This is a genomic window from Phreatobacter sp. GW821-FHT04C01, assembly GCF_059420385.1.
In genome coordinates, this window is sequence record NZ_JBWKTP010000001.1 from 900,967 (window position 1) to 952,500 (window position 51,534).

Here is a 51,534-nt window from a genome sequence, read left to right on the forward strand (position 1 = left end):
GGCGCGGGTGGTGCGCCTGGCCGATGCCAAGCCAGTCCATCTCGGGCATGTGGTCAAGGCCGACGGTCGCTGGCGCCTCATCGCTTTTGCCGGGGCCGGCGATCCGGCGGCCGCGAATTCCGGCATGCGCGCGTTCTGCTCGTTTCTCTCGGGCTCCGAGACCTCGCCGGTCCGGCAATACACGCCGGCCGGCGAAGATATCGACGCGCTGATCGATGTGCGGGCGGTCCTGCAACAGCGCCATGGCGATGTGGCCCTCGAAAGCATGCCGGCCTTGCTGCTCCCGGTGAAGGGGCGCCACGGGCTTCGCGACTACGAGAAAATCTTCTGCCCCGATCTTCGGAGCGGCCAGGACGTGTTCGGCATGCGCGGCATCGATCGTGAGCACGGCTGCGTGGTGGTGGTGCGGCCGGATCAATATGTCGCGCATGTTCTTCCGCTCGACGCCCATGCCGCGCTGGCACGGTTCTTCGCGGGTTTCATGTGTCGACAGGCGTGAAGGCGGGCCGTTGGCCGCTATGGCCCAGGCATCGCCGGCGCGCGTCCTGGGCTCGGCGTCCCGTCAGGCTGGAAAATGTGGTCCGGTTGCCGGACGACGATACGGGCTGGTGGAGCTGAGCGGAATCGAACCGCTGGCCTCTGCAGTGCGATTGCAGCGCTCTCCCATCTGAGCTACAGCCCCCGCCCGGAGCGCGCTTTTTAAGGTGAGCCGCGGTCCCGGTCAAGGACCGTTCTCACCCCTTTGCGCGGGAAGTTTGGGCGGCCTTTTTGGGGCCGCCCGGCCGGTCACATGTTCTGCCCGTGGCAATGCTTGAACTTCTTGCCCGAGCCGCAGGGGCAGACCTCGTTGCGGCCGACCTTGCCCCAGGTCGAGGGGTCGTTCGGGTTGCGGTCGATCGCCGCCACGCTGTCGCCGGCGGCCAGCGCCTGGAAGCCGCCCGACGGCGCCCCCATGGCGGCGAACTCGTCGAGACCGGTCATCGGGTCGATGTGATGAGCGCTCATCGGCGGCAGGTCCGGCATCGGCGGCGGCTCCTGCAGCTCGACCAGGGCGAGCTGCTGGGTGGTCATTTCGCGCAGCCGCTCCATCAGGCCTTCGAACAGCTGGAAGGCTTCCGACTTGAACTCGTTCAGCGGATCGCGCTGGGCGTAACCGCGCAGGCCAACCACCTGGCGCAGGTGGTCGAGCTGCACGATATGCTCGCGCCACAGGTGGTCGAGCACCTGCATGACCACCGCCTTTTCGATCTGGCGCAGGATGTCCGGCCCGAAGCGGGCGGCCTTGGAGGCCATCATCTCATCCGCCGCGGTCTTGACGCGCTCGATGACTTCCTCGTCGGCGATGCCTTCTTCCTTGGCCCAATCCTGGATCGGCAGATCCAGGTTGAGCACCCGGTAGACCTCGTCCTTCAGCTTGGCGGTGTCCCACTGCTCGGCATAGGCATCGGGCGGAATGTGCTGGTGGACCATGTCCTCGATCACGCCGTGACGCATGTCGCCGACCATTTCCGACAGGTCTTCCTGGCTCATCAGGTCGATGCGCTGCTCGAAAATGACCTTGCGCTGGTCATTGGCGACGTCGTCATATTTCAGCACGTTCTTGCGCAGGTCGAAGTTGCGCGCCTCGACCTTCTGCTGGGCCTTTTCCAGCGCGCGATTGATCCAGGGATGGACGATCGCCTCGCCTTCCTTCAGGCCGAGCTTGGTCAGCATGCCCTCCATGCGGTCCGACCCGAAGATGCGCATCAGGTCGTCCTGCAGGGACAGGTAGAATTTCGACCGGCCGGGATCGCCCTGGCGGCCGGAACGGCCGCGCAGCTGGTTGTCGATGCGCCGGCTTTCGTGGCGCTCGGTGCCCATGATGTAGAGGCCGCCGGCTTCGAGCGCGCGCTGCTTCAGCTGGCCGACCTGAACGCGGATCGCCTCGGCCCTGGCATCCTTGTCGGGACCGTCCTCGAGGGCGGCGAGCTCGACCGAGATGCGCATGTCGGAATTGCCGCCGAGCTGGATGTCGGTACCGCGGCCGGCCATGTTGGTGGCGATCGTGATGGCACCGGGAACGCCGGCCTGGGAAACGATGAACGCCTCCTGCTCGTGATAACGGGCGTTCAGCACCGCGAAGACCTTCTCGCCGGGCGTGCCGGGCACCGCGTCATAAAGCGGCGCGAAGGCTGCGGGATCGTCGAGATTGACCTGCCGGAAGCCGTGGCTCTTCAGCATCTCGGCGAGCGTCTCGGATTTCTCGATCGAGGTGGTGCCGACCAGCACCGGCTGGCCCTTGGTGCGCGCCAGCTCGACCTCGCCGATGATCGCCTCGAATTTCTCCTGGACCGACTTGTAGACCTCGTCGTCCTCGTCGATACGGGCCACGCCCCGGTTGGTCGGGATCTCGACCACTTCCAGCTTGTAGATGTCCATGAACTCGTCGGCCTCGGTGGCGGCCGTGCCGGTCATGCCGGCGAGCTTCTTGTACATGCGGAAATAGTTCTGGAAGGTGATCGAGGCGAGCGTCTGGTTCTCGGGCTGAACCTGGACCCGCTCCTTGGCCTCGAGCGCCTGGTGCAGGCCTTCCGAATAGCGCCGGCCCGGCATCATGCGGCCGGTGAATTCGTCGATGATCACCACTTCGCCGTTGCGGACGATATAGTCCTTGTCGCGCTGGAACAGCCGGTGCGCCTTCAGCGCCTGGTTGACGTGGTGCACGGTCGAGACGTTCTCGACGTCGTAGAGCTCGCCCTTCAGGATGCCGGCCTCGGCCAGCAGCTTCTCGATCTTTTCGTTGCCGCTCTCGGTCAGCGCGCAGGTGCGCTGCTTCTCGTCGATCTCGAAGTCTTCCTTGGCGAGCAGCGGAATGAACTTGTCGATGGTCGCGTAGAAGTCGGAGCGGTCGTCGAGCGGGCCGGAAATGATCAGCGGGGTGCGCGCCTCGTCGATCAAGATCGAGTCCACCTCGTCGACGATCGCGTAGGCGTGGCCGCGCTGGACCATCTCGGCGACTGAATATTTCATGTTGTCGCGGAGATAGTCGAAGCCGTACTCGTTATTGGTGCCGTAGGTGATGTCGCAGGCATAGGCGTCGTGGCGCTGGGCGTCGTCGAGGCCGTGCACGATGACACCGGTGGTCAGGCCGAGAAAGCCGTAGACCCGGCCCATCCATTCGGCGTCGCGCTTGGCCAGATAGTCGTTGACGGTGACGACATGGACGCCCTTGCCGGCGAGCGCGTTCAGGTAGACGGCGAGCGTGGCGACCAGGGTCTTGCCTTCGCCGGTCTTCATTTCGGCGATGGCGCCTTCGTGAAGCACCATGCCGCCGATCAACTGAACGTCATAATGGCGCTGCTTCAGCACCCGCTTGGCCGCTTCGCGCACGGTGGCGAAGGCTGGCACCAGGAGGTCGTCGACGGTCTTGCCGGCGGCCAGCTGTGCCCTGAATTCATCGGTGCGCGCCCGCAGAGCCTCGTCGGAGAGCTTTTGCAGCTCCGGCTCCAGCTTGTTGATCGCGTCGATGCGCGGCCTGTAGCCCTTGACCCGACGGTCACTGCTGTTGCCGAAAATCTTGCGGGCGAGCGCACCGAACATGAGTAATCCTTCGCTTGAAGCCGATGCTGACAGTTTCCGGCCGAACAGATGGGTCGCAGCGCCCCGCCTTCCGGTTCATCGCATCGGCCCCACAAGGCGGGTTGAGGGACGCCCCGTGCGGCCCAGCAGTCGATCCCCGCGGGATATATCGCCTGGAGCGCGCAAAGCCACGCTCTCACAGGACGAGCGACAGATATGGACGGGGGGAAGGGTTGTCAATTCGGCGGGAACCGGGCATTCCTGCCGCAACCTGTCGGCCGATCTCTCGTCCTGTTCCCCCGGGTCCCTGCCCTAAATGCGCCACGAGAGCCCGCAAAGACGCGTCGTTCCCAAGACAAAGGCTGCTTTCCGATGACCGCTCGTCTGCCCATTGTCCTCGTCGCCCTGTCGATGGCGCTCGCCGGACCCGTCGCCGCGCAGGCTCCCGCGCCGGCGCCTGCCGCTCCCGCGACGCCGGCCGCACCGGCCGCGGCCGCGCCGTCGCCCGACCGGGTGCTGGCCCGCGTCCAGGGCATCGAGATCCGCCAGGCCGATCTCGACGCGGCCGAGGAGGATATCGGCGGCCAGGCGACCGCTCAGATGAACCCCGACCAGAAGCGCGACTATCTGCTCGGCTTCGTCATCGACCTGACGATCGCGGCCAAGGCGGCGGAAGCGCGCGGCATCCAGAACGGCCCCGATTTCGCCCGCAAGATGGTCTATTATCGCAACAAGCTGCTGGTCGAGTCGCTGCTGGCCGCGGAAACCCAGGCGCGGGTGACCGAAGCCGAGATGCGCAAGATCTATGACGAGCAGCGCGCCCGCATCACCCCCGAGGAGGAGGTGCGCGCCCGCCATATCCTGGTCGAGACCGAGGAAGAGGCCCGCGCCATCATCGCGCAGCTGCGCGGCGGCGCCGATTTCGCCGCCCTCGCCAAGGAGAAGTCGAAGGATCCGGGCGGCGCCGAAGGCGGCGACCTCGGCTTCTTCACCAAGGCCCAGATGGTGCCGGAATTCGCCAATGCGGCTTTCGCCATGAAGCCGGGCGATATCTCGACCGACCCGGTCAAGAGCCAGTTCGGCTGGCACATCATCAAGCTGGAAGAGCGCCGGCCGCGCGCCATCCCGACCTTCGAGCAGGTGAAGGGCCAGATCGAGGACTTCCTCACCCGCCGCGCCCAGGCCGAGCTGGTGCAGAAGCTGCGTGCCGAAGCCCAGGTCGAGCGGCTGGTGCCGCCGGCGGCGCCGGCCACCCCCGCGACCCCGGCCGTGCCGGGCGCTCCGGCAACGCCCGCGCCCCCGGCCACGCCGCGGCCCTGACCTCAGGCGCTGAGAGACCATGTTTGAAGCCGGCCGCCACGTGCGGCCGGCCTTTTTTTATTGAACAAACCGATATCGTGGTTCGAACCGTTTCTTAACAGCGCGTCGGCTATCCCTGGCCCGAAGCGCGAGCCGGATCGCCCGGCGCTCGCGCTTGAGGATCGGCCCGTGTCGGTAATGGGATCTGACGAAGCGCAAATGGGGCGCGACGCGAAGACGTTGCTGTCGCCGAAGGGCATCGTCGAGCGCTTTCGCGCCGTGCTGACCGATCCGAGCCATCAATCGATCGCCCAGCGCGTCGCCGGCACGGCTTTCGTCATTCGCGTGATGAGCGCGGCGATCGCCTATGTCAGCCAGGTGCTGATGGCCCGCTGGATGGGCAGCAGCGAATTCGGCACCTATATCTCGGTCTGGGTCTGGGTCCTGCTGCTCGGCCATTTTTCCAATGCCGGGCTTGCATCCGCCGCCCAGCGCTTCATCCCGGAATATAGCGAGCGCGGTGACCAGGACGGCCTGCGCGGTTTCATCGCGGGATCGCGGATCATCGGCCTGGCGGTCGCGACGCTGGTCGCCGGCCTCGGTCTCCTGGTGCTCTGGCGTTTCGGCCAATACGTCGCCCAGCCGATGCTGATGCCGCTGGTGCTCGCGGCGATCTGCCTGCCGCTTTATGTGCTCACCGACATCCAGGACGGCATTGCACGCTCCTATAACTGGACCGACCTGGCGCTCGGGCCGCCTTATCTGATCCGGCCGGTGCTGCTGCTCGCCGGCATGGCGATCGGCCACGCGCTGGGCCTGGTCGCCGACGCCGTCACCGCCATGGCCTGCGCCGTCATTGCCACCTGGACCACCGCGATCATCCAGTTCTGGCTGATCCAGCGCCGCCTGCCGGGCCACGTCCCGGCCGGTGCCAGGCGGATCGAGGCCGGCTTCTGGCTGAAGACGTCCGCCGCGATCTTCCTGGTCGAGGCCTTCTACATGGCGCTGACCTATACCGACGTGATCCTGCTGAAGCAGTTCCGCCCGCCGGAAGAGGTGGCGGTCTACTGGGCCGCGGTGAAGACGCTGGCGCTGGTCGCCTTCATCTATTTCTCGGTGGCTGCGGCCGCCGCCCACCGGTTCAGCGAATATCATGTCGCCGGTGACAGCGAAAAGCTCGCGGCTTTCCTGCAGGCCTCGATCCGCTGGACCTTCTTCCCGTCGCTGGCCGCCACCATCCTGATCCTGGCGCTCGGCAAGCCGTTCCTGATGCTGTTCGGGCCGGATTTCGTCCAGGGCTATCCCGCCATGTTCGTGGTCTCCGCCGGCCTCCTGGCGCGCGCCGCGGTCGGGCCGGTCGAGCGGCTGCTGTCGATGTCGGGGCACCAGGGTGTCTGCGCGATGATCTACGGCGCCGCTTTCGCCACCGCGGTGATCCTTTGCCTCATCCTGATCCCGCGCTTCGGCATGATGGGCGCGGCTACCGCCACCGCGGTCGCGCTGACGCTCGAATCCATCCTGCTGTTCTGGATCACCCGGCGCCGGCTCGGCCTGTCGGTGTCGTTCTGGGCACGGCGCCGGTCCGCCTCGGCCGTCTGACGCGGAGGAGGGACCATGGTCGTCGACGCTCCGATCCGCAGCATTCGCCAGGATGCAACGCCTGTGATCGGCAGCCCGCCGTTGCAGCCGGGCATGGCCATTGCCGGACTGACCACGCGCTGGGTGCCGGCGGACCAATGGCCGGCGCTGGGCGAGGCCTGGTCGGCGCTCGCCGGGATTGCCCATCCGAACGTCTTTCTCAGCCCCGCCTTCGCGCTCGCCGCGCGCGGCGTCGACGCCGCACCGGGGCTTGGTGCGGTGGCGGTCGAAGAGGACGGCCGGCTTGTCGGCCTGGCGGCCGGGCGATTCAGGCTCGCCGGCAGCGTTTTTACGCTCTGGATCCATCCCTACGCACCCTATGCCGGGGCTCTGGTGGCGCGCGGCGCCGAGAAGCCGGTGCTGGCCGCTATCCTCGGACACCTTCATGGGCAAGGCGTCGTGGGCCTCGATTGGCCGATGCTGGACGACGGCTCACCGCTGGCGACGGCGCTGACGGCGCTTGCCGCGCAGTCGGGCCGCCGCATCGACATGCTGGAGACCCATCGGCGCGCGGCGCTCCTCACCGCGGATCCGCCGGCAGCCTCCAAGGAGATGCGCCGGCTCGGCCGGAGGCTCGCGGAACAGGGGGCGGTTGCCGAGGTGTCCACGGCCGACGGTCTTGGGCTGGACGCCGCCACCGAGACCTTTCTCGCACTCGAGGCCGACGGCTGGAAGGGGCGCAAGGGCACGGCGTTACGGGCCACGGCCGACAGCCGGCGGTTCTTCACCGAGGCGATCCACGGGCTTGCCATGACCGGTCAGGCGCGCATCGACCTGATCCTGCTCGACGGCGAGGCCATCGCCGGCGCCGTCGTGCTGAGTGCCGGCGAGCGCGCCTGGTACTGGAAGACCGCCTATGCCGAAACCTTCGCCCGCTTTTCGCCCGGCGTCATGGTGACCCAGGCGATTGCCGGCCGCCTGAGCGCCGATCCGGCCATCCGGCTGGTCGATTCCTGCGCCATAGCAGGCCACCCGATGATCGATCGGGTCTGGCGCGACCGGCTCGACATCAAGAGCCGGCTGATCGCGGTCGCGCCCGGCCAGGCCGGCTTTCGCTATCGCCTGGCGCTCGCCGCCGTCAGCGGACGGCGCGCCGTCCGGGCCGGCGCCAAGGCGCTGATCGCACGGCTCAGGCGCGTTCGCGCAAAAGCCGGCGGATGACCTTGCCGGTGGTGGTCATCGGCAATTCGTCGATGAAGGCGATCTCGCGCGGATAGGAATGCGCCGACATGCGCGTCCTGACGAAATCCCTGATGTCGGCGGCCAGCGTGTCCGAGGGCTGGATGTCGCGCTTGAGCACGACGAAGGCCTTGACGATCTCGGTGCGCAGCGCGTCGGGCTTGCCGACCACAGCGGCCAGCGACACCGCCGGGTGTTTCAGCAGGCAGTCCTCGATCTCGCCGGGGCCGATGCGATAGCCGGCCGAGGTGATGACGTCGTCGTCGCGGCCGAAGAACTGGATATAGCCCTCGTCGTCGCGAATGCCCTGGTCGCCGGTGGTCATCCAGTCGCCGATGAATTTTTCGCGGGTCGCTTCCGGCCGGTTCCAATATTCCAGGAACATGACCGGGTCCGGCCGCTTCACCGCGATCTGGCCCTGCTCGCCGGCTTCGCACAGCGTGCCGTCGGGCCGGATGATGCCGATCTCGTGGCCGGGCACCGGCTTGCCGATGGCACCGGGCCTGGACACGCCGATCGCCGCGCAGGAAGCGATGACCAGGTTGCATTCGGTCTGGCCGTAGAACTCGTTGATGGTGAGGCCGAGCGCCGCCTTGCCCCAATCATAGGTCTCGGCGCCGAGCGCTTCGCCGCCAGAGCCGAGCGTGCGCAGGTTGAAAGCGTGCCTGGCGCGCGGGTTTTCGACCGAGCGCAGCATGCGCAGCGCGGTCGGCGGCACGAAGCTGTTGCGTACCTCCATCTCCGCCATCAGGGCGAAGGCCTCGTCGGCATCGAATTTCTCGAACTTGCGGGCGACCACCGGCACGCCGAAATGGAGCGAAGGCAAGAGCACGTTGAGCAGGCCGCCGGCCCAGGCCCAGTCGGCCGGCGTCCACATGCGATCGCCCGGCTGAGGCAGGAACTCGTGGGGCATCTCGACGCCGGGCAAATGGCCGAGCAGGACCCGATGGGCATGCAGCGCGCCTTTCGGCTGGCCGGTGGTGCCCGAGGTATAGATCATCATGGCCGGGTCATCGGCCGAGGTGTCGATTGCGGTGAAGCGGGGTGACCCCTCGGCCAGGGTCTCGTAGAAGCCGCCGACGCCCTCGCCCGCCGGTCCGTCGGTGGACAGCACCAGCGCGAGTTCGCCGAGCTGGTCGCGGATCTGGCTGATCTTGGCCAGCCCCTCGCCATTGGTGATGACGGCGCGAGCGCCGGAATCCTTCAGGCGGAAGGCCAGGGCATCGATGCCGAACAGGGCCGCCAGCGGCACCGCGATGGCGCCCATCTTGTAGATGGCGATATGGGCGATGGCCGCGGCCGCGCCTTGCGCCAGCACCAGCGCGACACGGTCGCCGCGCCGGATGCCCTTGGCGGCGAGCGCATTGGCGAGCCGGTTGGAGGCGTCCTCCAGGCGGCCATAGGTCACCGGCTCGACGCTGCCGTCGGGCTTTTTCCAGAGGATCGCCACCCGGTCCGGTTCGACGAGCGCCCAGCGCGTGCAGACATCGGCGCCGATATTGTAGCGGGCCGGGACCCGCCAGCGGAACGCCTGGCGGAGGGCATCATAATCGCGAATGTCGGGCAGCATGGCAGGCGTCTCTGAAGGGGGCCGCGAAGCTTGCACACTCCGCGGCGGTCGTCACCTCCGCGTCGGCGGAGGTCGGGGGCAGGGCTCTCGGGCGGCGGTTCTCAGGCGGCGGTTCTCAGGCTGCTTGGCGCGCGCCTTCGCCGACGATGCGCACGACATCGGCCATGATGGTGTTGAGCTGGAAGTCCTTGGGCGTATAGACCGCCGCGACGCCGGCCTGTTTCAAGGTCGCCTCGTCCTCCGGCGGGATGATGCCGCCGACCACGACGGGCACGTCGCCGAGGCCCTCGGCGCGCATGCGCTCCATCACCTCGGTGACCAGCGGGATGTGGCTGCCCGACAGGATCGACAGGCCGACCACATGCACACCTTCCTCGAGCGCGGCATTGACGATCTCGGCGGGCGTCAGGCGAATGCCCTCATAGACCACCTCCATGCCGCAATCGCGGGCGCGCACGGCGATCTGCTCGGCGCCGTTGGAATGACCGTCGAGGCCCGGCTTGCCGACCAGGAACTTGATGCGGCGCCCGAGGGCGCGGGAGACCGCCTCGACCTCGAGCCGGATCGGCGCGAGGTCACCGTCATCGGCGCGCGCGGCCCGGCCGACGCCGGTCGGTGCCCGGTACTCGCCGAACACCTCGCGCAAAACCTGGCCCCATTCGCCGGTCGTGACGCCGGCCTTGGCCGCGGCGATCGACACCGGCATGATGTTGCGGCCGTCCTGGGCGGCGGCGCGCAATTCGGCCAGCGCGCTGGCCGCCGCTTTGGCGTCGCGGCCGGCGCGCCAGGCCTGGAGATTGGCGATCTGCTCGGCTTCGACCGTCGGATCGACCACCATGATCGAACCTTCGCCGGTGGTCAGCGGCGAGGGCTCCGTCTCGGTGAAGCGGTTGACGCCGACCACCACCTGGTCGCCGGCCTCGATCGCCTCGAGCCGCTTGGAATTGCTCTCGACCAGCTTGGATTTCATATAGGGCACGGCGGCGATGGCGCCGCCCATCTCGGCGATCAGCTTCAGCTCGGCCTGGGCCTCGGCCTTCAGGCTTTCGACCTTGGCAGACACAGCGGGATTGCCGTCGAACAGGTCGCCGAATTCCAGCAGGTCGGTTTCGTAGGCGAGAATCTGCTGCAGTCGGAGCGACCATTGCTGGTCCCAGGCGCGCGGCAGGCCGAGCGCCTCGTTCCAGGCCGGCAGCTGCAGGGCGCGGCAGCGTGCCTTTTTCGAAATGGTCACCGCCAGCGCCTCGATGAGGATGCGGTAGACATTGTTTTCCGGCTGCTGCTCGGTCAGGCCGAGCGAGTTCACCTGGACGCCGTAGCGGAACAGCTTGTGCTTGGGATCGGTGACGCCGTAGCGGGTCTCGACGATCTCCTCCCAGAGGTCGACGAAGGCGCGCATCTTGCACATTTCGGTGACGAAACGCATGCCGGCATTGACGAAGAACGAGATGTGGCCGACCACCTCGCCGAAGCCGCCTTCCGGCACCTCGCCCGAGGCCTTGACCGTGTCGAGGATGGCGATGGCATTGGCGAGCGCGAAAGCGAGCTCCTGCACCGGCGTCGCGCCGGCCTCCTGCAGGTGGTAGGAGCAGACATTCATCGGGTTCCACTTGGGCATTTCCGCCGTGGTGAACAGGATGGTGTCCTTGGTCAGCTTGAGCGAGGGCTCGGGCGGGAACACATAGGTTCCGCGCGACAGATATTCCTTCAGGATGTCGTTCTGGGTGGTGCCGGCCAGCGCATGGCGCGGCACGTCCTGCTCGTCGGCCACCGCGACATAAAGCGCCAGCAGCCAGGCGGCGCAGGCGTTGATGGTCATCGAGGTGTTCATCTCGGCGAGCGGAATGCCGTCGAACAGGCTGCGCATGTCGCCGAGATGGGCGACCGGCACGCCGACCTTGCCGACCTCGCCGCGGGCCAACACATGGTCCGGGTCATAGCCGGTCTGGGTCGGCAGGTCGAAGGCGACCGACAGGCCGGTCTGGCCCTTGGCGAGATTGGCCCGATAGAGCGCGTTCGACTTGGCCGCCGTCGAATGGCCGGCATAGGTGCGGATGAGCCAGGGACGTTCCCGAGTTTCTTTGGTGCGCAAGAGCGGCTCCTGAGCTGGTTATTTGACCCTCATTGTCGTCCGGGCCGGCTCATATTGCAATGCAGCGTAGACAGCCCGCGCCACCCCCATCCGGCGGATGGGCGGCGGCGCAGGCGTCGAGAGGCCGCCTAAGCCCGCTTCACCAGGCTGATGATGAACAGGAGGATCACCGCGCCGATGACGGCGTTGATGATGTCGGCGACGATGCCGCCGCCAATATAGATGCCGAGCCGGGGCAGCAGCCAGCCGGCGATGGCGGCGCCGACGATGCCGACGATGATATTGCCGATGAGGCCGAAGCCCGCCCCCTTCATCAGGATGCCCGCGAGCCAGCCCCCGACCGCGCCGATGATGATCCAGATGATCAATGCTTGGATTGCCATGCTGAAGTCCTCCTCATGAAACCCTGATCAGGGCCGCCGTGTTTCCGGCGCAAGCGAGGATAGGCTCATATGTTCCCGGGGCAACAGAGCCGGGGCTGACAGCGATGTGGAGAAGTCGCCGGCTTTCGCGACGGCGGAACAGCAAAGCAGTGCCATAATTTGTCGGATGGCGGCGCGCAATATGCCGAAAGCCCGATGGGGTGTTTTCGACTGATTATGTCATAGGCAGCGAAGATCGTGCTTGCACATTCATGTTGCAGTGCACATAGTTTCCGCCCCGGCCAGCCCCCCGAGGGGAATGGTTTTCGTGATCAGAGGTGACCCATGGCTGCGCCAGCTCAAGCCCCCTCCACCGCCGCGCTCAAGGATCTCTACGAGTTTGGCGAGGTGCCGCCGCTGGGCCATGTGCCGGCTACCATGTACGCCTGGGCGATCCGAAAGGAACGCCATGGCCCGCCGGAACAGTCGTTCAAGGTCGAGGTGGTGCCGACCTGGACGCTCGGCGAGGAAGAGGTGCTGCTTTACGTGATGGCCGGCGGCGTCAACTATAATGGCGTCTGGGCCGGTCTCGGCCAGCCGATCTCGCCGCTCGACGGCCACAAGCACCCGTTCCACATTGCCGGCTCGGATGCGGCCGGCGTGGTCTGGGCGGTCGGCTCGAAGGTCAAGCGCTGGAAGGTCGGCGACGAGGTCATCGTCCATTGCAACCAGGACGACGGCGACGACGAGGAATGCAATGGCGGCGACCCGATGTTTTCGCCGTCGCAGCGGATCTGGGGCTATGAGACGCCGGACGGCGCCTTCGCCCAGTTCTGCCGGGTGCAGTCGCGCCAGCTGATGCACAAGCCGAAGCACCTCTCCTGGGAGGAGGCGGCCTGCTACACGCTGACGCTGGCGACCGCCTATCGCATGCTGTTCGGCCACCCCCCGCACACCCTGAAGCCCGGCGACAACGTGCTGGTCTGGGGCGCCTCGGGCGGTCTCGGCGTGTTCGCGGTGCAGCTGGTGGCCGCCGCCGGCGCCAATCCGATCGGCATCATCTCGGACGAGTCGAAACGCGACTACGTGATGCAGCTCGGCGCCAAGGGCGTGATCAACCGCAAGGATTTCGACTGCTGGGGCCAGATGCCCAAGGTCAATTCCGACGAGTACAACACCTGGACCAAGGAAGCCCGCAAGTTCGGCAAGGCGATCTGGGACATTACCGGCAAGAAGGACGTCGACATCGTCTTCGAGCATCCGGGCGAGGCGACCTTCCCGGTGTCCTGCCTGGTGGTAAAGCGCGGCGGCATGGTGGTGTTCTGCGCCGGCACGTCCGGCTTCAACATCACCTTCGACGCGCGTTATGTGTGGATGCGGCAGAAGCGCATCCAGGGCAGCCATTTCGCTCATCTGAAACAGGCCGCCGCCGCCAATCAGTTCGTGCTCGACCGCCGGGTCGATCCCTGCATGAGCGAATTGTTCCCCTGGGACAAGATCCCGGCGGCGCATGCGCTGATGCAGGCCAACAAGCATGCGCCCGGCAATATGGCCGTGCTGGTCAATGCGCCGCGTCCGGGGTTGCGCACGCTCGACGACGTGATCGAGGCGACCGGCCGCTGATCTCGGGCCTGTCGGAACCCGGCCGGTGATCCCGGCCGGGCGCCGTCGAGCTCATTATTCGCCGGGCTGGGCACCCTCATAACCCTCGATGACGATCGCATCCATGATCGCGCCGCCCTTCTGCTCGGCCTTGGCCGCCTGATATTCGGGCGAATGCCAGCAGGCCAGGGCCTGGTCGTAGCTCGGAAATTCGATGACGACGTTGCGCGCCCGGCTGACGCCGGCCAGTGTCTCGAACTTGCCGCCGCGCACGACGAAACGGCCGCCGAACTTGGCGAAGGCGATGCCGTTCCTGGCGACGTAATTCTTGTAGGATTCGGCGTCGTTGACGTCGACGCGCGCGATCCAGTAGCCCTTGGCCATTGATGTCTCCTCCTGCAAAGGTCGGGAATTGCTAGCGCGGTTTGCAGCGCCAGGCTACGGCCCGCGACGCCGGGCTGCGATTTGCGCCGCGCGGACCATCTTCGGCGCGGGTCACCCTCCGCGCGGGTCGTGGCGGCGGCCAGACCCGGCGCTTCCCGCGCCCGGCTCACTCCAGCCTGATGCCGAGGTCACGGATGATCGGCCACCAGATGTCGCGGTCGGCTTTCAGGAGCGCGGCGAATTCCGCCGGGCCGCCGGTCAGCGGGTCGAGCCCGATGTCCACCATGCGCGTGCGTATCTGTTCCTGTTTCAGCGCCTTCGCCACCACGTCGCTCAGCCGGGCAACGATCGGATCGGGTGTCTTGGCGGGCACCACCACGCCCTGCCAGGCATAGGCCTGGAAATCCCGAAGGCCGAGCGCTTCGGTGATCGTCGGGACGTCGGGCAGGGCGGCGAGGCGACTGGCCGAGGCCACCGCGAGCGGGCGCAGGGTGCCGTCGACCAGCACGCTGCGGCCCGCTGCGAAATCGACAAAGGCCACCTCCATGACGCCCGCCAGCATGTCGTTGATGACAGGCGCCATGCCGCGATAGGGCACATGGGTCAGCTTGGCGCCCGCCTCCTTCAAGAGGCGTTCCATGGCCAGGTGGTGCGGCGAGCCGAGACCGGGCGAGCCGTAATTGGTCGCGTCCGGGGCGGCCTTGGCGCGAGCGACCAGCTCGGCCGCGCTGGTGATGGGCGAGTCCTTCCTGACCGTCAGCAGCAGGTGGAAGCGGGCGGTCAGCGCCACCGGCCGGAGATCCCTGTCGGGATCGAAGGGCAAGGTCTTATAGAGCGCCGGATTATAGACCAGGGTCTCGATACCGGCGGTGAACACGGTGTGGCCGTCGGGCTCGGCGCGGGCGGCTTCACCCGCCGCGAGGTTGGTCGCGGCGCCCGGCCGGTTCTCGATCACCATCTGCTGGCCGAGCTCCGGCGACATGGCGGCACCCAGGAGGCGGGCCAGCACGTCGGTGCCGCCGCCCGCGGGATAGCCGACGAGCCATCGCACCGGCCGGCTCGGATAGGTTTGCGCGCGCGACGCCGGTGCCGGCAGCAGCCCTGCCGCGGCGAGGCCGGCTATCGCGCCACGGCGCGTGATGATCGCATCGGTCATTTCGGCTCCCCCTGTTGCGCCGGTCGTGCGGCGCATGTTTCATCCCGGGATCCAGGATGCCGGGGCGCCGGACCCTTGGCCATAAGGACAAGCCCTTGTCCCACGGCCGATTGTCCTGTATAGGCCCGCGCTTCGGATCGCCCGGCTGATTAAGGGCTGCCGTGGCGATCCCGAACGCTCATCGGAGCATTCTTGAGGTTTTCCAGCCGCACGAAAGCGCGGCCGGAGCAATCTCGCAACAGTCTAAGAGAGCCAAATGCCCAAGATGAAGACCAAATCGGGCGCCAAGAAGCGCTTTTCGCTGACCTCGACCGGCAAGGTGAAATACACCCAGTCCGGCAAGCGGCACGGCATGATCAAGCGGACCACCAAGCAGATCCGCGAACACCGCGGCACTGCGATCTTGTTCAAAACCGACGGCGACAACGTCAAGAAGTACTTCCTGCCGAACGGCTGATCAGCGGTTTTCAGGAACACTCAACGGATTTGAAGGAGATCAGTCATGGCTCGCGTTAAAAGAGGCGTAACGTCACACGCCAAGCACAAGAAGACCCTGAAGGCCGCTACCGGCTTCCGCGGTCGCCGCAAGAATACCATTCGCGCCGCAAAGGCTGCCGTCGACAAGTCGATGCAGTACGCCACGCGCGACCGTCGCGTGAAGAAGCGCAATTTCCGGGCTCTGTGGATCCAGCGCATCAATGCCGCTGTCCGCGAGCACGGCCTGACCTATTCGCGTTTCATCGCCGGCCTGATCGGCGCCGGCATCGCGGTCGACCGCAAGGTTCTCTCGGACCTCGCCATCACCGCGCCGGAAGGCTTTACGGCCCTGGTCGAAAAGGCCAAGGGTTCGCTGCCGGCAGCTTCCTGACCTCGACTTAAGAGGTCACAAAATTCAGCCCGCGCGACCCTTCAGGGGTTGCGCGGGCTTTTTTGTTCTCGGACGGCCGAGAGGCGGACGGCGGCGGTTCATTGGAAATCTCGCGTGATCGACCGGGCGGCAGGTTTGGCCGGTCCGGCTCATGCTTCGGTGCGGAGACAGCATGCAGGGACTGACAGCCGAACTGATCAAGGGTCTCTGGTACGTCGCGGCCCCGGGCCGCGACCTGAAGCCCGGCAAGATGCTGAACAAGGTGCTGGTCGGCGAGCCCGTGCTGATGGGCCGCTCGGCGAGCGGCGAGGTCTTCGCCATTCGCGACGTCTGCCCGCATCGCGGCATTCCCCTGCATTACGGCCAGTTCGACGGCCAAAGCATCCAGTGCTGCTATCACGGCTGGCGTTTCGACACGTCGGGCGCCTGTGTCGAGATCCCGTCGCTGCGCGAGGGCCAGCAGATGGATCTCGGCAAGATCAAATGCGGCTCCTACCCCTGCGTCGAGCGGCAGGGCCTGATCTGGATCTTCTTCGCCAGGAACGGCGAGACGCCGGCCGAGGCCGGCCAGCCCGAGCCGCCGGCCATGCCCGACTTCGCCGATGCGGTCGGGCCGAAATTCCATATCATGCTGCCGTTCCACTGTTCGGTCGACCATGCCGCCTTCGGCCTGATGGACCCGACGCACGCGGCCTATGTGCACACCTCCTGGTGGTTCAAGAAGGGCGCCAAGAAGCTCCGGCCGAAGGAAAAGAAATTCGCGCCCTCCGAGCTCGGCTGGTCGATGGTCAGGCATGAACTGCCGCCGCAGAACATCGCCTACAAGATCCTCGGCACGCCGGTCACCACCGAGATCAGCTACATGCTGCCGGGCCTGCGCATCGAGAATATCCGCGGCGCCAAATACCAGGCGACCGGGCTGACCGCGCTGACGCCGCTCAACGAGGGCGAGACCGAGGTGCATCAGTTCTTCTGGGTCTCGGCCGGCTGGATGTCGGCCTTCAAGCCGGTCTTCGAGCACCTGATGCGGGTGTTCCTCGACCAGGACCGGCGCGTGGTGATCCAGCAGCGCGAGGGCCTGGTGCACCAGCCGAACCTGATGCTGATCAACGATGCCGACACCCAGGCGCGCTGGTGGATGCGGGTGAAGGACGCTTTCCTGAAGGCCCAGGCCGATGGCAAGCCGTTCGAAAACCCGCTCCGGCCCATGACGCTGCGCTGGCGCAGCTAGTAATGCTTGACCCCGCCATCGCCCCAAGCGAAACGAAGCCTCCTCATTCGCGGCCTTTCCCATGACCGATCTCGTCTCTCTCGAAAATGACCTCCTGACCGCCGTTTCGGCCGCGGCCGACGAGGCGGCGCTCGAAACCGTGCGGGTCTCTGCGCTCGGCAAGAAGGGCTCCGTCTCGGCCCTGCTGGCCACCCTCGGCCAGATGGCGCCCGACGAACGCAAGGCGGCCGGCGCCGCCATCAATGCCGTGAAGGACAAGGTGAGCGAGGCGCTCGCCGCGCGGCGCGACATCCTGAAGGCGGCGGCGCTCGACGCCCGGCTCGCCGCCGAGACCGTCGACGTCACGCTACCGGTGCGCGAAAGCCCGTCGGAGACCGGCCGCATCCATCCGCTGTCGCAGGTCTTCGACGAATTGACCGCGATCTTCGCCGATATGGGATTTTCGGTCGCCGAAGGGCCCGATATCGAGACCGACGACCTCAATTTCACCAAGCTGAATTTCCCTCTGGGCCACCCGGCCCGGGAAATGCACGACACCTTTTTCTTCAATCCGAAGGCCGACGGCGAGCGGATGCTGCTGCGCACCCATACGAGCCCGGTGCAGGTGCGCACCATGCTGACCCAGCCGCCGCCGATCCGGGTCATTTGCCCCGGGCGCACCTATCGCATCGATTCGGATGCGACCCACACGCCGCAGTTCCACCAGGTCGAAGGCCTGGTGATCGACAAGGGCAGCCATATCGGCCACCTGCGCTGGATCCTCGAGGAGTTCTGCAAGGCCTTCTTCGAGGTCGACCAGGTGAAGATGCGGTTCCGGCCGTCATTCTTCCCGTTCACCGAGCCGTCGATGGAAGTCGACATCCAGTGCAACCGCCAGGGCGGCGAGATCCGCTTCGGCGAGGGCGAGGACTGGCTGGAAATCCTCGGCTGCGGCATGGTGCATCCGAACGTCATCCGCAATTGCGGCCTCGATCCCGACGTCTACCAGGGCTTTGCCTGGGGCATGGGCATCGATCGTATCGCCATGCTGAAATATGGCATCAGCGATCTCCGGCAGTTCTTCGAGGCCGACGTGCGCTGGCTGGCCCATTACGGTTTCCGGCCGCTCGACCTGCCGACGCTCGCCGGCGGGCTCAGCACATGACGGCGGAGCTGATCCCCGAGGTCTACCGCGCCGCGCCGCGCTGGTCGTTCGGCGACAGTCCGGCGCTCGCCGACGAACTGCTCGCCCTGGTGCTGGCAGGCACCAAGCGGGCGACCTGCGAGTCGCTGGCGTCCTGCCAGGCCAATATCATGCCGCGGGCCGGCGAGGTCAGCGTGATCCTCGACGGCGCGGGCAAGCCTGTCTGCGCCATCGAAACGACCGACGTCGCCATCATGCGATTTACCGAGGTCGACCAGGCCTTCGCCTTCGAGGAAGGCGAGGACGACCGGACGCTCGAGTCCTGGCGCGCAGCCCATCGCGGTTATTTCGGCCGCCAGGGCACCTTCAGCGAAGACATGCAAGTCGTCTGTGAGCGCTTCAAGCTGCTCGACGTGTTCGAAAGACCGGAATCCCGCTCATGAAGTTCACCCTCTCCTGGCTCAAGGACCACCTCGACACCGATGCGTCGCTCCCGGACATCACGGAGACGCTGACCCGCATCGGCCTGGAGGTCGAAAATCTCGAGGATCCCGGCGCGAAGTTGCAAGACTTCACCATCGCCTATGTCATTTCGGCCGAGCAGCACCCCAATGCCGATCGCCTGCGGGTCTGCATGGTCGATACCGGCTCCGGCGAACCGGTCCAGGTGGTCTGCGGCGCACCCAATGCGCGCACCGGCATGAAGTCGGTGTTCTCACCGCCCGGCACCTATATTCCAGGCAAGAAGATCACGCTCGGTATCGGCACGATCCGCGGCGTCGAGAGCCGCGGCATGCTCTGCTCGGCGGCCGAACTGGAAATTTCCGAGGACCATGACGGCATCATCGACCTGCCGGCCGATGCGCCGCTCGGCCAGCGTTATGCCGATTATGCCGGGCTGTCCGATCCGGTCATCGAGATCAACCTGACGCCGAACCGGCCGGACTGCACCTCGATCCACGGCATTGCCCGCGATCTCGCGGCGGCCGGCCTCGGCAAGCTGAAGAGCGAGCGCACCGAGCCGGTCAAGGGCGGTTTCCCGTGCCCGCAGAAGGTCGAATTGCAGTTCGCGCCCGGCGAGGAGAAATATTGCCCGGCTTTCGCGCTGCGGCTGGTCCGCGGCGTGAAGAACGTCGCCTCGCCCGAATGGATGCAGCGCCGGCTCACCGCCATTGGCCTCAGGCCGATCAACGCGCTGGTCGACATCACCAATTACATCACCTTCGACCGGGGCCGGCCGCTGCATGTGTTCGATGCCCGCAAGGTCGCCGGCACGTTGGTGGTGCGCCGCTCGAAGGCCGGCGAAACCGTGCTGGCGCTGGACGGCCGCATCTATGGCCTGACCGGCAACGAGACCGTCATCGCCGATGACAACGGGGTCGAATCGATCGCCGGCGTGATGGGCGGCGAGCATTCCGGCTGCGACGAGAATACCACCGACGTGCTGATCGAATCGGCGCTGTGGGATCCGATCGACATTGCCCGCACCGGCCGCAATCTCGGCATCATCACCGATGCCCGCTATCGTTTCGAGCGCGGCGTCGATCCCAACTACACCGTTCCGGGTGCCGATCTCGCCACCCGGCTGGTGATCGAGTTCTGCGGCGGGGAAGCCTCCGAGCTGACGCTCGCCGGCCAGATCCCGGACACCGACCTGATCATCAATTTCCCCTTCACCGAAACCAACCGGCTCACCGGCCTGGAGATCTCCGACCGGGAATCGAAGCGCATCCTGGAAAGCCTCGGCTTCATGGTTTCCGGCAACGGGCCGGTGGTGAAGGTCGTGCCGCCGTCCTGGCGGCCGGACGTCTATGGCAAGGCCGACCTGACCGAAGAAATCATGCGCATCGCCGGCGTCGACCGGGTGCCCTCGGTGCCGCTCGATCGCGGCGGCACGGTGCCGAAGCCGGTGCTGACCCAGATCCAGAAGCGCACGCGCGCCGCCAAGCGGACGCTGGCGAGCCGTGGCCTGATCGAGGCGGTGACCTGGAGCTTCATCTCGAAGGCCCAGGCCGAGCTGTTCGGCGGCGGTGAGCCGTCGCTGGCGCTGGCCAATCCGATCGCCGCCGATCTCTCCGACATGCGCCCGACCTTGCTGTCCGGCCTGGTCGCGTCGGCACAGCGCAATGCCGATCGCGGTTATGGCGACGTCGCCCTGTTCGAGGTCGGCCAGGTGTTCCGCGGCGACCGGCCCGAGGACCAGTTGATCGCCGCCGCCGGCGTCCGGCGCGGCCTCGCCAAGCCCGAGGGCATCGGCCGGCACTGGCAGGGTTCCGGCGCCGTCGACCTGTTCGATGCCAAGGCCGACGCGCTCGCGGTGCTCTCGGCCGCCGGCCTGTCGGTCGGCGCCGTCCAGGTGGTTCCGGGCGGGCCGTCCTGGTTCCATCCGGGCCGTTCCGGCACGCTGCAAATGGGCCCGCAGAACGTCTTCGGCTGGTTCGGCGAGCTGCATCCGAAAGTCCTGGAGGCGCTCGACGCCAAGGGACCGGTGGTCGCCTTCGAACTGATCCTCGACAAGATCCCGGCGCCCAAGGCGCGGCCGACCCGGGCCAAGCCGCAGCTCGCTCTCTCGGCCTTCCAGCCGGTCGAGCGCGACTTCGCCTTCGTGGTCGATCGCAAGGTCAAGGCCGGCGATATCGTCAAGGCGGCGCAGGGGGCCGACAAGCAGCTGGTCACCCATGTCGCGGTGTTCGACGTCTATGAAGGCAAGGGCATCGATCCGGACAAGAAGTCGGTGGCGCTGGCGGTGACGCTGCAGCCGCGCGAGAAGACGCTGACGGAAGCCGAGATCGAGGCGGTCAGCGCCCGGATCGTCGCCGACGTCGCCAAGAAGACCGGCGGCAGCCTCAGGGGCTGACCGTCCGTGACGCGAAGCGGCTCACGCTTCGCGTCACCGTTCCCGGCCCGAACGAAGCGGCTCAGGCGAAGGCAGCCACCGGGAACACGCCGGCGAAGCGGTCGGCCAGCGCCGCCAGCTCGGCCTCGTGCAGCGCCTTGGCGCTGACCACGCCGCCGCCGCTGCCGGGCAGGTCGCGGGTGGCGCAGGCATCGCCCGCCACCGATGTGGAATAGCCGAGGTCGAGGGCCGCCCGGACCGTCGACGATACGCACATATGCGTCATGAAGCCGATGACGACGAGCGGGCCCGCCGGCGCGCCGATGCTGGCGGCAAGCTCGGTGCCCGAAAACGAATTCGGCCGCGGCTTCTCGATCACCGTCTCGCCGTCGTGGGGAGCCAGCGCATCGATGATGGCGCCGCGCCTGTCCTCGCGGTCGAACAATCCGCCTTTGCCACCCTTATGGGCGATGTGGATGATCCGGCTGCCGGCGGCGCGCGCCCTGGCGAGCAGCGCGGCGGCACGCTCGACCGCGGCTTTCGCCTCGGGCAGGGCGATCGGGCCCTCCAGATATTCGTTCTGATAATCGACCAGGACCAGGGTTGCGCCGGCGAGCTTCGGCGGCTGCGGCACGAAACCGGCCAGGCCGAAAAGGGTGGTGGGATTGGACATGTCGGGATCTCCTTCGCCGGATCATTCAAGGGCCTGCGAAGGTGCAGGTAAATCTGTATTCTTGGGCGCAGAACCTGCATAAACGCAGGATGACCTGGGACGACCTCGAACTGCTGCGGCGCATCGTCGATGCCGGGACCTTGACCCAGGCGGGCCGGGCGCTGGGCGTCGACCAGACGACGGCCGCGCGCCGCCTGGCGCGCATCGAGCGCCAGCTCGGCATGACCCTGTTCGATCGCATCGGTGGACGCCTGGTGGCGACGCCAGTGCTGGCCGGGGCGATGGAGCATCTCAAGGCCATGGCGGAAGCGGCGCACCGGTCGCAGGCCGCGCTGCGGCACACCAAGGCCGCGCTCGACGGGCGCGTGCGCATATCGAGCCTCAGCTTCGTGCTGACCCATGTGCTGGCGCCGATGGTCGGCAGGCTGCACGATGCCCATCCGCTGATCACGCTGGATTTCGTCTCTGAAGCCCGCAACGTGAATTTCGAGCGGCGCGAGGCCGATATCTCGATCAGGCTGGCCCGCCCGACCGACGAACAGGCGATCGCCCGGCGGCTCGGCGCCGTCAGGTTCCGGCTCTACCGGGCGACCGGTGCGGCGCGCGCCGGTGCGCCGGTCGTGCGCTATGACGACGCGTTCGCCCATCTCCCGGAAATGCAGCTGCTCGACCGGCTCCGGCCCAAGGCCCGCGTCGTGCTCAAGTCGGGGCAGCTGGAGGTGCTGATCGCGGCGGCGGCGGCTCTCGGTGGCGAACTGATGTTGCCGGAGCCGGTCGGCGACGACGCGCCGGGGCTGACGCGCGCCGAGGACGCGGAGGCCGTCGCCGACCGGGAACTGTTCCTGCTGATCCATCCCGACCGGCGCCGCGCGGAAAATGTCGCGGCGGTGGTGCGTTGGATCGAGGCGGCGTTTCGCGAGCGCCCAGGCCTGGTGACTGGCAGCCGTCCGGCGCGACGGGGGTGACTTGCCGCGCCCACTGGTTCTAGCTTCCTCCTATCTCCCGTCCTTCAAGGCTTGCCATGCACCCGCTTCTGAAACCCGCCGGCACCGCCGGCGCCACGCCGATCAGCTTCGTCACTCCGGCATCGCAGCAGGCGGCCATTGACGGGCTGACCGCGGCCCAGAAGGCCTATCTCGCCGTCATCGGCTTCGAGCCGAAACCGGGCAAGGCAGCGCTGCTGCCCGCGGCCGACGGCACGCTCGCGGCTGTCCTGTTCGGAGTCGAGGCGGAGGACGCGCGGCATCGCGACCTGATGCTCGCCGGCAAGCTGCCCGGCCAATTGCCGTCGGGGCTTTATCGCTTCGCCGATGGTCCCGCCGATCCGGAGCGTGCCGCCTTTGCCTTCGTCACCGCGCAATATCGCTTCGGCCGCTACAAGGATGCGGCGGCGAAAGAGGTCGTCCTGGTCACGCCCGACGGGATCGATGCGGAAGCGCTGAGCCAGGCGATCGACGCGACGTGGCTGGCGCGCGACCTCGTCAATACGCCGGCCAACGATCTCGGCCCGGCCGAGCTCGAAGCCGCGATCCGCGAGCTCGCCGCCCGCCACGGCGCCGATGTCTATTCGATCATCGGGCCGGATCTCCTGGAGGCCGACCTGCCGATGATCCATGCGGTCGGCATGGGGTCGTCGCGCAGCCCGCGGCTGGTCGATCTCACCTGGGGCGATCCGGATCATCCGAAGGTGACCCTGGTCGGCAAGGGTGTCTGTTTCGACACCGGCGGGCTCGACATCAAGTCCGATGCCGGCATGCTCCTGATGAAAAAGGACATGGGGGGCGCCGCCGCCGCCATTGGCCTCGCCCATATGGTCATGGCCGCGAAGCTGCCCGTACGCCTGCGGCTGCTGGTGCCGGCGGTGGAAAATTCCATCTCCGGCCAGGCGTTCCGGCCGGGCGACGTGTTCCCGACCCGCAAGGGCCTGTCGGTCGAGATCGGCAATACCGACGCGGAGGGACGGCTGGTGCTGTGCGATGCGCTGGCGCTGGCCGACGAGGAGGAGCCGGTGCTCCTGGCCGATTTCGCCACGCTGACGGGAGCCGCCCGGGTGGCGCTCGGTCCCGACCTGCCGCCGATCTACAGCCATGACGACGCGCTTGCCGCCGAGATGATGGCGGCCGGAGCCAGGGTCGCCGACCCGGTCTGGCGGCTGCCGCTGTGGAGCCCCTATGCGGCCGGCCTGGAAAGCCGCGTCGCCGATCTCAACAATGTCGCCACCGGCGGCTTCGCCGGCTCGATCACCGCGGCGCTCTATCTCGACCGCTTCGTCGAGAAGACCAGGAGCTGGGTCCACGCCGACATCTATGCCTGGGTGCCGGCGGAAAGGCCCGGCCGGCCGGTCGGCGGCGAATTCCAGGCGGGTCGCGCCCTGTTCGAGGTGATCAAGGCACGGTTTTCAAGACAGGTGCCGTGACGCGAGGCCCATCCGCCGCTCGACCCGTTGCCGCAGCGCTGGCAGACCCTTAAGGTCGCCGTCCCCGCTCAGGAACGCTCAAAGAAAAACCATGACGACCGACAGCACATCCGGCCGACGCAACCGCCCGACCATCACCGATCAGGAGGCGCTCGCCTTCCACCAGGTCGGCAAGCCCGGCAAGCTGGAGGTGGTACCGACAAAGCCGATGGCGACCCAGCGCGACCTGTCGCTGGCCTATTCGCCAGGTGTCGCCGTGCCGGTGCTGGCGATCGCCGAGGATGCCAACCGCGCCTTCGATTATACGACGCGTGGCAACATGGTGGCGGTGATCACCAACGGCACCGCGATCCTCGGGCTGGGCAATCTCGGCGCGCTCGCCTCCAAGCCGGTGATGGAGGGCAAGGCGGTGCTGTTCAAGCGCTTCGCCGATGTCGATTCCATCGACCTGGAGATCGATACCGAGGATGCCGACAAGTTCATCGACGCGGTGCGCTATCTCGGTCCCTCGTTCGGCGGCATCAACCTGGAGGACATCAAGGCACCCGAGTGCTTCATCATCGAGCAGCGCCTGCAGGAGCTCATGGACATCCCGGTGTTCCATGACGACCAGCACGGCACGGCGATCATCGCCGCGGCGGGCCTGCTCAACGCGCTCGACATCACCGAGCGCACGGTGAAGACCACCCGGCTGGTGGTGAACGGCGCGGGTGCCGCCGGCATCGCCTGTGTCGAGCTCCTGAAGGCGATGGGCTTCGCGCCCGACAATGTCATCCTGTGCGACACCAAGGGCACCATCTATCGTGGTCGCACCGAAGGCATGAACCAGTGGAAGTCGGGCCACGCGGCGGTGACCGACGCGCGCACGCTGGCCGACGCGGTGAAGGGCGCCGACGTGTTTTTCGGCCTGTCGGTGAAGGGTGCGCTGACGCCTGAAATGGTCGCCTCGATGGCGCCCAGGCCGATCATTTTCGCCATGGCCAATCCGGATCCGGAAATCACGCCGGAGGAGGTCCATGCCATCCGGGACGACGCCATCGTCGCGACCGGCCGGTCGGACTATCCGAACCAGGTCAACAACGTCCTCGGCTTCCCGTTCCTGTTCCGTGGCGCGCTCGACGTGCGCGCCACCCAGATCAACATGGAAATGAAGATCGCCGCGGCCCAGGCGCTGGCCGATCTCGCCCGCCTGGACGTGCCCGACGACGTGGCCGCGGCCTATGGCGGCGGCCGGCCGAAATACGGCCGGGAGTATATCATCCCGGTGCCGTTCGATCCGCGCCTGATGTATGCCGTGCCGATCGCGGTGGCGCAGGCGGCGATGGATACCGGCGTCGCCCGCCGGCCGATCGTCGACATGGCCGGCTACAAGGCCGAGCTGATCGCCAGGCTCAATCCGGTCGCCGGCGTGCTGGCGCGGATCTTCGAACGCGCCCGGCGTTCGCCGCGCCGCGTCGTCTTCGCCGAGGGCGAGGAGGAGCAGGTGATCCGCGCTGCCCAGAGCTTCGTCAACCAGGGGCTCGGCACCGCCATCCTGGTCGGCCGGGAAGACCGCGTGAGGGCGACCGCCACCGCCGCCGGCATCGACCTGAAGGACGGCATCGAGATCGCCAATGCCCGGCTGTCGACGCGCAATGCCGACTATGCCAACCAGCTCTACGAGCGGCTGCAGCGGCAAGGCTACCTGTTCCGCGACTGCCAGCGCCTGGTCAACCAGGACCGCAACGTGTTCGGCGCGGCCATGGTGGCGGCGGGTGATGCCGACGGCATGGTGACCGGCGTGACGCGCAACTATTCGTCGGCGCTCGAAGACGTGCTCAAGGTGATCGACACCAAGCCGGGGCATCGGCTGATCGGTGCTTCGATCGTGCTGTCGCGCGGCCGCACCGTGCTGGTCGCCGATACCGCGATCACCGAGATGCCGACGGCCCAGGAACTGGCCGAGATCGCCATCGAGGCGGCCCATGTCGCGCGCCGCCTGGGCACCGAGCCGCGCGTCGCGTTGCTCGCCTATTCGACCTTCGGGCATCCGCGCGGCGAGCGTTCCGAGAAAGTCATCGAAGCGGTGCGCATTCTCGACAGCCGGCGGGTCGATTTCGAGTATGATGGCGAGATGGCGGCCGATGTCGCGCTCAACCGCGACCTGATGCAGGCCTATCCGTTCTGCCGCCTGTCCGGACCAGCCAATGTCCTGGTCATGCCGGCGTTCCATTCGGCCTCTATCTCCACCAAGATGATGCAGGAACTGGCGGGCGCCACCGTGATCGGGCCACTGCTGGTCGGGCTCGACAAGCCGGTCCAGATCGTGCCGCTCGGGGCCCGGGATTCCGACATCGTCAACATGGCGGCGCTGGCCGCCTATAATGTCGGCGGCTGATCGGGACGGGCAGGGCACGCTATCGCCCCCGGAGGCTTGGCTTCCGGGGGTCAGACGCCGATCGGAGCGGCGTCGAAATGGGCGTTCTCGTCGTCGGGGATGAGGCTCGGCGCCTGGACCGATGCCTCGATGGTCTCGGCGATCCAGGGCGCCGCGTCGGGCGGTACGGGCCGCGCGAAGACGAACCCCTGGACGCAGTCGCAACCGAGCTCGGTCAGCACCTGAACCTCGGATTCCCGTTCGGCGCCCTCGGCGACGACCGACATGCCGAGGCCGCGCGACAAGGCGATGATGCCGCCGAGCAGCTTGCGTTTTTCCGGCCGGGTGGCGATGCCGTCGACGAAGGAGCGATCGACCTTCAGCCGGTCGAACGGCAGCCGGGTCAGATAGCCGAGCGACGAATAGCCGGTGCCGAAATCGTCGAGCGCCAGGCGAACGCCGAGTGCCGAGAGCGCGGTCAGCGTGCGGCTGATGCGCTGTTCGGTATGGTCGACGAACAGGCTCTCGGTCAGCTCCAGGCAGAGCAGGTGCGGCGGCAGGCCGGTCTCCGCGAGCACCGCGGAGACCGCCGTCTCGAAATCCATATTCCAGAACTGCGCCGGCGAAACATTCACCGCCACGCTGCGTGGCGGCAGGCCGGCCTCGATCCATTTGCACGCCTGTTGGCAGGCCTCGCGCAGAACCCAGAGGCCCAGGTCGACGATCAGCCCGGAGCTCTCGGCGATCGGAATGAACTCGGCGGGCGAGATCGGGCCGCGCTCGGGATGGCTCCAGCGCAGCAGCGCCTCGAAGCCGATGACCTTGCGGCCGGGCAGCTCGACCTGCGCCTGGTAATGCGCATGCAGCGTGCCCTCGTCGATGGCGTGACGCAAATGGCGGCCGAGGTCGAGACGGTGTTCCACCGCCTGGGCATAGGCCGGCGCGAAGACCATGCTGCGGCCGCGGCCGGCCTCCTTGGCCATGTAGAGCGCCAGGTCGGCGTTGCGCATGGCCTCGTCGACGGTGGCGCCGTCCTCCGGCAAGTTCGCGATGCCGACGGTCGCGCCGATGAAGGCCTCACCATCAGACAGGTCGATCGGTCCGGTGAGCCGGCTCACGATGCGATCGGCCATCTCGCTGATGTCGGTCTCCTGGCCCTGGCGCTCCGGCAGCACGGCGAATTCATCGCCGCCGAGACGGGCGATGAAGGCCTTGGGGCCGAGTTCCTGGCGCAGCAGCACCGCGACACGGGTCAGCAATTCGTCGCCGGCGGCGTGGCCGAGCGAGTCGTTGACCTCCTTGAAGCGATCGAGATCGATCAGCAGCAACGCGCCGCTGCTGCCTTTTCGAAAGCATGCGTCGATGAGGGAGGCCAGCTCGCGCTTGAACAGGGCGCGGTTGGCGAGCCCGGTCAGCGGATCGCGATAGGCCAGCACCTCCAGCCGGCGTTCGGCCTCCTTGCGCTCGGAAATGTCCTGCATGGTGCCGATCACGCCGAGCACCTTGCCCTCGGCATCGATCTCGGCCTTGCAGGTCAGCGCGAAGTCGCCGACGGTTCCGTCGAAGCGGCGCGCCTGGACGTCGATGGTGCCGGTTCTCTGGGTCCGGATGACGTCCCTTTGCAAGGCGACGATGCGTTCGGCGGCCTCGTCGAGGAAATGCGCGAGCACCCTGGCATGGGTCGGATCGAAGGTCGCCGGATCGAGGCCGAGCAGCGCGAAACATTCGGTCGCCCAGGTGACGCGCTCGGCGCCCAGCCGGTAGTTCCAGGTGCCGATCTTGCCCAGCCGATGCGCCTCGCGCAGCGCCTCGGTGCGTTGCGTCAGCAGGTTTTCGGCCCGCCGCAATTTCGAGATGTCGCTGGCCGTGCCGCGATAGCCGAGAAAGGTGCCGCGCTCGTCGAAGATCGGCTTGCCGCTCGAGCGAATCGTGACGGCGGCCTGGCCCGGCCTCTGAATGGTATAGACGAGATCGCGGAATGGCCGGCGCGCGGCGAGGTCCTCGAAATGCTGCTGCATGAGCGGCACGTCTTCCGGCACGAGTGCCAGGTCGCGGCGGGTGAGACCGTCGACCTTCGGCATGGTGACGCTGCTCTGCCAGGTCGCGTCGTCGGCGATGTCGACGAAGCGATGCTCGATATCGGTCTGCCAGCACCAGTCGGACGCCGTGTTGATGAAATCGGTCAGGCGCTGCTCGCTCTCGGCGAGCTTCCGCAGCGCCAGGGTCTCCTCGGTGATGTCGCGGACGATGCCGGAGACCTTGACGATACGGCCCTGGCCGTCGCGTTTGGCCTCGCCGTGGACCATGAATTCGAGCACGGTGCCGTCATAGCGCCGAAAGCCGCCCTGGACGGCATAAGCGACGCCGGTCTTCCAGCAGTTCAGGTAATTGGCGCTCAGCCGCTCGGGAGCATCGCCCAGATAGCCTTTGCGGACATCGGCGATCGGTACGAGGCCGGCACTGGTCTCGAACTGGTACATGTCGGCGAGTTCCGACGAAATCCAGAACGTGGTGGTCTTCGGGTCGTCGGCCTTCCAGTATCCCATCCGCGCGATGCGCAGCGCACGCGACAGCAGCGCCTCGTCGCCGGCCAACGACGCCGACGCGGTGCTCGAGGCGTTCGGACCATGCGGCCTATCTTGGTCTGCCATATGCGGGAACCAGAGAATTTGTCGCGCGATCTTCGCCAGATTGACTTATCAGTCCGTTAAGCGCGTGAAATTCAAGGCAAAAAGTGGTCATAATCGCCTAACGGAAGGTAGCTTTGTATGGTGTCTCGGTCAGTCGTTCCGGTCTTCGACATCGGACAGGTCCTGGTGCGCTGGGAGCCGCGGCGAGGCCTCGCGCCTTTCTTCCCGGACGCAACCAGCCTCGACCGCTTCATCGCGGAGACGGATTTCTCCCGCTGGCATGCCCATCAGGACGCCGGCCGCAGCGTTGCCGAGGCCATCGAGGATGCACATCGGCGCTTCCCGCACTATGCCCATGTGATCGCCGGCTTCTACGACAATTACGGTGACAGCCTGCCCGGCGAAGTGCCGGGCACGCGGGCGATCTTCGAAGGGCTCGCCGCGCGTGGCCCGGTCTACGGCATCTCGAATTTTTCGCGCGAGCTGTTCGACCGTTCGGTGCCGGACTATCCGTTCCTCGGCGGCTTCACCGGGCTGGTGCTGTCGGGCGATGAGAAGCTGAACAAGCCGGACCCGCGCATCTATCGCATTCTCTGCGAGCGCTACGATCTCGATCCGGCGCGGCTGGTGTTCATCGACGACAGCCCCGCCAATGTCGCGGCGGCGCGGGCCGTGGGCATGGCCGGGGTCGTGTTCACCGGCGCGCCTTCGCTTTGCGACGCGCTTCGGGACCTCGGCCTTTCGTGGTGACCGGGCTGTAGAGCGCCAGCGTCTCGGCCAGCCGGTCGCGGTCGAGCGGCTTGGTGACGAAAGCGTCCATGCCGGCGGCAATGGCGGCGGCGCGATCTTCGACAAAGGCGTTGGCGGTCAGCGCGATGATCGGCAGATGCCGGCCGCCGGCCTCGCGGGCGCGGATCATCTTGGCGGCCGACAGGCCGTCGCATTCCGGCATCTGCATGTCCATCAGGATGAGGTCGAAGGATTGCGCCGGGTCGAGCGCGGCGTCCACCGCGGCGCGGCCATCGCGCACCCAGACCGGTTCATGGCCGAGCTTTTCCAGGAGCCGGCGCACCAGCAGGGCATTGATCTCGTTGTCCTCGGCGACCAGAACCCGGAGCGCACGCTCGGCCTTGACCGGCTGCTGCGGCTCGGGTTCGTCGAGCGGATCGGCGGCGGTCGGGCTGCCGGTCTGGGGCGGATGCATCTGGGCGACCAGCGAGGCTTCGCGGACCGGCGAGATGAGCCAGCCGGCCAGGCCCTTTTCGCGCCAGCCGGCGACCTCGCCGCGTGCCGCCGGCGTGACCACCAGGACCGTGCGGGCGACCCGCCCGGCGAGCGTCGAGAGCGCGGCGCCGACATCGGCATCGCCCAGGCGCCGGTCGATGAGCGCGGTGTCGAAATGGCGGTCCGGCGGGATCGACGCGACGGCTTCGATGCGCAGAACCTCGGCGCCGCGGGCCTTCAGCCGGGCCGCCAGGACCGTTGGTTCGACGGTCGAGGGCGAGACCAGCAGCACCGCCAGCCCGTCCAGGCGGTCGAGCGGCGCGGGCTGTTCGTCAGCCAGCACCAAGGGCAGGCGCAGCGTGAAGACCGATCCGCGGCCGAGCACGGTATCGACGCCGAGGGTGCCGCCCATATGCACGACGAGGCGGCGGGAGATGGCGAGGCCGAGGCCGGTGCCGGCATGGCGCCGGGCGAAGGTCGCCTCGCCCTGTTCGAACTCATCGAAAATGCGCTCGAGGTCATCCGGTGCGATGCCGGGGCCGGTATCGCTGATGGCGATGACGAAATGGCTGCCATCGCGGCTGACCGTCATGGCGACGCCGCCGGCCTCGGTGAATTTCACCGCATTGCCGGCAAGATTGAGCAGAACCTGGCGCAGCCGCGTGCCGTCGCCCATCAGGCGCTGCGGCATGTCGGGGGCGATCGCGGTCGCCAGGTCGAGCTGCTTGCCGTGGGCGCGCGGCCCGAGCAATTCGGCGACGCCCTCGACCAGGGCGGCCAGTTCGAACGGAGCGACGTCGAGATCGAGCCGGCCGGCCTCGATCTTGGAGAAGTCGAGGATCTCGTCGATCAGCGACAGCAGCGCCTCGCCCGACGTCTTGACCGCCTCGGCATAGGTCTTTTGCTCGGGCGTCAGCCGGGTGTCGATGAGCAGGGCCGCCATGCCCATGATGCCGTTCAGCGGCGTCCGGATCTCGTGGCTGACGGTGGCGAGGAAGCGCGACTTGGCGCTGCTGGCGCTTTCGGCGCGGGCGCGCGATTCGGCGAGCTCGGCCTCGGTCGCCTTGCGTTCGGTGATATCGCGGCCGGCCGACTGGATCTCGTCCAGGCGGCCGTCGCTGCCACGCACCGGATGATGGCGCCAGGCGATCCAGCGTTCGCCGGCGCTGGTTGCGATGCGCTCGTCGGCGCTGTGCGAGCCGTCCGGTTCGTGGCGTTCGGCCGCCACTTCGAGCACGTGATGGCTGGTGGTGCGGCCGACCAGGCCGTCGGCGACCTCGCCGATGAGCGCGGCATAGGCCGGGTTGGCGAAGGTGATGATGCCCTGGCGGTCGCGCCGCACGATCAGGTCGCCCTGGGCATCGACCAGATCGCGATGACGCTCCTCGCTTTCGGCCAGTTCGAAGACGCGGTCGGTCAACCCTTCCACGGTCTCCTCGAGCGCGGCGGTCTTGCGCAGCAACGCGGCGCGGACATGGACGAGCCGGGCAAGGCCCGCCATGGCTGCGACGGCGAAAGCCGCTGCGATGCCGGCGACGAGGGCGATCGGATCCACTGGCTGTCTCTCCACGCGGGATCGAAAAGAGCGAGGAAGGGTAAAGAGGCGTGGTTGACGACCGGTTACCAGGATCCGGTGCTGCTGCCTAGGGTCGGTCCCCGGGAGCGCCTGGGCTCAGGCGGCGCTGCGCAGCCGGTCGGGGGCGCCGCGATAGGTCAGGGCTTCGGCCAGGTGGATGCGGCCGAGCCGCGGCTCACCGTCGAGATCGGCCAGGGTGCGGGCGACCTTGAGCACGCGATGATAGCCGCGCGCGGTCAGGCGCATCGCGTCGGCGGCGTCGCGCAGCAGCACCTGGCCGGCGGCGTCGGGCGCCGCCACCGTGTCGAGCACCGCGGGCGGACAATGGGCGTTCAGGCGGATCGCCAGACCGAGCGCGGCATAACGCTCGGCCTGGATCAGCCGGGCCGCCGCGACGCGCGCGCCGATCTCCAGGCTGCCCTGTGCCGGTGCCGGCAGGATCAGGTCGGCGGCCGAGACCGCGGGCACCTCGATGACCAGGTCCATCCGGTCGATCAGGGGGCCCGAGATCTTGGCCTGGTAATCGGCCATGCAACGGTCATTGGCCATGCGCCGGCAGGTGTGGCCGGGCTCGGTCGCCAGGCCGCAGCGGCAGGGGTTCATCGCGGCGACGAGCTGGAACCGGGCCGGAAAGCAGACCCGTTGATTGGCCCGGGCGATCATGGCCTCGCCGGTCTCGATCGGCTGGCGCAGGCCGTCGAGCACATGAGGCTGGAATTCCGGCAACTCGTCGAGAAACAGCACGCCGTGATGGGCAAGCGAGACCTCGCCCGGCTTGATGCGCTGGCCGCCGCCGATCAGGGCCGGCATGGTGGCGGAATGATGTGGCGCGCGGAACGGCCGCCGCGTGGTCAGCGCGCCGCCCTCGAGTTCGCCGGCCACCGAATGGATCATCGAGACCTCGAGCAATTCGGCCGGCGACAGCGGCGGCAGGATCGAGGGCATGCGGCTCGCCAGCATGGACTTGCCCGAACCGGGCGGGCCGCTCATCAGCAGTGCATGGCCGCCGGCCGCGGCGATCTCGACGGCGCGCTTGGCGCTTTCCTGGCCTTTGATGTCGCGAAAATCGGCGAGCGGGGCGTCGACGGCGCGTATGCCGGGCTTCGGCCGGGACAGGACCTGGGTGCCCTTGAAATGATTGGCGAGCTGCACGAGGTTGTCGGGCGCCAGCACCGCCACGTCCTCGCCGGCCCAGGCGGCTTCCGGGCCACAGGCCTTCGGGCAGATGATGCCGAAGCCCTGGGCGTTGGCGGCCATCGCCGCCGGCAGGACACCGGCGACCGCGGTCAGCCGGCCGTCCAGCGCCAGTTCGCCGAGCACGACGAAACCGTCGAGCGCGTCATGGGGAATGGCGCCAATGGCGGCCATCAGGCCGAGCGCGATGGGCAGGTCGAAATGACTGCCTTCCTTGGGCAGGTCGGCGGGCGCCAGATTGACCGTGATGCGGCGGCCGGGCAGCGCCAGGCCGGAGGCAACCAGCGCCGAACGCACCCGCTCCTTGGCCTCGTTCACGGCCTTGTCCGGCAGGCCGACAATGTTGAACACGACATTGCCGGCCAGGACATGCACTTGCACATCCACGGGTTTGGCCTCGATCCCCTGGAAGGCAACGGTCGCGACGCGCTGGACCATGGTTCAACCCCCGCGTGTCAGTCTGCACACATGGGCGACAGGAACAATAAGGGAACATCCCGATGCCGCTGCCGTCGATTGGCCGGCTAAATCGCGACGCGCCATGCCGCGACGGTCGCCACGCCCGCCAGCGCGGCGACGAGGTCGTTGCCGGTCAGCCGCATGACGATGCCGATCACGCCGAGCGCGACAAGTTCGGAGGGTCGCCCACGCATCGCGGTCGGCACGACGATGCCGGCCATGACCGCGACCGGTGTCGCTTTCAGGGCCGCCTCGAGGCGTGGGGTGACCGGGATGAAGCGCATGAGCCAGAAGCCCGCGGCCCGGCAGGCGAAGGATGCGAGCGCCATCACGAGAAGGAGGGGCAGGAAGGCGGGCTCGACCGACATTCAGGCCATGTCTTTCGACGCGAGGCCCTGCCGCGGACTGAAGCGAAGGGCGGCAACGACGGCGCCTGCAAGGCCGGCGGCGACAATGGCCCAGCCGGTCGAGGCCACGAGGTTGACCGCGACGGCCGCCGCCGCCGCGGCGACCAGGACGGCGATATCGCCTCTGCCGCCGAACATGCCGACGCCCATGGCGGCGGCAAAGGCCACCAGCAGGAAATCGAGGCCGAGCCGGGAGGGATCCGGCACGATGAGGCCGGCGGCCTGGCCGAGGATCGTGCCGGCAAGCCAGGCAGCGAACATCGCGACGCCCGATCCCAGGACATAAGCGGCGTCCCTTTCGCCGGCAGCGTGCTGTTTCATCGACAGGAGCCAGTTGCCGTCGCCGAGGAAGAACAAGGTCGCATAGGCCTGGAGCGCGGGCAGCTTGCCGAGCCAGGGCCGCAGCGCGGCACCGTAGAGGATATAGCGCGCGTTCATCACCAGGATCATGGCGGCGATCGCCGAAAGGGAGACGCTGGCACCCATGCCGCGCCCGCCGAGCGTGCTGGCGGCGGCAAGCTGCGCCGAACCGGAATAGACGGCGGCACTCATCAGCGCGGCCTCGACCAGCGAGAGTCCGACCTGCTGCGCGACCAGCCCGAAGGCGACGCCATAAACGAAGGTGCCGGCGCAAAGCGCCTGGGCCGCCCGGGCGCCGCGCAGGAAGCCTGCGGCGCTGAACGCGGCTCGCGCGCCGCCTGCGCCTATGTCAGCCATTATTGTCCGCCGCGCCTAACCTATTTATAGGTTAGATTACGTTGCCTGCCAGAGCTGTCAATCGTGGTGATGGCTGGGCTGGCGCTGCACCAATGGATGCGCCCGATGACCCGCCGCGTCGATTTCATCACTCTCCTGGGCGATCGGTTGTGCCTGGACCTGGTCAACAGCGCCAACTGGATCGATGGGCAAGTGGCCGACGAGGCCTTCGTCACGGCCGACGACGTCGTCACCTGGACGGGCCGGGCGCTGCCGATCGGCGCGGATGGCCTGGATCGCTGGAAAGAGGCGCTACGCATCGACGGCCAGGCGGCCGAGCGCCTGCCGGCGCGGCTGCGTGCCTGCCGCGCTGCGGTCCGGCGGCTCTGCCTTGCCGGCATCGATCCGCGCGCATCGCGTGCCGGCCTGCAGCCGGATCTCGAGACGCTGTTCGACCTGAGCAGGGATGCGTCGGTGCGGATGGTGATCGGGGAGGATGGCTATCGCTGCGAGCCTGCCGGCGTGCCGCCGGACCGCTGGCTCCTCGCCACGATGGCCATGTCGGCGACCGAGCTTCTGCTTGGCCAGGACAGGCCGGCGCTGCGGCTCTGTCCGGGGCATCGCTGCGGCTGGCTGTTTCTCGATCGCTCGCGCGGCGGCCGGCGCCGCTGGTGCCAGATGGAGACTTGCGGCAACCGGGCCAAGGCCCGCGCTCACCATCGCCGGGCGAAGGCGCCTTAATGCGCCAGAGCGTCCACGGGCGGCCGCTCCGGCGCGAGCGTCGATCAGCCGCGCCTGGCCTCGATCGCGTCCCAGACCTGGACCGCGAGATCCGGTCCGCCGAGCCGCTTGATCGCGCGGATGCCGGTGGGGGCGGTGACATTGATCTCGGTCAGGTTGCCGCCGATCACGTCGATGCCGGCGATGACCAGGCCGCGCGCCTTGAGCTCCGGCCCGATGGTCTCGCAGATCTCGCGCTCGCGCGGGCTCAGTTGCGTGGTCTCGGCCGCCCCGCCACGCACCATGTTCGACCGGAGATCGTCGGCCGCCGGCACGCGGTTGACCGCGCCGGCAAAGACGCCGTCGACCAGGATGATGCGCTTGTCGCCGTCGCGCACCGCCGGCAGGTAGCGCTGGATCACCCAGGGTTCGCGGCCGAGGCTCGCGAAAGTGTCGAGGAACGAGCCGAAATTTTCGTCGCCGTCGCGGATGCGGAACACGCCGGCGCCACCATGGCCATAGAGCGGCTTCATGACGATATCACCCATTTCCTTGCGGAAGGCGCGGATCTCGTCGGCATCGCGGGTGATCAGCGTCGTCGGCATCAGCTGCGGGAACAGGGTGACGAAGATCTTTTCCGGCGCATTGCGGACATGGAACGGGTCGTTGACGACCAGGGTCTTCGGATGGACGCGTTCGAGGAAATGGGTCGCGGTGATGTAGTGCAGGTCGAAGGGCGGATCCTGGCGCATCAGGATGACGTCGAATTCGTCGAGGCGGGTGCGCTGGGCTGCGCCGGCGGTGAAATGATCGCCCTCGATGTCGCGCACGGTGAGCGGTGCGACCCAGGCCGACGGCACGCCGTCGCGCAAGGCCAGGCGGTCGGGATGATAATAGCCGACCTCGTGGCCCCGGGCCTGCGCCTCCAGGATCAGCGCGAAGCCGGAATCACCTTTGATCTTGATGGTCTCGATGGCGTCCATCTGGACAGCGACCTTGAGCCGCATGGGGCGTTCCTTTCAGAAATTCGCGTCGAAGGCGCCTGGAATATGGCGTGGCATCGCGCCTTTCGATACCAGGATCATGTCGTAGCGCCTATCACAGCCGGCATGGCGGGGATGCGTCAGGCAGAACCGCTCGGCGGCCTGGGTGATCCGGCGGCGCTGGGCGTTGCCGAGCGCGATTTCGGCTTCGGCGAGGTCTGCCCGCGCCTTGACCTCGACGAAGACGAGACAATTGCCGCGTCGGGCGATCATGTCGATCTCGGCGCCCGGTGCGCGCCAGCGGCGCGCCAGGATGCGATAGCCCTTGACCATCAAAAGCAGCGCGGCGGCGGTTTCGGCGAGCCGGCCGCGGCCCCAGGCACCGGAGCGCTTCGGGTCGGCCTCGCGCCGGCGCGCCGGACCCTTCCTCACCTGGCAGCCCCGGGCCCGGATCTGTCGCCACCTGCCGCGGCCTGAGCGAGTTCGAGGGCACGCTGATAGAGGTCGCGGCGCGGCAGGCCGGTTGCCGCGGCGATCGCGGCGGCGGCATCCTTGACCGAGCCGGTGGCGAGGGCTGCGGCCAGCATGGCATCGATATCGTCGGCCGGCGGCGGTGGCGCTTCGCCGGGCGGTCCGACGACCAGCACGATCTCGCCCTTCGGATCGGCGGCCGCGGCATAATGGGCGGCGAGTTCGCCGAGCGAACCGCGCCGCACCTCTTCGTGGCTCTTGGTCAGTTCGCGGCAGACCGCCGCCTGGCGGTCGCCGAGCTCGGCGAAGAGGTCGGCGAGCGAAGCGGCGAGGCGCGGTCCGGTCTCGAAGAAGACGAGCGAACCGGGCACGCCGGCAAGCGCCTTGGCGCGGCCGCGCCGGCCAACCGTCTTGGGCGGCAGGAAGCCGTCGAAAAAGAAGGCATCGGTCGGCAAGCCGGCGGCCACCAGGGCGGCCAGGACGGCGGATGCGCCGGGCACCGGGATGACCGGCAGATCGGCGCTGCGCACGGCCTCGACCAGCTTGAAGCCCGGGTCGGAGACGAGCGGCGTGCCGGCGTCGGAGCACAGCGCGATCGCCTGGCCGGCGGCGAGCCGGGCCAGCAGTTTCGGGCGCATCTCGGCGGCGTTGTGCTCGTGATAGGGCACGAGCGGCACGGTCAGGCCGAAATGGTCGACCAGGCGCCGGGTGATGCGGGTGTCCTCGCAAGCGACCACGTCGGCCGCGGCCATGGTTTCGATGGCGCGGATGGTCATGTCGCGCAGGTTGCCGATCGGGGTCGCGACCACATGCAGGCCGGGCTCCAGCGGGCGGGCCGTGAAGGCGGTGCCGCCGATCAGGTAGCGGCGTGCGGGAACAGGCGAATCGGCAAGGCGGGTCATGCAGCGTGGATCTCCGAAGAGCACTCTAGGCCGGCTTCCGGCAGCCGTCATGTGACGCGCGCCGAGGCGCGGGCGGCCGGTATGGCAGAGAACGCCAAAAATTGAAGTAGGGTGAACAGTGCACTGCGCGGGGGCGGGACGCGGGCCGAGGATCGGCGCTCCGGCACCAGTAAAACCAAGGTGGACGGGCGTTCCGCGGCTCCTGTTCCGGATCAGCCCCGGCCCTTTCCATTTGGCTCGGCGCGGCGTGACTGTTGCCCATCGGCCACGCCATTTGCCAAGCATGCGTTTGACCTTGGCGACCCACCACGGTTAATGCGAGATTGTGGGCGGGGCGCTCGGGGCATGTGGAGGCCTTTCGTGGTGACGAGAACGGCTAATCGGCGGGACTTTGGTCCGGCGCGTATCGATGCGTCCGGATTCTGGCGTCTCGATCTTCCGCGTCGCGGGTTCTTGTCTGCCGCCATGGTACTCGGGCTTGCCGGCTGTTCGGGCATGAACCTCGGCGGTTCCGCGCCCGGCGGGCCGGCTTCGACGGCACCGACCGCGCAGGCCGCTCCCGGTGCCGGGACCACGATCGGAACCGGCTCGGTGAAGGTGGCGCTGCTGTTGCCGCTCTCCGCCGGCGGCGCTGCCGGCAATACCGCGACCGTGTTGCGCAATGCTGCCGAAATGGCCATGGCGGAATTCCAGGGCCCGGATCTGACGATCCTGGTGAAGGACGACGGCGGCACGGCCGAGGGGGCCGCCGCCGCGACCCAGGCCGCTCTCCAGGAGGGCGCCGAACTCATTCTCGGGCCGCTGTTCGCCGATGCGGTGCGCGGCGCCGCCTCGGTCGCCCGGCCCGCCGGCAAGCCGATCATGGCCTATTCGACCGATACCAGTGTCGCGACCCGCGGCGTCTACCTCATGAGTTTCACGCCGCAGACCACGGTCGAGCGCATCGTCCAGCACGCCGCCCAGCAGGGCAAGCGCTCCTATGCCGCCTTCGTGCCGAACTCGGCCTTTGGCCAGGTGGTGCAGGGCGCCTTCCAGGAGGCGGTGAGCCGCTCCGGCGGGCGTGTCGTCGCGATCGAAACCTTCCCGCTCGAGCCGGCCGGGGTCACCGCGGCGGCGGCCAAGCTCGCCGGCATCGCCAACCAGATCGACGCGATCTTCGTGCCGGATCCCTATGACGGCGCGGCGATCCGGGCCTTGTCGGCCGCCGGCATCGACACCCGGCGTGTCCAGGTGCTCGGCGTCGGTCCCTGGGTCGGCAACCGCGCGGCCGCACAGGCTGCGCCCACCGCGCTTTATGCGGCGCCTGACGAAGCCGGCTTCCAGAGCTTTGCCGGTCGTTATCGCGCCCGTTTCGGCCAGGACCCGGCGCGCATCGCTTCGCTGACCTATGATTCCGTGTCGCTGATCGCCGCGCTCGTCCGCACCCAGGGCACCCAGCGCTTTTCCGAGAGCGTGCTGACCAACAGTTCGGGTTTCAACGGCGTCGACGGCCTGTTCCGCTTCCGTGCCGACGGTACGCCGCAACGCGGCCTGGCGGTGATCCAGGCCGGCGGCCGGGTGGTCAGCCCGGCACCGCGCTCGTTCACCGGCGGTTCCTGACGAGATCGGGTCATCCCCGCATCGGCGAAGCCGGCCGCAAGGCCGGCTTTTTGCTTTCCGGCCTGTCCGTGGTCGGGCACCTGAAATACCCCGCCGCTTGAAACAATCGTCGTGACAAAGCGCGCACGTCTCCCATGCGGACGCGCGCGGTTCGGCACAAAGCCAAATCGGATATGGCTTGGTCCATCATGAAAGAAGGACCACTCGTGCTCGACGGGGCCACCCTCGTGCCGCCCGTGACCGACCCGGCGGCGGCGCGCCTGCGCCTCAAGGGCATCGGCCTGATGGTGACGGCGCTCGCCTGTTTCGCCTGCCTCGACACCATCGCCAAATCGCTCAACACCACGATGGATCCGATACAGATCGTTTGGGCGCGCTATTGCGCGGCCTTCCTGCTGGTCCTGGTCATGGTCAATCCGCTGCGCAATCCGCGCGCGCTGGTAACGCGGCGGCCGTGGATCCAGGCGATCCGATCGGCCCTGCTGTTCGGGTCGACGGCGTTCAATTTCATCGCCCTGCAATATCTGCAGCTCGACCAGACCGTGTCGATCATGTTCGCGACGCCGTTCCTGGTGGCGATCCTGGCCGGCCCGTTTCTCGGCGAATGGATCGGCCCCAGGCGTTGGGCCGCCGTGGTGGTCGGCTTCATCGGGGTGATCGTGGTCACCCATCCCTGGAGCGGCACCATGCATTGGTCGATGCTGCTGTCACTGTCGGGTGCTTGCTTCTACGCCGTCTACAGCCTGCAGACGCGGGTGCTGGCCAAATATGATTCAGCGGCGACCACCTCGATCTATTCGGTCGCCTTCGGCGCGGTCGTGGCGAGCGTCATGGTGCCCTTCGTCTGGGTGACCCCGACGAGCGGCTGGGTGGTGCTCGGCATGGTCGCGATGGGCGCCTTCGGCGCGGTCGGCCACTGGCTGCTGATCCTCGCGCACGGCTTCGCGCCGGCCGGCGTGCTGTCGCCGTTCATCTACACGCAGATCATCTGGATGGTGACGTTCGGCGCGCTGTTCTTCGGCCAGGTGCCGGCACCGCATACCCTGGCCGGCGCCGCCATCGTCATCGCCTCGGGCCTTTATCTTCTGTATCGGGAGCGGGTGGTGAAGGCGGGCGGCTGACCCGGCTTGACCCAGGGGCAATTTGTCGCATACGGTTATGTACTGACGAGGGTTTTGCGGCGCTTCGGGCAGCATGACCACGGCTCGCAGGTCGGTGCCATTGGAATCCAGGGGGCTTGGTCATGTCGACGGACGCGGGCCACGCGGGCGACCTCTTCATCGTCGATGACGATGCGGCCATTCGCGACGCACTTGCCATCCTGTTCGAGCAATCGGGCTTCCGGGTCGCGACCTTCGCCGACGGTCCGGCGACCCTGGTGGCGCTGCAGCATCGCGCGCCGGATGCCATCCTGCTCGACGTCCACCTGCCCGGGCCGAGCGGCCTGGAGGTGCTCCGCCAGCTCAATCAACGCAAATTCTCCGGGCCGGTGGTGATGATTTCCGGCCATGCCGACATTCCGATGGCGGTCGAAGCGATCAAGTCCGGCGCGGTCGATCTGGTCGAAAAGCCGTTCGATGCCGACAAGGTCATCGTGCAGGTGATCCAGGCCCTGGCGGTCCACGCCCGGCGCCGGGCCGAGCGCGCCGATCCGGTGGCGGCGCTGGGGCCCGACGGCGCGAGCCTCCTGACCCCACGCGAACGCGACGTGTTGCAGGAGCTGGTGCGCGGCGCCTCCAACAAGGAGGCCGGCCGCAGCCTGGGGATCAGCCCGCGGACCATCGAGGTTCATCGCGCCAGGATCATGGAAAAGCTCGGCGCCAAGAATGCCGCCGATCTGGTGCGGGTCATCTACGACGAGCGCCGCTAGGGCGCGCGGCCGGGCGCCGGCGCCGATCTTCGTGGTCTCTGTCGAAAGTTCCGCTTGATCGGGTGCGTTCGAGGGCCGTATCGTTTCCCCGGCGGACGACCCTGGCGAAGTCCATAGGGAGGGCGTTCGTGGGGTTTTGCATGCGCATTCCCGCGAACCGCGAGGCCGACCATGTCCAATGAACCCGTTATCTATGCGCGTATGCTGGGCGGAATTCTGGAAATCGCGACCGATCGCCTGACGCTCCGTTCGCCGTCGGGATCGCTGGTCGCGATCGAGGACCATGTCCGCACGCTGTTCGCCGAGGCGCTCGAGATCCGGATCATGACGGTGGAAGAGGCGCCGTGGGTGGTGTCCCACCACGTCATCGCGCCGCCGCTGCAGCGCGCGGCCTGACCGGCGCTTGCCGGACCTTTCCGTTTTCGACATTGTTGCGGTGCACGATCGCTCACCTGCTGTTCATCCTGGCCGTGCGATGGCCATTGAGCATGGGCGGCGCCACAGGCGCGTCACCCACTTGTCCTCTCGTCGCGCGAAGGTTCATTCCGCATGTTTCCAAAGCCGCTGCCGTCGCTGACCCCCAATACCGCCGCTTATGAATCCCTGCCGATGGTGAAGCCCACGGGGTTTCGCGAATATGATGCACGCTGGTTCTTCGGCAAGGAGCTGAACCTGATGGGCGTGCAGGCCGTCGGCATGGGCCTCGGCACGCTGATCGGACGCATGGGCGTGAAGCGCGAGATCGTCGTCGGCCACGATTTCCGCAGCTATTCCCAATCGATCAAGATGGCGCTGGTGACCGGCCTGATGGCGGCCGGCTGCAAGGTGCGCGACATTGGCCTGGCCATGTCGCCCATGGCCTATTTCGCCCAGTTCGAGCTCGATGTGCCCTGCGTCGCCATGGTCACCGCCAGCCATAACGACAATGGCTGGACCGGGGTGAAGATGGGCGCGCAGCGCCCGGTGACCTTCGGCCCGGACGAGATGACGGCCCTGAAGAAGATCGTTCTGGAGGCCGATTTCGACCTGGTCGGCGGCGGCTCCTACCTGTTCATCGAGGATTTCGCCGGCCGCTACATCCGTGACCTGACCGAGCGCCCGAAGATCGGCCGCAAGCTGAAGGTTGTCGCGGCCTGCGGCAACGGCACGGCCGGCGCCTTCGCGCCGCAGATCCTGGAAAAGCTCGGCTGCGAGGTGATCCCGCTCGATGCCGAGCTCGACTACAACTTCCCGCGCTACAACCCCAATCCGGAAGACATGAAGATGCTTCATGCCATGGCCGTGGCGGTGAAGGAGCACGGCGCCGATGTCGGCCTCGGTTTCGACGGCGACGGCGACCGCTGCGGCGTGGTCGACAATCACGGCGAGGAAATCTTCGCCGACAAGATCGGCGTCATGCTGGCGCGCGACCTGGCCAAGGTGCACGGGCCGTCGAAATTCGTCGTCGATGTCAAATCGACCGGTCTGTTCGCCACCGATCCGGAGCTGAAGCGGCTCGGCGCCACCACCGACTATTGGAAGACCGGCCATTCCTACATCAAGCGGCGGGTGCGCGACCTGAACGCGCTGGCCGGTTTCGAGAAGTCCGGCCACTTCTTCTTCAACGCGCCGGTCGGCCGCGGCTATGACGACGGCGTGGTCACGGCGATCGCCATTATCGACATGCTCGACCGCAATCCGACCAAGTCCATGGCCGAGCTTTATGCCGACGTGCCGAAGACCTGGGGCACGCCGACCATGGCGCCGAAATGCGCCGACGAGATCAAATACGAAGTGGTCGAGCGCATCGCCAAGCGGTTCCAGGATATGCGCGAACATGCCAAGCGCATCGCCGACCATGCCATTGTCGATATCGTCACGGTCAACGGCGTGCGCGTCACTGCCTCGGACGGCACCTGGGGCCTGGTCAGGGCGTCGTCGAACAAGCCCGAGCTGGTCGTGGTGGTCGAAAGCCCGGTATCGGAAAAGCGCATGCGCGACATGTTCAAGGCGGTCGACGCGGTGGTGCGCGAGAACCCGGAAGTCGGCGAATATAACCAGACCATCTGAGCGATCGCGAAAGCCGGCGGGAGCTGAATTTCCCGCCGGTTATTTACTCTACGTTAACCATCGCGTGGGACGCTCCGGCGGACAACAAGCCGGGGGGCATGCGATGACCGAGGCGACATCCGCCACAGACGATATCAGGCGTTCGAGCAGCACGGCGGAGATCGAGACGTTGCGGTCGATCACCAGCGGCATCGCCTCGTTCGGCGCGGCGGTTCGCGGCAGCCCGCTGTCGAATGCGCAAAAGTCGCGCGTCCTGGCGAGCCTCGCCGAGGCATCGGGCAACATGCTGGTCGCGACCAGCGCCTATATTTCCGAGCTCGGCGCGTCACGCGGCCACGGCTCGGCGCTGTCGGCGGCGGACTGACCGGCTCGGGTCTTCCCGTCCCACCTGCCACCTGTCATTGATCCGTCGCCGCGCCGTCATTCACCTGTCTGCTTGATGCGAGACGAGGTGCGATACGCGCATGCGACGAATCGACCGGGTTGAATCGGTCGTCATGCCGTAGGAGACAGCGGCCATGACCGAGCCGGTTGCCAAGCACAGCGCATCGCCCATGCGGGCCTGGGATCCGGCCGCCTGGGCCGACCAGGGCCGCAAGATCATTCCCATGGTGCGCGCCTATGGCGGCATTCGCCTGCGCGACGCCCGCGCGGCGCTGCCCGAGACGCTCGGCCGTATCGGCTCCCTGGAAGTGCGGCTGGCGGCCAATGCCGCGGAAGTGCGCCGGGCGCAGAAATTGCGCTTCAAGGTGTTCTACGAGGAGATGCGGGCGATCGCCGACGGCGCCTCCAAGCTGGCGCGCCGCGACATCGACGCTTTCGACGCCATTTGCGACCACCTGGTGGTGATCGACCACGACGTGATCAAGCGGCCGCGCTTCGGCCCGCCGCGCCCGGCCATCGTCGGCACCTACCGGCTGCTGCGCCAGGATGTCGCCGATCGTCACGGCGGCTTCTACACCGCCTCCGAATTCGACATTTCCGGCCTGCTCGCGCGCCACAAGGGCTTGCGTTTCCTCGAGCTCGGCCGCTCCTGCGTGAAGCCGGCCTATCGCAACAAGCGGACGGTCGAGCTGCTCTGGCACGGCATCTGGACCTATGTGCTGCGCCACCGCATCGACGCGATGTTCGGCTGCGCCAGCCTGGAGGGCACCGACCCCAAGGCTCTGTCGCTCGAGCTGTCGTTCCTGCACCACCATGCCGCGGCGCCGGAAGAATGGGCCGCGCGGGCGCTGCCGTCGCGTTATGTCGGCATGGGGCGGCTGTCCAAGGATGCCCTTGACGTGAAACGCGCGCTGCATGCCCTGCCGCCGCTGATCAAGGGTTATCTCCGGCTCGGCGCCCATGTCGGCGACGGCGCGGTGGTCGACCACCAGTTCGGCACCACCGACGTCCTGATCGTGCTGCCGGTGGCGGCGATCAGTCCGCGCTATATTGGCCATTTCGGCCCGACCGGCGAGCGCCACGCGGCCTGATGCGGCAAGCGCCGGTCACACCGCCTGGCCGGCGCTCCAGCCCGACGACCAGGCCCACTGGAAATTGTAGCCGCCGAGCCAGCCCGTGACATCGACGACCTCGCCGATGAAATAGAGGCCGGGAACCGCCTTGGCCTCCATGGTCCTCGAATCGAGATCGCGGGTGTCGACGCCGCCGAGCGTCACTTCTGCGGTGCGATAGCCCTCGGACCCGTTGGGGCGAACACGCCAGGCGTTGACCGCCGCATCGACCCGGGCCAGCACCTTGTCAGAGAGGTCGGCCAGATTGCCCTGGATCGCCTGGTCCTCGACCACGCTTTGGGCAAGACGCTTGGGCAAATAGCCCGAGAGCACCGTCTGCAATGCCTGCCGGCCGTTGCTGGCGCGGGCGGCGCGCAGCGTCGCGAGCAGGTCGACATCGGGCAGCATGGCGACGGTGATCTCGTCGCCCTCGCGCCAGAACGACGAGATCTGCAGGATGGCCGGGCCGCTCAACCCCCGATGGGTGAACAGCATGGCCTCCTCGAAACGGGTCTTGCCATGGCCGACGACGGCATCGACGGCGACACCGGCCAGCGGCTTCAGGCGCTCCAGCATGTCGGGCTGGAAGGTCAGCGGCACCAGCGCCGGGCGCGTCTCGACCAGGCGGAGGCCGAAATGGGCGGCCAATTCGTAACCGAAACCGGTGGCGCCCATTTTCGGGATCGATTTGCCGCCGCTCGCCACCACCATCGCGCTGGCGCGCACCGTGCCGCGGGTGAGCTTCAGGTGAAAGCCGTCGTCACGCCTGGCGACATCGGTGACCGTGGTCTCGAGCCGGAGCTCGACGCGATGGCGGGCCATTTCAGCGGTCAGGAGGTCGATGATCTCGCGCGCCGAGCCGTCGCAGAACAGCTGGCCGAGCGTCTTCTCGTGATAGGCGATGCCGCTGCGCTCGATCCAGGCGATGAAATCGCGCTGGCTGTAGCGACTGAGCGCCGAAATGCAGAAGCGTGGGTTCTGCGAGATGAAGTTGCGTGGGCCGGCGTGGATATTGGTGAAATTGCAGCGGCCGCCGCCGGAGATGCGGATCTTCTCTCCGGGTGCCGCCGCGTGATCGACGATCAGCACCGAGCGGCCACGTTTGCCGGCCTCGATGGCGCACATCATGCCGGCGGCGCCGGCACCGATCACCACCACGTCGAACTGTTCCACGGCTTGCTTCTGGCTCACGGTTCCACGCGACCTATCGATTGACGCCGCAGGACACGGTCACTGCGGGGCCACGGCATCGCCGACCGCGATCCGGCCGCCGGCGGTGACGCCGAGATAGATGCCGCAATCGGCGTGGCCATAGGTGCGCATCAGCACCGCCGGGATCATGACGTCGCGAATGGCGGTCTTCGGATTGACCGTGGTGGCGGCGCAGCGCTCGGTGCGCTTGATGCCGCGCAGCAGGCTGCCGCCGACGCCGACCGCCTTGTCGATCCAGTCGAATTCGGCAAAGGCCGGCAATCCGTCAATATAGATATTGGCCCGGAAGCGGAGCGGGTCGAGCGCCATGCCGGTGACCTGTTCCAGGGCCCTGACGGTCGCCAGATTGATGATCGAGGTGAAACCCGAACGCGAATCCATGAAGCGGAAACCGAGCGGCGCGGTCAGCACCTTCGGGTCGCCGGCGAGTTCCTTGGCTAGGAAGCTCCTGAAGAAGTTCTCGATCGCCGCCCGGCCCTCGGGCGTGCCGAGATCGGCCCTGACCGCCTCGGCGCCCTCGACCGCAATCGCCAGTTCGCCTGAGGCCTCGTCATAGAGGGTGTTCAGCTTGGCCAGCGCCGCCTGGCGTGCGAGCACCAGGAATTTGGTCTTCGGCTGGTGTTCCGGGGCCGCCGGATCGAAACCCGAGGGGCCGTTTTCGATGGCGAACAGCCGGTCGCCGGGAAAATGGCCGGCGGTGGTGAGCGCCGCCTCGGTCAGCGGTTCCGCCGAAAGGCCCTTGACGGGGTAGCGGTAGAGGGCGGCGATGCGGGCGGTCATGGCGTGTCCTGCGACGGATTGTCGGCCGAATTGACGTGGCGCAAGGCGCCCTGGCGGTCAAGCGGCCAGCCTGTCACTCCTGATTGCGGAGAAACCGTCGGGATCACACCGCCGTGACATCTGCCTCTTCCGTTGGCAAACCGGCCTCCCCATATCCGTCCTGCCGGTCGCTTCGGGGCCGGGACACTCATTCGGTCGGACGTTTCCTCCGGGCTCAGACGAGACGGTGGGATCGGTCAAAGGAGAGACCATATGAACTTTGAAAAATACACCGAGCGCGCCCGCGGTTTCGTTCAGTCGGCGCAAATGCTGGCGACCCGCGAAGGGCATCAGCAATTCGCGCCCGAGCACCTGCTGAAGGTTCTGCTCGACGACCCGGAAGGCCTGTCCGCAGGCCTGATCCGCCAGGGCGGCGGCCAGCCGCAGGTTGCCCTGCAGCGGACCGAGGAGGCGCTGAAGAAGATTCCGAAAGTGCAGGGTGCGGGCGCCGGCCAGCTCTATCTCGCGCCGGGCATCGCGCGCGTTTTCGATGCCGCCGAGAAAGCCGCCGAGAAGGCCGGCGACAGTTTCGTCACGGTCGAGCGCCTGTTGCTGGCCCTGGCCCTGGAAAAGGACACCGAAGCCGGCAAGGCGCTGGCGGCGGCGAGCGTGACGCCGCAAGCGCTGAACAAAGCGATCGAGGCGCTGCGCAAGGGCCGCACGGCCGATTCCGCTTCGGCCGAGAACGCCTATGACGCCCTGAAGAAATATGCCCGCGACCTGACGGCGGCGGCCCGCGAGGGCAAGCTCGACCCGGTGATCGGCCGCGACGAGGAAATCCGCCGCACCATCCAGGTGCTGTCGCGCCGGACCAAGAACAATCCGGTGCTGATCGGCGAGCCGGGTGTCGGCAAGACCGCCATCGTCGAGGGCCTGGCCTTGCGTGTGGTCGACGGCGACGTGCCGGAAAGCCTGAAGGACAAGGCGATCCTGTCGCTCGACATGGGCTCGCTGATCGCCGGCGCCAAATATCGCGGTGAATTCGAGGAGCGGCTGAAGGCCGTGCTGCAGGAGGTGACCTCCTCGGACGGCGGCATCGTGTTGTTCATCGACGAGATGCATACGCTGGTCGGCGCCGGCAAGGCCGATGGCGCGATGGATGCGTCCAACCTCTTGAAGCCGGCTTTGGCGCGCGGCGAGCTGCATTGCATCGGCGCGACCACGCTCGACGAATATCGCAAGCATGTCGAAAAGGACGCGGCGCTCGCCCGGCGGTTCCAGCCGGTGTTCGTCTCCGAGCCGTCGGTCGAGGACACCATCTCGATCCTGCGCGGCCTGAAGGAGAAATACGAACAGCACCATCAGGTGCGGATCACCGACTCGGCGATCGTCGCGGCCGCGACCCTGTCGAACCGCTACATTACCGACCGGTTCCTGCCCGACAAGGCGATCGACCTGGTCGACGAGGCCTCGGCGCGCCTGCGCATGCAGGTCGATTCGAAGCCCGAGGAGCTGGACGAGATCGACCGGCGCGTCATCCAGCTCAAGATCGAGCAGGAAGCCCTGAAGAAGGAGAGCGACGCGGCGTCCAAGGACCGGCTGAAGCGGCTCGAGAAGGAACTGGCCGGTCTCGAGGAAGAGAGCGACGCGCTGACCTCGCGCTGGAAGGCGGAGAAGGACAAGCTCGGCGCCGCCGCCGATATCAAGAAGCGGCTCGACGAGGCGCGCAATGCGCTGGCCAATGCGCAGCGCAAGGGCGACTGGGCGAAAGCCGGCGAGCTCTCCTACGGCGTCATTCCCGATCTGGAGAAGCGGCTGGCCGAAACCGAACAGGCGAGCGCCAATGCCAGCGCCATGGTCGAGGAGGCGGTGACCGCCGATCACGTCGCCCAGGTGGTGTCGCGCTGGACCGGCGTGCCGGTCGACCGGATGCTGGAGGGCGAGCGCGACAAGCTCTTGCGCATGGAGGACGAGATCGGCAAGCGGGTCGTCGGCCAGGGCGAGGCGGTGAAGGCGGTTTCGACCGCGGTGCGCCGGGCGCGCGCCGGCCTGCAGGACCCGAACCGGCCGATCGGCTCGTTCATGTTCCTCGGGCCGACAGGCGTCGGCAAGACCGAGCTGACCAAGGCGCTCGCCGAATTCCTGTTCGACGACGAAACAGCGATGATCCGGCTCGACATGTCAGAATATATGGAGAAGCATTCGGTGAGCCGGCTCATCGGTGCCCCTCCCGGCTATGTCGGTTATGACGAGGGTGGTGCCCTGACCGAGGCGGTCAGACGCCGGCCTTATCAGGTCGTGCTGTTCGACGAGATCGAGAAGGCCCATCCCGACGTCTTCAACGTGCTGTTGCAGGTGCTCGACGATGGTCGCCTGACCGACGGGCAGGGCCGCACGGTCGATTTTCGCAACGTGCTGGTCATCATGACCTCCAATCTCGGCTCCGAGCTTCTGGTCATGCAGAACGAAGGCGAAGAGGTCGACCAGGTGCGCGAGGGCGTGATGTCCATCGTGCGCGGCCACTTCCGTCCGGAGTTCCTGAACCGGGTCGACGAGATCATCCTGTTCGGCCGGCTCAAGCGCGAGCAGATGACGGCGATCGTCGATATCCAACTGAAGCGCCTGCAGAAGCTGCTGGACGAGCGCAAGATCCTGCTCGACATGGACGGCAAGGCGAAAGCCTGGCTCGCCGACAAGGGCTACGACCCGGCCTATGGCGCCCGGCCGTTGAAGCGGGTGATCCAGAAATGGGTCCAGGATCCGCTGGCCGAGAAGATTCTCGGCGGCGAGATCAAGGACGGCGACAAGGTCACGGTGACAGCCGGGACCGACCGCCTGTTCTTCGAGAACAAGGCGCAGGCGCTGGCCGCCGAATAGGCGGCCTAGGGCCCGCCCGACATTGCGATCGCCAGGGTCTTCCTCGGGAGACCCTGGCTTTTTCTGCCCGGAGCCTCGCCGCGGGTGCCGGCACCGCGACGCCGTCGTCCTTGCCGTGGGCCGGTCCGGGGCCTAAAACCCCGGGCATGACAAGTCTTTCCCCCATTCACATCGTCGGCGGTGGTCTCGCCGGTTCCGAAGCCGCCTGGCAGATCGCCGCCGCCGGCGTGCCTGTGGTCATTCACGAGATGCGCCCGGTGCGCGAGACCGATGCCCATAAGACCGAGGGCCTGGCCGAGCTCGTCTGCTCGAACTCGTTCCGTTCGGATGATGCCGAATCCAATGCGGTCGGCCTGCTCCATGCCGAAATGCGGCGCATGGGATCGATCATCATGCGCATGGGCGATGCCCATCAGGTGCCGGCCGGTGGCGCGCTCGCGGTCGACCGCGACGGTTTCAGCCAGGGCGTGACCGCCGCGCTCGAGGCCCATCCGCTGATCACCATCGCGCGCGAGGAGGTGGCGGGCCTGCCACCGGCCGAATGGGACAACGTGATCATCGCGACCGGACCGCTGACCTCGCCGGCGCTTGCCGCCGGCATTCAGGCGCTGTCGGGCGAGACGGCGCTCGCCTTCTTCGATGCCATCGCGCCGATCGTCCATTTCGAATCGGTCAACATGGACGTCGCCTGGTTCCAGTCACGCTACGACAAGCCGGGCCCGGGCGGCACCGGTGCGGACTATATCAACTGTCCGCTGACCAAGGACGAATACGAGGCCTTTGTCGATGCGCTGCTCGCCGGCGACAAGACGACGTTCAAGGAATGGGAGGGCACGCCCTATTTCGACGGCTGCCTGCCGATCGAGGTGATGGCGGAGCGCGGCCGCGAGACCTTGCGCTGGGGGCCGATGAAGCCGGTCGGGCTGACCAACCGGCACAAGCCGACCGAAAAGGCCTATGCCGTGGTCCAGCTGCGCCAGGACAACAAGCTCGGCACGCTGTTCAACATGACCGGTTTCCAGACCAAGCTGAAATATGGCGAGCAGGCGCGGGTGTTCCGGATGATTCCGGGGCTTGAAAATGCCGAATTCGCCCGGCTCGGCGGCATTCACCGCAACACCTACCTGAATTCGCCGAGGATGCTCGACGAGACGCTCAGGCTGAAGATCGATCCGCGGCTGCGCTTCGCCGGCCAGATCACCGGCTGCGAGGGTTATGTCGAAAGCGCTGCGATTGGCGGCCTGGTCGGCCGTTTCGCCGCGGCCGAGCGGCTCGGCCAGGCCCCGAGCCTGCCGCCGGTGACGACCGCCCATGGTGCGCTGATCAACCACATTACCGGCGGCCACGTCACCACGATCGACGAGGGACCGCGCTCGTTCCAGCCGATGAACGTCAATTTCGGGTTGTTCCCGCCGCTCGAGCAAAGCCCGACCAAGGGTCCGGACGGTGTCAGGCTGCGTGGCACGGCAAAGACCCAGGCGCGCAAGAAGGCGTTGAGCGCCCGTGCGCTGGTCGATCTCGAAGCCTGGCTCGGCGGAACCGTGCTGGCCGCCGCCGAATAGCCCGGGGGGCCCGGCGCGCTTTCGCCGGCCAATGCCCGCTCCGTCCGGCCGCCGGTCCTAGCGCCCGCTCTGGGCGGTGACGCGGGTCTCGGCGCGGTCGCGGGTCATCAGATTGTCGATGCGCTCGCGCTCGCGCATGAACTCGGCGAGAACCCGGCCTTCGAGTTCGCGGCCGCGCGGCACGCGCACCCGCATCGGGTCGACGAAGCGGCCGTTGACCATGACCTCGTAGTGCAGGTGAGGTCCGGTGGCGAGACCGGTATTGCCGAGATAGCCGATCACCTGGCCCTGGCGGACGCGGCTGCCTTCGGTGATGCCGCGGGCAAAACCGGACATGTGCGAATAGGTCGAGGTATAGCCGTTGGCGTGTTCGATCTCGATACGCCGGCCATAACCGCTCGACCAGGCGGCCTTGACAATGGTGCCATTGCCGGCGGCGATGATCGGCGTGCCGATGCGGTCGGCCCAGTCCACGCCGGTATGCATCTTGTAGTAACCCATGATC

The 51,534-nt window shown here is 67.4% G+C and carries 43 protein-coding genes and 1 tRNA gene (2 of these 44 cut by a window edge); 25 read left to right on the forward strand and 19 right to left on the reverse strand.

From position 1 onward, the window contains the following. On the forward strand, positions 1-499 hold the 3' end of the coding sequence (locus tag AC07WJ_RS04235) for an FAD-binding monooxygenase (protein WP_494933269.1). It extends 1,430 nt beyond the left edge of the window; only the last 499 of its 1,929 coding nucleotides appear in the window; its start codon lies off the left edge, out of view; its stop codon occupies positions 497-499. Between the two features lie 107 nt (positions 500-606). On the opposite strand, the gene AC07WJ_RS04240 is transcribed toward AC07WJ_RS04235, so the two are convergent. Both AC07WJ_RS04240 and secA read right to left on the reverse strand, forming a co-directional pair. Next, positions 607-682 (reverse strand) — tRNA-Ala (locus AC07WJ_RS04240). A 104-nt stretch (positions 683-786) separates the two neighbouring features. Further along, on the reverse strand, positions 787-3,579 hold the full coding sequence (gene secA, locus AC07WJ_RS04245; RefSeq protein ID WP_494933270.1) for a preprotein translocase subunit SecA: 2,793 nt from the start codon (positions 3,577-3,579) through the stop codon (positions 787-789). Between the two features lie 351 nt (positions 3,580-3,930). Here secA and AC07WJ_RS04250 point away from each other — a divergent pair, with 351 nt between their 5' ends. The 3 genes from AC07WJ_RS04250 to AC07WJ_RS04260 all read left to right on the forward strand — a co-directional run bounded on the left by AC07WJ_RS04250 (position 3,931) and on the right by AC07WJ_RS04260 (position 7,656). Further along, the gene (locus tag AC07WJ_RS04250; protein ID WP_494933271.1) at positions 3,931-4,878 is read left to right on the forward strand and encodes a peptidylprolyl isomerase; all 948 of its coding nucleotides are present in this window, start codon (positions 3,931-3,933) and stop codon (positions 4,876-4,878) included. A gap of 198 nt (positions 4,879-5,076) precedes the next feature. Further along, positions 5,077-6,456 carry a lipopolysaccharide biosynthesis protein gene (locus AC07WJ_RS04255; protein ID WP_494933272.1) on the forward strand — a complete coding sequence of 460 codons (1,380 nt, stop codon included), beginning with the start codon at positions 5,077-5,079 and terminating at the stop codon, positions 6,454-6,456. Positions 6,457-6,471: 15 nt separating this feature from the next. Beyond that, on the forward strand, positions 6,472-7,656 hold the full coding sequence (locus AC07WJ_RS04260) for a GNAT family N-acetyltransferase (RefSeq protein WP_494933273.1): 1,185 nt from the start codon (positions 6,472-6,474) through the stop codon (positions 7,654-7,656). Here AC07WJ_RS04260 and AC07WJ_RS04265 read toward each other — a convergent pair. From AC07WJ_RS04265 to AC07WJ_RS04275, 3 genes are all read right to left on the reverse strand, one after another. Continuing rightward, complete coding sequence (locus AC07WJ_RS04265; protein WP_494933274.1) at positions 7,625-9,244, reverse strand: AMP-binding protein; 1,620 nt, start codon at positions 9,242-9,244, stop codon at positions 7,625-7,627. The two genes, AC07WJ_RS04260 and AC07WJ_RS04265, sit on opposite strands and share 32 nt — an antisense overlap. Positions 9,245-9,359: 115 nt before the next feature. Then, entirely contained in the window at positions 9,360-11,336 is a 1,977-nt protein-coding gene (locus AC07WJ_RS04270) for a methylmalonyl-CoA mutase family protein (RefSeq protein WP_494933275.1), read from the reverse strand. 128 nt (positions 11,337-11,464) lie between these two features. Further along, positions 11,465-11,719, reverse strand: a complete 255-nt coding sequence (locus AC07WJ_RS04275; protein ID WP_494933276.1) for a GlsB/YeaQ/YmgE family stress response membrane protein — start codon at positions 11,717-11,719, stop codon at positions 11,465-11,467. Positions 11,720-12,043: 324 nt separating this feature from the next. Between AC07WJ_RS04275 and ccrA the strand changes: the two genes are divergently transcribed. Then, the gene (gene ccrA / locus AC07WJ_RS04280; protein ID WP_494933277.1) at positions 12,044-13,321 is read left to right on the forward strand and encodes a crotonyl-CoA carboxylase/reductase; all 1,278 of its coding nucleotides are present in this window, start codon (positions 12,044-12,046) and stop codon (positions 13,319-13,321) included. 54 nt (positions 13,322-13,375) lie between these two features. Here the strand turns inward: ccrA and AC07WJ_RS04285 are convergent, their stop codons facing one another. Together AC07WJ_RS04285 and AC07WJ_RS04290 are read right to left on the reverse strand one after the other, a co-directional pair. Next, positions 13,376-13,684: a DUF1330 domain-containing protein gene (locus tag AC07WJ_RS04285; protein WP_494933278.1), complete on the reverse strand. Its 309-nt coding sequence runs from the start codon at positions 13,682-13,684 to the stop codon at positions 13,376-13,378. 166 nt (positions 13,685-13,850) lie between these two features. Then, positions 13,851-14,840, reverse strand: a complete 990-nt coding sequence (locus AC07WJ_RS04290; protein ID WP_494933279.1) for a Bug family tripartite tricarboxylate transporter substrate binding protein — start codon at positions 14,838-14,840, stop codon at positions 13,851-13,853. Positions 14,841-15,096: 256 nt separating this feature from the next. On the opposite strand from AC07WJ_RS04290, the gene rpmI reads away from it, so the two are divergent. The 6 genes from rpmI (at position 15,097) to pheT (ending at position 20,919) form a co-directional block, all read left to right on the forward strand. Continuing rightward, the gene (gene rpmI, locus AC07WJ_RS04295; RefSeq protein ID WP_163199417.1) at positions 15,097-15,297 is read left to right on the forward strand and encodes a 50S ribosomal protein L35; all 201 of its coding nucleotides are present in this window, start codon (positions 15,097-15,099) and stop codon (positions 15,295-15,297) included. A gap of 45 nt (positions 15,298-15,342) precedes the next feature. Further along, positions 15,343-15,708 carry a 50S ribosomal protein L20 gene (gene rplT, locus AC07WJ_RS04300; protein ID WP_136959817.1) on the forward strand — a complete coding sequence of 122 codons (366 nt, stop codon included), beginning with the start codon at positions 15,343-15,345 and terminating at the stop codon, positions 15,706-15,708. Positions 15,709-15,880: 172 nt separating this feature from the next. Next, positions 15,881-16,939, forward strand: coding sequence for a Rieske 2Fe-2S domain-containing protein (locus AC07WJ_RS04305; RefSeq protein WP_494933280.1), 1,059 nt, complete (start codon positions 15,881-15,883; stop codon positions 16,937-16,939). Between the two features lie 61 nt (positions 16,940-17,000). Next, a complete protein-coding gene (pheS, locus tag AC07WJ_RS04310; RefSeq protein ID WP_494933281.1) occupies positions 17,001-18,083 on the forward strand; it encodes a phenylalanine--tRNA ligase subunit alpha in 1,083 nt (360 codons plus the stop codon). Then, positions 18,080-18,505 (forward strand): ASCH domain-containing protein, encoded by a 426-nt coding sequence (locus AC07WJ_RS04315; protein ID WP_494933282.1) that lies wholly within the window; start codon positions 18,080-18,082, stop codon positions 18,503-18,505. Before pheS ends, AC07WJ_RS04315 begins: the two co-directional genes overlap by 4 nt. Continuing rightward, complete coding sequence (gene pheT, locus AC07WJ_RS04320; RefSeq protein ID WP_494933283.1) at positions 18,502-20,919, forward strand: phenylalanine--tRNA ligase subunit beta; 2,418 nt, start codon at positions 18,502-18,504, stop codon at positions 20,917-20,919. The genes AC07WJ_RS04315 and pheT overlap by 4 nt, the downstream gene beginning before the upstream one ends. A 61-nt stretch (positions 20,920-20,980) precedes the next feature. Here pheT and AC07WJ_RS04325 read toward each other — a convergent pair whose 3' ends face one another. After that, positions 20,981-21,571, reverse strand: a complete 591-nt coding sequence (locus AC07WJ_RS04325) for an isochorismatase family protein (RefSeq protein WP_494933284.1) — start codon at positions 21,569-21,571, stop codon at positions 20,981-20,983. Positions 21,572-21,660: 89 nt separating this feature from the next. On the opposite strand from AC07WJ_RS04325, the gene AC07WJ_RS04330 reads away from it, so the two are divergent. From AC07WJ_RS04330 to AC07WJ_RS04340, 3 genes are all read left to right on the forward strand, one after another. Then, positions 21,661-22,536, forward strand: coding sequence for a LysR family transcriptional regulator (locus AC07WJ_RS04330; RefSeq protein ID WP_494933285.1), 876 nt, complete (start codon positions 21,661-21,663; stop codon positions 22,534-22,536). Positions 22,537-22,592: 56 nt separating this feature from the next. After that, entirely contained in the window at positions 22,593-23,987 is a 1,395-nt protein-coding gene (locus AC07WJ_RS04335; protein ID WP_494933286.1) for a leucyl aminopeptidase family protein, read from the forward strand. A 91-nt stretch (positions 23,988-24,078) separates the two neighbouring features. Further along, positions 24,079-26,364 carry an NADP-dependent malic enzyme gene (locus AC07WJ_RS04340; protein ID WP_494933287.1) on the forward strand — a complete coding sequence of 762 codons (2,286 nt, stop codon included), beginning with the start codon at positions 24,079-24,081 and terminating at the stop codon, positions 26,362-26,364. Between the two features lie 50 nt (positions 26,365-26,414). Here the strand turns inward: AC07WJ_RS04340 and AC07WJ_RS04345 are convergent, their stop codons facing one another. After that, positions 26,415-28,994, reverse strand: coding sequence for an EAL domain-containing protein (locus tag AC07WJ_RS04345; protein ID WP_494933288.1), 2,580 nt, complete (start codon positions 28,992-28,994; stop codon positions 26,415-26,417). Between the two features lie 117 nt (positions 28,995-29,111). On the opposite strand from AC07WJ_RS04345, the gene AC07WJ_RS04350 reads away from it, so the two are divergent. Further along, positions 29,112-29,723, forward strand: a complete 612-nt coding sequence (locus tag AC07WJ_RS04350) for an HAD family hydrolase (protein ID WP_494933289.1) — start codon at positions 29,112-29,114, stop codon at positions 29,721-29,723. Here AC07WJ_RS04350 and AC07WJ_RS04355 read toward each other — a convergent pair. The 4 genes from AC07WJ_RS04355 to AC07WJ_RS04370 all read right to left on the reverse strand — a co-directional run bounded on the left by AC07WJ_RS04355 (position 29,668) and on the right by AC07WJ_RS04370 (position 34,550). After that, positions 29,668-31,752 (reverse strand): PAS domain-containing hybrid sensor histidine kinase/response regulator, encoded by a 2,085-nt coding sequence (locus AC07WJ_RS04355; protein WP_494933290.1) that lies wholly within the window; start codon positions 31,750-31,752, stop codon positions 29,668-29,670. The two genes, AC07WJ_RS04350 and AC07WJ_RS04355, sit on opposite strands and share 56 nt — an antisense overlap. Positions 31,753-31,869: 117 nt before the next feature. Further along, positions 31,870-33,405 (reverse strand): YifB family Mg chelatase-like AAA ATPase, encoded by a 1,536-nt coding sequence (locus tag AC07WJ_RS04360; protein WP_494933291.1) that lies wholly within the window; start codon positions 33,403-33,405, stop codon positions 31,870-31,872. An 86-nt stretch (positions 33,406-33,491) separates the two neighbouring features. After that, positions 33,492-33,794 (reverse strand): AzlD family protein, encoded by a 303-nt coding sequence (locus AC07WJ_RS04365; protein ID WP_494933292.1) that lies wholly within the window; start codon positions 33,792-33,794, stop codon positions 33,492-33,494. Further along, a complete protein-coding gene (locus AC07WJ_RS04370; RefSeq protein ID WP_494933293.1) occupies positions 33,795-34,550 on the reverse strand; it encodes an AzlC family ABC transporter permease in 756 nt (251 codons plus the stop codon). It abuts the gene before it with no gap. 105 nt (positions 34,551-34,655) lie between these two features. Between AC07WJ_RS04370 and AC07WJ_RS04375 the strand changes: the two genes are divergently transcribed. Beyond that, positions 34,656-35,270, forward strand: coding sequence for a CGNR zinc finger domain-containing protein (locus AC07WJ_RS04375; protein WP_494933294.1), 615 nt, complete (start codon positions 34,656-34,658; stop codon positions 35,268-35,270). Positions 35,271-35,314: 44 nt separating this feature from the next. On the opposite strand, the gene gshB is transcribed toward AC07WJ_RS04375, so the two are convergent. Genes gshB through rsmI form a run of 3 tightly spaced genes read right to left on the reverse strand, consistent with a single transcriptional unit; the run spans position 35,315 to position 37,605 of the window. After that, the gene (gene gshB / locus AC07WJ_RS04380) at positions 35,315-36,256 is read right to left on the reverse strand and encodes a glutathione synthase (protein ID WP_494933295.1); all 942 of its coding nucleotides are present in this window, start codon (positions 36,254-36,256) and stop codon (positions 35,315-35,317) included. 12 nt (positions 36,257-36,268) lie between these two features. Continuing rightward, the gene (locus tag AC07WJ_RS04385) at positions 36,269-36,664 is read right to left on the reverse strand and encodes a YraN family protein (protein WP_494933296.1); all 396 of its coding nucleotides are present in this window, start codon (positions 36,662-36,664) and stop codon (positions 36,269-36,271) included. Further along, positions 36,661-37,605 (reverse strand): 16S rRNA (cytidine(1402)-2'-O)-methyltransferase, encoded by a 945-nt coding sequence (gene rsmI, locus AC07WJ_RS04390; protein WP_494933297.1) that lies wholly within the window; start codon positions 37,603-37,605, stop codon positions 36,661-36,663. The genes AC07WJ_RS04385 and rsmI overlap by 4 nt, the downstream gene beginning before the upstream one ends. 465 nt (positions 37,606-38,070) lie before the next feature. Between rsmI and AC07WJ_RS04395 the strand changes: the two genes are divergently transcribed. The 7 genes from AC07WJ_RS04395 (at position 38,071) to olsB (ending at position 44,598) form a co-directional block, all read left to right on the forward strand. Then, complete coding sequence (locus AC07WJ_RS04395; protein ID WP_494933298.1) at positions 38,071-39,204, forward strand: penicillin-binding protein activator; 1,134 nt, start codon at positions 38,071-38,073, stop codon at positions 39,202-39,204. Positions 39,205-39,392: 188 nt separating this feature from the next. Then, a complete protein-coding gene (locus tag AC07WJ_RS04400) occupies positions 39,393-40,325 on the forward strand; it encodes a DMT family transporter (protein ID WP_494933299.1) in 933 nt (310 codons plus the stop codon). A 122-nt stretch (positions 40,326-40,447) separates the two neighbouring features. Next, positions 40,448-41,074, forward strand: a complete 627-nt coding sequence (locus AC07WJ_RS04405) for a response regulator transcription factor (RefSeq protein ID WP_494933300.1) — start codon at positions 40,448-40,450, stop codon at positions 41,072-41,074. A gap of 171 nt (positions 41,075-41,245) precedes the next feature. Then, complete coding sequence (locus AC07WJ_RS04410; protein WP_494933301.1) at positions 41,246-41,470, forward strand: hypothetical protein; 225 nt, start codon at positions 41,246-41,248, stop codon at positions 41,468-41,470. A 153-nt stretch (positions 41,471-41,623) separates the two neighbouring features. Beyond that, the gene (locus AC07WJ_RS04415) at positions 41,624-43,123 is read left to right on the forward strand and encodes a phosphomannomutase/phosphoglucomutase (RefSeq protein WP_494933302.1); all 1,500 of its coding nucleotides are present in this window, start codon (positions 41,624-41,626) and stop codon (positions 43,121-43,123) included. Between the two features lie 103 nt (positions 43,124-43,226). Next, positions 43,227-43,487 (forward strand): hypothetical protein, encoded by a 261-nt coding sequence (locus tag AC07WJ_RS04420; RefSeq protein WP_494933303.1) that lies wholly within the window; start codon positions 43,227-43,229, stop codon positions 43,485-43,487. A gap of 190 nt (positions 43,488-43,677) precedes the next feature. Then, positions 43,678-44,598 carry a l-ornithine N(alpha)-acyltransferase gene (gene olsB, locus AC07WJ_RS04425; RefSeq protein WP_494933834.1) on the forward strand — a complete coding sequence of 307 codons (921 nt, stop codon included), beginning with the start codon at positions 43,678-43,680 and terminating at the stop codon, positions 44,596-44,598. Between the two features lie 15 nt (positions 44,599-44,613). On the opposite strand, the gene AC07WJ_RS04430 is transcribed toward olsB, so the two are convergent. Together AC07WJ_RS04430 and AC07WJ_RS04435 are read right to left on the reverse strand one after the other, a co-directional pair. After that, positions 44,614-45,792 (reverse strand): BaiN/RdsA family NAD(P)/FAD-dependent oxidoreductase, encoded by a 1,179-nt coding sequence (locus AC07WJ_RS04430; RefSeq protein WP_494933304.1) that lies wholly within the window; start codon positions 45,790-45,792, stop codon positions 44,614-44,616. A 57-nt stretch (positions 45,793-45,849) separates the two neighbouring features. After that, entirely contained in the window at positions 45,850-46,611 is a 762-nt protein-coding gene (locus tag AC07WJ_RS04435) for an MOSC domain-containing protein (RefSeq protein WP_494933305.1), read from the reverse strand. 252 nt (positions 46,612-46,863) lie between these two features. Here AC07WJ_RS04435 and clpB point away from each other — a divergent pair, with 252 nt between their 5' ends. Both clpB and trmFO read left to right on the forward strand, forming a co-directional pair. Continuing rightward, positions 46,864-49,467, forward strand: a complete 2,604-nt coding sequence (gene clpB / locus AC07WJ_RS04440) for an ATP-dependent chaperone ClpB (protein ID WP_494933306.1) — start codon at positions 46,864-46,866, stop codon at positions 49,465-49,467. A 146-nt stretch (positions 49,468-49,613) separates the two neighbouring features. After that, on the forward strand, positions 49,614-51,029 hold the full coding sequence (gene trmFO, locus AC07WJ_RS04445) for a methylenetetrahydrofolate--tRNA-(uracil(54)-C(5))-methyltransferase (FADH(2)-oxidizing) TrmFO (RefSeq protein ID WP_494933307.1): 1,416 nt from the start codon (positions 49,614-49,616) through the stop codon (positions 51,027-51,029). 57 nt (positions 51,030-51,086) lie between these two features. Here trmFO and AC07WJ_RS04450 read toward each other — a convergent pair whose 3' ends face one another. Further along, on the reverse strand, positions 51,087-51,534 hold the end of the coding sequence (locus AC07WJ_RS04450) for a peptidoglycan DD-metalloendopeptidase family protein (protein ID WP_494933308.1). 1,502 nt of this gene lie beyond the right edge of the window; 448 of the gene's 1,950 nt are visible here — the last part of the coding sequence; its start codon lies beyond the right edge, outside the window; the stop codon is at positions 51,087-51,089.

Coding starts and splice junctions, on each gene's coding strand:
- secA (WP_494933270.1), bottom strand. CDS start 3,579: ATGTTCGGTGCGCTCGCCCGCAAGATTTTCGGCAACAGCAGTGACCGT.
- AC07WJ_RS04250 (WP_494933271.1), top strand. CDS start 3,931: ATGACCGCTCGTCTGCCCATTGTCCTCGTCGCCCTGTCGATGGCGCTC.
- AC07WJ_RS04255 (WP_494933272.1), top strand. CDS start 5,077: ATGGGGCGCGACGCGAAGACGTTGCTGTCGCCGAAGGGCATCGTCGAG.
- AC07WJ_RS04260 (WP_494933273.1), top strand. CDS start 6,472: ATGGTCGTCGACGCTCCGATCCGCAGCATTCGCCAGGATGCAACGCCT.
- AC07WJ_RS04265 (WP_494933274.1), bottom strand. CDS start 9,244: ATGCTGCCCGACATTCGCGATTATGATGCCCTCCGCCAGGCGTTCCGC.
- AC07WJ_RS04275 (WP_494933276.1), bottom strand. CDS start 11,719: ATGGCAATCCAAGCATTGATCATCTGGATCATCATCGGCGCGGTCGGG.
- ccrA (WP_494933277.1), top strand. CDS start 12,044: ATGGCTGCGCCAGCTCAAGCCCCCTCCACCGCCGCGCTCAAGGATCTC.
- AC07WJ_RS04285 (WP_494933278.1), bottom strand. CDS start 13,684: ATGGCCAAGGGCTACTGGATCGCGCGCGTCGACGTCAACGACGCCGAA.
- AC07WJ_RS04290 (WP_494933279.1), bottom strand. CDS start 14,840: ATGACCGATGCGATCATCACGCGCCGTGGCGCGATAGCCGGCCTCGCC.
- rpmI (WP_163199417.1), top strand. CDS start 15,097: ATGCCCAAGATGAAGACCAAATCGGGCGCCAAGAAGCGCTTTTCGCTG.
- rplT (WP_136959817.1), top strand. CDS start 15,343: ATGGCTCGCGTTAAAAGAGGCGTAACGTCACACGCCAAGCACAAGAAG.
- AC07WJ_RS04305 (WP_494933280.1), top strand. CDS start 15,881: ATGCAGGGACTGACAGCCGAACTGATCAAGGGTCTCTGGTACGTCGCG.
- pheS (WP_494933281.1), top strand. CDS start 17,001: ATGACCGATCTCGTCTCTCTCGAAAATGACCTCCTGACCGCCGTTTCG.
- AC07WJ_RS04315 (WP_494933282.1), top strand. CDS start 18,080: ATGACGGCGGAGCTGATCCCCGAGGTCTACCGCGCCGCGCCGCGCTGG.
- pheT (WP_494933283.1), top strand. CDS start 18,502: ATGAAGTTCACCCTCTCCTGGCTCAAGGACCACCTCGACACCGATGCG.
- AC07WJ_RS04325 (WP_494933284.1), bottom strand. CDS start 21,571: ATGTCCAATCCCACCACCCTTTTCGGCCTGGCCGGTTTCGTGCCGCAG.
- AC07WJ_RS04330 (WP_494933285.1), top strand. CDS start 21,661: ATGACCTGGGACGACCTCGAACTGCTGCGGCGCATCGTCGATGCCGGG.
- AC07WJ_RS04335 (WP_494933286.1), top strand. CDS start 22,593: ATGCACCCGCTTCTGAAACCCGCCGGCACCGCCGGCGCCACGCCGATC.
- AC07WJ_RS04340 (WP_494933287.1), top strand. CDS start 24,079: ATGACGACCGACAGCACATCCGGCCGACGCAACCGCCCGACCATCACC.
- AC07WJ_RS04345 (WP_494933288.1), bottom strand. CDS start 28,994: ATGGCAGACCAAGATAGGCCGCATGGTCCGAACGCCTCGAGCACCGCG.
- AC07WJ_RS04350 (WP_494933289.1), top strand. CDS start 29,112: ATGGTGTCTCGGTCAGTCGTTCCGGTCTTCGACATCGGACAGGTCCTG.
- AC07WJ_RS04360 (WP_494933291.1), bottom strand. CDS start 33,405: ATGGTCCAGCGCGTCGCGACCGTTGCCTTCCAGGGGATCGAGGCCAAA.
- AC07WJ_RS04365 (WP_494933292.1), bottom strand. CDS start 33,794: ATGTCGGTCGAGCCCGCCTTCCTGCCCCTCCTTCTCGTGATGGCGCTC.
- AC07WJ_RS04370 (WP_494933293.1), bottom strand. CDS start 34,550: ATGGCTGACATAGGCGCAGGCGGCGCGCGAGCCGCGTTCAGCGCCGCA.
- AC07WJ_RS04375 (WP_494933294.1), top strand. CDS start 34,656: ATGACCCGCCGCGTCGATTTCATCACTCTCCTGGGCGATCGGTTGTGC.
- gshB (WP_494933295.1), bottom strand. CDS start 36,256: ATGCGGCTCAAGGTCGCTGTCCAGATGGACGCCATCGAGACCATCAAG.
- rsmI (WP_494933297.1), bottom strand. CDS start 37,605: ATGACCCGCCTTGCCGATTCGCCTGTTCCCGCACGCCGCTACCTGATC.
- AC07WJ_RS04395 (WP_494933298.1), top strand. CDS start 38,071: ATGGTACTCGGGCTTGCCGGCTGTTCGGGCATGAACCTCGGCGGTTCC.
- AC07WJ_RS04400 (WP_494933299.1), top strand. CDS start 39,393: ATGAAAGAAGGACCACTCGTGCTCGACGGGGCCACCCTCGTGCCGCCC.
- AC07WJ_RS04405 (WP_494933300.1), top strand. CDS start 40,448: ATGTCGACGGACGCGGGCCACGCGGGCGACCTCTTCATCGTCGATGAC.
- AC07WJ_RS04410 (WP_494933301.1), top strand. CDS start 41,246: ATGTCCAATGAACCCGTTATCTATGCGCGTATGCTGGGCGGAATTCTG.
- AC07WJ_RS04415 (WP_494933302.1), top strand. CDS start 41,624: ATGTTTCCAAAGCCGCTGCCGTCGCTGACCCCCAATACCGCCGCTTAT.
- AC07WJ_RS04420 (WP_494933303.1), top strand. CDS start 43,227: ATGACCGAGGCGACATCCGCCACAGACGATATCAGGCGTTCGAGCAGC.
- olsB (WP_494933834.1), top strand. CDS start 43,678: ATGCGGGCCTGGGATCCGGCCGCCTGGGCCGACCAGGGCCGCAAGATC.
- AC07WJ_RS04435 (WP_494933305.1), bottom strand. CDS start 46,611: ATGACCGCCCGCATCGCCGCCCTCTACCGCTACCCCGTCAAGGGCCTT.
- clpB (WP_494933306.1), top strand. CDS start 46,864: ATGAACTTTGAAAAATACACCGAGCGCGCCCGCGGTTTCGTTCAGTCG.
- trmFO (WP_494933307.1), top strand. CDS start 49,614: ATGACAAGTCTTTCCCCCATTCACATCGTCGGCGGTGGTCTCGCCGGT.